The 54,704-nt window shown below is 59.3% G+C and carries 62 protein-coding genes and 1 pseudogene (2 of these 63 only partly in view); 41 read left to right on the plus strand and 22 right to left on the minus strand.

Going from position 1 to position 54,704, the window contains the following annotated elements:
- Positions 1-593, plus strand: the 3' portion of a protein-coding gene (locus JOD69_RS11870) for a TetR/AcrR family transcriptional regulator (protein WP_086134040.1). It extends 4 nt beyond the left edge of the window; only the last 593 of its 597 coding nucleotides appear in the window; its start codon lies beyond the left edge, outside the window; its stop codon occupies positions 591-593.
- 291 nt (positions 594-884) lie between these two features.
- Here JOD69_RS11870 and JOD69_RS11875 read toward each other — a convergent pair whose 3' ends face one another.
- Entirely contained in the window at positions 885-2,747 is a 1,863-nt protein-coding gene (locus JOD69_RS11875) for an FG-GAP-like repeat-containing protein (RefSeq protein WP_077728726.1), read from the minus strand.
- Between the two features lie 632 nt (positions 2,748-3,379).
- Here JOD69_RS11875 and leuA point away from each other — a divergent pair.
- Entirely contained in the window at positions 3,380-5,095 is a 1,716-nt protein-coding gene (gene leuA / locus JOD69_RS11880; protein WP_205781044.1) for a 2-isopropylmalate synthase, read from the plus strand.
- Between the two features lie 112 nt (positions 5,096-5,207).
- Here the strand turns inward: leuA and JOD69_RS11885 are convergent, their stop codons facing one another.
- Both JOD69_RS11885 and JOD69_RS11890 read right to left on the minus strand, forming a co-directional pair.
- The gene (locus tag JOD69_RS11885) at positions 5,208-5,567 is read right to left on the minus strand and encodes a hypothetical protein (protein WP_156880540.1); all 360 of its coding nucleotides are present in this window, start codon (positions 5,565-5,567) and stop codon (positions 5,208-5,210) included.
- 100 nt (positions 5,568-5,667) lie between these two features.
- Positions 5,668-5,979, minus strand: a complete 312-nt coding sequence (locus JOD69_RS11890) for a hypothetical protein (RefSeq protein ID WP_077728724.1) — start codon at positions 5,977-5,979, stop codon at positions 5,668-5,670.
- A gap of 574 nt (positions 5,980-6,553) precedes the next feature.
- On the opposite strand from JOD69_RS11890, the pseudogene JOD69_RS11895 reads away from it, so the two are divergent.
- Positions 6,554-6,949, plus strand: a pseudogene (locus tag JOD69_RS11895) (DsbA family protein); the annotation flags it as partial.
- A 52-nt stretch (positions 6,950-7,001) separates the two neighbouring features.
- Here JOD69_RS11895 and JOD69_RS11900 read toward each other — a convergent pair.
- Positions 7,002-8,429 (minus strand): hypothetical protein, encoded by a 1,428-nt coding sequence (locus JOD69_RS11900; protein ID WP_086134037.1) that lies wholly within the window; start codon positions 8,427-8,429, stop codon positions 7,002-7,004.
- 229 nt (positions 8,430-8,658) lie between these two features.
- Here JOD69_RS11900 and JOD69_RS11905 point away from each other — a divergent pair, with 229 nt between their 5' ends.
- The 4 genes from JOD69_RS11905 to JOD69_RS11920 all read left to right on the plus strand — a co-directional run bounded on the left by JOD69_RS11905 (position 8,659) and on the right by JOD69_RS11920 (position 11,375).
- Positions 8,659-9,459 (plus strand): haloacid dehalogenase type II, encoded by an 801-nt coding sequence (locus JOD69_RS11905; RefSeq protein ID WP_168175342.1) that lies wholly within the window; start codon positions 8,659-8,661, stop codon positions 9,457-9,459.
- 71 nt (positions 9,460-9,530) lie between these two features.
- Positions 9,531-9,938 (plus strand): GFA family protein, encoded by a 408-nt coding sequence (locus tag JOD69_RS11910; protein WP_086134036.1) that lies wholly within the window; start codon positions 9,531-9,533, stop codon positions 9,936-9,938.
- A gap of 85 nt (positions 9,939-10,023) precedes the next feature.
- Complete coding sequence (locus JOD69_RS11915; RefSeq protein ID WP_077728719.1) at positions 10,024-10,419, plus strand: MAPEG family protein; 396 nt, start codon at positions 10,024-10,026, stop codon at positions 10,417-10,419.
- 5 nt (positions 10,420-10,424) lie between these two features.
- Positions 10,425-11,375, plus strand: coding sequence for a 2-dehydropantoate 2-reductase (locus JOD69_RS11920; protein ID WP_240506935.1), 951 nt, complete (start codon positions 10,425-10,427; stop codon positions 11,373-11,375).
- Positions 11,376-11,662: 287 nt separating this feature from the next.
- Here JOD69_RS11920 and JOD69_RS11925 read toward each other — a convergent pair whose 3' ends face one another.
- From JOD69_RS11925 to JOD69_RS11935, 3 genes are all read right to left on the minus strand, one after another.
- Positions 11,663-12,544 carry an AraC family transcriptional regulator gene (locus JOD69_RS11925; protein ID WP_086134034.1) on the minus strand — a complete coding sequence of 294 codons (882 nt, stop codon included), beginning with the start codon at positions 12,542-12,544 and terminating at the stop codon, positions 11,663-11,665.
- A 454-nt stretch (positions 12,545-12,998) separates the two neighbouring features.
- Complete coding sequence (locus JOD69_RS11930; protein WP_205781039.1) at positions 12,999-14,363, minus strand: ATP-binding protein; 1,365 nt, start codon at positions 14,361-14,363, stop codon at positions 12,999-13,001.
- A 6-nt stretch (positions 14,364-14,369) separates the two neighbouring features.
- The gene (locus tag JOD69_RS11935) at positions 14,370-15,089 is read right to left on the minus strand and encodes a response regulator (protein ID WP_077728708.1); all 720 of its coding nucleotides are present in this window, start codon (positions 15,087-15,089) and stop codon (positions 14,370-14,372) included.
- A gap of 167 nt (positions 15,090-15,256) precedes the next feature.
- Between JOD69_RS11935 and JOD69_RS11940 the strand changes: the two genes are divergently transcribed.
- From JOD69_RS11940 to JOD69_RS11960, 5 genes are all read left to right on the plus strand, one after another.
- The gene (locus JOD69_RS11940) at positions 15,257-16,384 is read left to right on the plus strand and encodes an isoprenylcysteine carboxylmethyltransferase family protein (protein ID WP_166642692.1); all 1,128 of its coding nucleotides are present in this window, start codon (positions 15,257-15,259) and stop codon (positions 16,382-16,384) included.
- A gap of 15 nt (positions 16,385-16,399) precedes the next feature.
- The gene (locus JOD69_RS11945; RefSeq protein ID WP_077728706.1) at positions 16,400-16,813 is read left to right on the plus strand and encodes a hypothetical protein; all 414 of its coding nucleotides are present in this window, start codon (positions 16,400-16,402) and stop codon (positions 16,811-16,813) included.
- 103 nt (positions 16,814-16,916) lie between these two features.
- Positions 16,917-17,354, plus strand: coding sequence for a VOC family protein (locus tag JOD69_RS11950; protein WP_077728705.1), 438 nt, complete (start codon positions 16,917-16,919; stop codon positions 17,352-17,354).
- A 4-nt stretch (positions 17,355-17,358) separates the two neighbouring features.
- Positions 17,359-17,706 (plus strand): GFA family protein, encoded by a 348-nt coding sequence (locus JOD69_RS11955; protein ID WP_077728704.1) that lies wholly within the window; start codon positions 17,359-17,361, stop codon positions 17,704-17,706.
- A 63-nt stretch (positions 17,707-17,769) separates the two neighbouring features.
- Positions 17,770-18,183, plus strand: coding sequence for an SgcJ/EcaC family oxidoreductase (locus JOD69_RS11960; RefSeq protein ID WP_077728703.1), 414 nt, complete (start codon positions 17,770-17,772; stop codon positions 18,181-18,183).
- Between the two features lie 101 nt (positions 18,184-18,284).
- Here the strand turns inward: JOD69_RS11960 and JOD69_RS11965 are convergent, their stop codons facing one another.
- Together JOD69_RS11965 and JOD69_RS11970 are read right to left on the minus strand one after the other, a co-directional pair.
- A complete protein-coding gene (locus tag JOD69_RS11965; protein ID WP_086134033.1) occupies positions 18,285-18,878 on the minus strand; it encodes an MAPEG family protein in 594 nt (197 codons plus the stop codon).
- A 152-nt stretch (positions 18,879-19,030) separates the two neighbouring features.
- Positions 19,031-19,468 carry a helix-turn-helix domain-containing protein gene (locus JOD69_RS11970; protein ID WP_168183797.1) on the minus strand — a complete coding sequence of 146 codons (438 nt, stop codon included), beginning with the start codon at positions 19,466-19,468 and terminating at the stop codon, positions 19,031-19,033.
- Between the two features lie 97 nt (positions 19,469-19,565).
- Here JOD69_RS11970 and JOD69_RS11975 point away from each other — a divergent pair, with 97 nt between their 5' ends.
- From JOD69_RS11975 to JOD69_RS12080, 22 genes are all read left to right on the plus strand, one after another.
- A complete protein-coding gene (locus JOD69_RS11975) occupies positions 19,566-20,021 on the plus strand; it encodes a hypothetical protein (protein ID WP_205780664.1) in 456 nt (151 codons plus the stop codon).
- A 30-nt stretch (positions 20,022-20,051) separates the two neighbouring features.
- A complete protein-coding gene (locus JOD69_RS11980; RefSeq protein WP_133718821.1) occupies positions 20,052-20,387 on the plus strand; it encodes a TfoX/Sxy family protein in 336 nt (111 codons plus the stop codon).
- A gap of 43 nt (positions 20,388-20,430) precedes the next feature.
- A complete protein-coding gene (locus tag JOD69_RS11985; protein WP_077728699.1) occupies positions 20,431-21,609 on the plus strand; it encodes a methylated-DNA--[protein]-cysteine S-methyltransferase in 1,179 nt (392 codons plus the stop codon).
- A 14-nt stretch (positions 21,610-21,623) separates the two neighbouring features.
- On the plus strand, positions 21,624-22,256 hold the full coding sequence (locus tag JOD69_RS11990) for a glutathione S-transferase N-terminal domain-containing protein (RefSeq protein WP_205781038.1): 633 nt from the start codon (positions 21,624-21,626) through the stop codon (positions 22,254-22,256).
- A gap of 36 nt (positions 22,257-22,292) precedes the next feature.
- Positions 22,293-22,856 carry a hypothetical protein gene (locus JOD69_RS11995; protein ID WP_086134030.1) on the plus strand — a complete coding sequence of 188 codons (564 nt, stop codon included), beginning with the start codon at positions 22,293-22,295 and terminating at the stop codon, positions 22,854-22,856.
- 281 nt (positions 22,857-23,137) lie between these two features.
- Complete coding sequence (locus tag JOD69_RS12000; protein WP_077728697.1) at positions 23,138-23,482, plus strand: YciI family protein; 345 nt, start codon at positions 23,138-23,140, stop codon at positions 23,480-23,482.
- 48 nt (positions 23,483-23,530) lie between these two features.
- Positions 23,531-23,911, plus strand: a complete 381-nt coding sequence (locus JOD69_RS12005) for a YciI family protein (protein WP_077728696.1) — start codon at positions 23,531-23,533, stop codon at positions 23,909-23,911.
- A 44-nt stretch (positions 23,912-23,955) separates the two neighbouring features.
- Positions 23,956-24,636 carry a DUF899 domain-containing protein gene (locus tag JOD69_RS12010; RefSeq protein ID WP_077728749.1) on the plus strand — a complete coding sequence of 227 codons (681 nt, stop codon included), beginning with the start codon at positions 23,956-23,958 and terminating at the stop codon, positions 24,634-24,636.
- A 68-nt stretch (positions 24,637-24,704) separates the two neighbouring features.
- Positions 24,705-25,139 carry an SgcJ/EcaC family oxidoreductase gene (locus JOD69_RS12015; protein WP_086134029.1) on the plus strand — a complete coding sequence of 145 codons (435 nt, stop codon included), beginning with the start codon at positions 24,705-24,707 and terminating at the stop codon, positions 25,137-25,139.
- A 199-nt stretch (positions 25,140-25,338) separates the two neighbouring features.
- Positions 25,339-25,785: a nuclear transport factor 2 family protein gene (locus JOD69_RS12020; protein WP_086134028.1), complete on the plus strand. Its 447-nt coding sequence runs from the start codon at positions 25,339-25,341 to the stop codon at positions 25,783-25,785.
- A gap of 85 nt (positions 25,786-25,870) precedes the next feature.
- Complete coding sequence (locus JOD69_RS12025; protein ID WP_077728693.1) at positions 25,871-26,329, plus strand: SRPBCC family protein; 459 nt, start codon at positions 25,871-25,873, stop codon at positions 26,327-26,329.
- 35 nt (positions 26,330-26,364) lie between these two features.
- A complete protein-coding gene (locus tag JOD69_RS12030; protein WP_086134027.1) occupies positions 26,365-26,781 on the plus strand; it encodes a VOC family protein in 417 nt (138 codons plus the stop codon).
- A gap of 84 nt (positions 26,782-26,865) precedes the next feature.
- Positions 26,866-27,282 carry a YciI family protein gene (locus JOD69_RS12035; protein WP_086134026.1) on the plus strand — a complete coding sequence of 139 codons (417 nt, stop codon included), beginning with the start codon at positions 26,866-26,868 and terminating at the stop codon, positions 27,280-27,282.
- Between the two features lie 68 nt (positions 27,283-27,350).
- Positions 27,351-27,878, plus strand: a complete 528-nt coding sequence (locus JOD69_RS12040) for an SRPBCC family protein (protein WP_086134025.1) — start codon at positions 27,351-27,353, stop codon at positions 27,876-27,878.
- Between the two features lie 70 nt (positions 27,879-27,948).
- Positions 27,949-28,350 (plus strand): YciI family protein, encoded by a 402-nt coding sequence (locus JOD69_RS12045; protein WP_086134024.1) that lies wholly within the window; start codon positions 27,949-27,951, stop codon positions 28,348-28,350.
- Positions 28,351-28,437: 87 nt separating this feature from the next.
- Positions 28,438-28,731: an antibiotic biosynthesis monooxygenase gene (locus JOD69_RS12050; RefSeq protein ID WP_086134023.1), complete on the plus strand. Its 294-nt coding sequence runs from the start codon at positions 28,438-28,440 to the stop codon at positions 28,729-28,731.
- Between the two features lie 153 nt (positions 28,732-28,884).
- Complete coding sequence (locus JOD69_RS12055) at positions 28,885-29,520, plus strand: DUF2239 family protein (RefSeq protein WP_077728687.1); 636 nt, start codon at positions 28,885-28,887, stop codon at positions 29,518-29,520.
- 147 nt (positions 29,521-29,667) lie between these two features.
- Positions 29,668-30,138 carry a VOC family protein gene (locus tag JOD69_RS12060; RefSeq protein WP_086134022.1) on the plus strand — a complete coding sequence of 157 codons (471 nt, stop codon included), beginning with the start codon at positions 29,668-29,670 and terminating at the stop codon, positions 30,136-30,138.
- An 8-nt stretch (positions 30,139-30,146) separates the two neighbouring features.
- Complete coding sequence (locus tag JOD69_RS12065) at positions 30,147-31,490, plus strand: RNA polymerase sigma factor (RefSeq protein WP_086134021.1); 1,344 nt, start codon at positions 30,147-30,149, stop codon at positions 31,488-31,490.
- A 308-nt stretch (positions 31,491-31,798) separates the two neighbouring features.
- Positions 31,799-32,227, plus strand: coding sequence for a GFA family protein (locus JOD69_RS12070; protein ID WP_240506931.1), 429 nt, complete (start codon positions 31,799-31,801; stop codon positions 32,225-32,227).
- Positions 32,228-32,286: 59 nt separating this feature from the next.
- On the plus strand, positions 32,287-32,718 hold the full coding sequence (locus JOD69_RS12075) for a GNAT family N-acetyltransferase (protein WP_086134020.1): 432 nt from the start codon (positions 32,287-32,289) through the stop codon (positions 32,716-32,718).
- Positions 32,719-32,977: 259 nt separating this feature from the next.
- Positions 32,978-33,673, plus strand: a complete 696-nt coding sequence (locus JOD69_RS12080) for a hypothetical protein (protein WP_077728683.1) — start codon at positions 32,978-32,980, stop codon at positions 33,671-33,673.
- 172 nt (positions 33,674-33,845) lie between these two features.
- Here the strand turns inward: JOD69_RS12080 and JOD69_RS12085 are convergent, their stop codons facing one another.
- From JOD69_RS12085 to JOD69_RS12100, 4 genes are all read right to left on the minus strand, one after another.
- Complete coding sequence (locus tag JOD69_RS12085) at positions 33,846-35,078, minus strand: HlyD family efflux transporter periplasmic adaptor subunit (protein ID WP_077728682.1); 1,233 nt, start codon at positions 35,076-35,078, stop codon at positions 33,846-33,848.
- Positions 35,079-35,186: 108 nt separating this feature from the next.
- Positions 35,187-36,686 (minus strand): efflux transporter outer membrane subunit, encoded by a 1,500-nt coding sequence (locus JOD69_RS12090; RefSeq protein ID WP_077728681.1) that lies wholly within the window; start codon positions 36,684-36,686, stop codon positions 35,187-35,189.
- A complete protein-coding gene (locus JOD69_RS12095) occupies positions 36,683-38,278 on the minus strand; it encodes a DHA2 family efflux MFS transporter permease subunit (RefSeq protein WP_077728680.1) in 1,596 nt (531 codons plus the stop codon). The genes JOD69_RS12090 and JOD69_RS12095 overlap by 4 nt, the downstream gene beginning before the upstream one ends.
- A 104-nt stretch (positions 38,279-38,382) precedes the next feature.
- Positions 38,383-39,276 (minus strand): hypothetical protein, encoded by an 894-nt coding sequence (locus JOD69_RS12100; RefSeq protein ID WP_086134019.1) that lies wholly within the window; start codon positions 39,274-39,276, stop codon positions 38,383-38,385.
- A gap of 538 nt (positions 39,277-39,814) precedes the next feature.
- Between JOD69_RS12100 and norR the strand changes: the two genes are divergently transcribed.
- Complete coding sequence (norR, locus tag JOD69_RS12105) at positions 39,815-41,386, plus strand: nitric oxide reductase transcriptional regulator NorR (RefSeq protein ID WP_086134018.1); 1,572 nt, start codon at positions 39,815-39,817, stop codon at positions 41,384-41,386.
- Positions 41,387-41,736: 350 nt separating this feature from the next.
- On the opposite strand, the gene JOD69_RS12110 is transcribed toward norR, so the two are convergent.
- Together JOD69_RS12110 and JOD69_RS12115 are read right to left on the minus strand one after the other, a co-directional pair.
- A complete protein-coding gene (locus JOD69_RS12110; protein WP_168183796.1) occupies positions 41,737-42,543 on the minus strand; it encodes a HAMP domain-containing sensor histidine kinase in 807 nt (268 codons plus the stop codon).
- Between the two features lie 266 nt (positions 42,544-42,809).
- The gene (locus JOD69_RS12115; RefSeq protein ID WP_166642682.1) at positions 42,810-43,082 is read right to left on the minus strand and encodes a TraR/DksA C4-type zinc finger protein; all 273 of its coding nucleotides are present in this window, start codon (positions 43,080-43,082) and stop codon (positions 42,810-42,812) included.
- A 292-nt stretch (positions 43,083-43,374) separates the two neighbouring features.
- Between JOD69_RS12115 and JOD69_RS12120 the strand changes: the two genes are divergently transcribed.
- Entirely contained in the window at positions 43,375-44,016 is a 642-nt protein-coding gene (locus JOD69_RS12120; RefSeq protein WP_086134016.1) for a hypothetical protein, read from the plus strand.
- A 187-nt stretch (positions 44,017-44,203) separates the two neighbouring features.
- Here the strand turns inward: JOD69_RS12120 and JOD69_RS12125 are convergent, their stop codons facing one another.
- Positions 44,204-44,602 carry a hypothetical protein gene (locus tag JOD69_RS12125; protein ID WP_086134015.1) on the minus strand — a complete coding sequence of 133 codons (399 nt, stop codon included), beginning with the start codon at positions 44,600-44,602 and terminating at the stop codon, positions 44,204-44,206.
- A gap of 270 nt (positions 44,603-44,872) precedes the next feature.
- Positions 44,873-46,468 (minus strand): GGDEF domain-containing protein, encoded by a 1,596-nt coding sequence (locus JOD69_RS12130; RefSeq protein WP_168175340.1) that lies wholly within the window; start codon positions 46,466-46,468, stop codon positions 44,873-44,875.
- Positions 46,469-46,613: 145 nt separating this feature from the next.
- On the opposite strand from JOD69_RS12130, the gene JOD69_RS12135 reads away from it, so the two are divergent.
- From JOD69_RS12135 to JOD69_RS12145, 3 genes are all read left to right on the plus strand, one after another.
- Positions 46,614-46,847, plus strand: a complete 234-nt coding sequence (locus JOD69_RS12135; RefSeq protein WP_077728672.1) for a hypothetical protein — start codon at positions 46,614-46,616, stop codon at positions 46,845-46,847.
- A gap of 232 nt (positions 46,848-47,079) precedes the next feature.
- A complete protein-coding gene (locus JOD69_RS12140; RefSeq protein WP_240506929.1) occupies positions 47,080-47,529 on the plus strand; it encodes an RDD family protein in 450 nt (149 codons plus the stop codon).
- A gap of 109 nt (positions 47,530-47,638) precedes the next feature.
- Positions 47,639-49,459: an adenosylcobalamin-dependent ribonucleoside-diphosphate reductase gene (locus JOD69_RS12145; protein WP_086134014.1), complete on the plus strand. Its 1,821-nt coding sequence runs from the start codon at positions 47,639-47,641 to the stop codon at positions 49,457-49,459.
- A gap of 156 nt (positions 49,460-49,615) precedes the next feature.
- On the opposite strand, the gene JOD69_RS12150 is transcribed toward JOD69_RS12145, so the two are convergent.
- From JOD69_RS12150 to JOD69_RS12160, 3 genes are all read right to left on the minus strand, one after another.
- Positions 49,616-49,978, minus strand: a complete 363-nt coding sequence (locus tag JOD69_RS12150) for an HPF/RaiA family ribosome-associated protein (RefSeq protein WP_077728670.1) — start codon at positions 49,976-49,978, stop codon at positions 49,616-49,618.
- Between the two features lie 335 nt (positions 49,979-50,313).
- Complete coding sequence (locus JOD69_RS12155; RefSeq protein ID WP_086134013.1) at positions 50,314-51,552, minus strand: aminotransferase class I/II-fold pyridoxal phosphate-dependent enzyme; 1,239 nt, start codon at positions 51,550-51,552, stop codon at positions 50,314-50,316.
- Positions 51,553-51,669: 117 nt separating this feature from the next.
- The gene (locus JOD69_RS12160) at positions 51,670-52,641 is read right to left on the minus strand and encodes an L-threonine 3-dehydrogenase (protein ID WP_086134012.1); all 972 of its coding nucleotides are present in this window, start codon (positions 52,639-52,641) and stop codon (positions 51,670-51,672) included.
- A 217-nt stretch (positions 52,642-52,858) separates the two neighbouring features.
- Between JOD69_RS12160 and JOD69_RS12165 the strand changes: the two genes are divergently transcribed.
- Entirely contained in the window at positions 52,859-53,236 is a 378-nt protein-coding gene (locus tag JOD69_RS12165) for a 4a-hydroxytetrahydrobiopterin dehydratase (protein ID WP_086134011.1), read from the plus strand.
- On the opposite strand, the gene hflD is transcribed toward JOD69_RS12165, so the two are convergent.
- Together hflD and JOD69_RS12175 are read right to left on the minus strand one after the other, a co-directional pair.
- Positions 53,223-53,852, minus strand: a complete 630-nt coding sequence (gene hflD / locus JOD69_RS12170; RefSeq protein WP_086134078.1) for a high frequency lysogenization protein HflD — start codon at positions 53,850-53,852, stop codon at positions 53,223-53,225. The two genes, JOD69_RS12165 and hflD, sit on opposite strands and share 14 nt — an antisense overlap.
- Positions 53,853-53,903: 51 nt before the next feature.
- Positions 53,904-54,260, minus strand: coding sequence for a nucleotide pyrophosphohydrolase (locus tag JOD69_RS12175; RefSeq protein WP_086134010.1), 357 nt, complete (start codon positions 54,258-54,260; stop codon positions 53,904-53,906).
- Between the two features lie 153 nt (positions 54,261-54,413).
- On the opposite strand from JOD69_RS12175, the gene JOD69_RS12180 reads away from it, so the two are divergent.
- A protein-coding gene (locus tag JOD69_RS12180) for a hypothetical protein (RefSeq protein WP_077728665.1) crosses the window boundary here: on the plus strand, positions 54,414-54,704 show its 5' portion. 18 nt of this gene lie beyond the right edge of the window; the window shows 291 of its 309 coding nt (coding positions 1-291); its start codon is at positions 54,414-54,416; its stop codon lies off the right edge, out of view.

The raw sequence follows: 54,704 nt of genomic DNA on the forward strand, positions 1-54,704 counted from the left end.
CTCAAGACGCCACGCCTATTACGTCCTCGGCACGCGACCGCATCCTGGAAACCGCGCAACGGCTGTTCTACCAATACGGCATCCGCGCCGTGGGCGTCGATCGCATCATCGCCGAATCGGGCGTCGCCAAGATGTCGTTCTACCGCCACTTCCCGTCCAAAAAAGACCTGGTGATCGCGTTTCTCGAACGGCGTCATCGATTCTGGATGGATTGGTTTACCCGGCGCGTGCGGGAATTGGCCGAATCCCAAACTTCGCCAGGCCTCGGCATCATCGCGGATGCCCTGAAGGAATGGTTCTCGGATCCCGACTTCCGAGGCTGTGCGTTCATCAATACGGTCGCGGAACTGAGCGAGGATTCGGCGGAAGAACGCCGGATCGCGGCGGATCACAAGCGGGAACTGCGGGATTTCGTCCGAACGATGATCCCGGAGCGGCCGGGACGCTCGGCAAACGACGCGGCGGAACTGGCTCTGCTGATCATCGACGGCGCCATCGTGCGCGCCCAAATGACGGGCAATGCTGAAGTGGCTGAGGAAGCGCGCACCTTGCTCGAATTTTTGGATGGGGAACCGTTCGGATCAACCGCTTAGAACCTACTCGAGCGCCGGAATCGGGTAGGCGACGGCTAGGGAAGAGACACCGCGGAAAACCGAGCGGCGACCGAGGCGTCCAAAGAGACCATTGGTCAGCCCTCCGAGTGCTGGCTTCAAGAGAAGCGCGACGATTGGCGGTATCCTAGTTCAGGCGTCCGAATGCCGTCCACCGCTATGCCAGACCGGAGGATGCAAAGTCCCTCCCTCGGTGGAAAAGGGTTAGTAGGTGCGGGATCCGTTTCCGACATAATCGATCTATCGGCCACGGCTTGTCGACCTATGGCGACATTACAGGTTACAGTTTTGCACGGTATCCCGGTTATCGGCGGCGCAACGATCGCCGTTGACATGAGAGCCGCCGTCGGCGATGTCGTTGCCACCGGCACCGTCCACGACATTCAGCATATCGTCCCCCTCTCCGCCCCGAAGGATATCGTTGCCTGAACCGCCGCTGGCCCGGTCTCGACCGGGGCCGCCCTCGAGCAGGTCATCGCCCGCGCCGCCCCAGAGGATATCGTTGTCCTCGCCGCCACTGAGCTTATCGTTACCCGTGCCCCCACGGAGCGTGTCGTTGCCGTCGCCGCCGCAGATCAGGTCATCGCCGCCGCGGCCGTCGATCACGTCGTGGCCGGCCAGGCCGACGATGACGTCGTTGCCCGGCGTTCCCCGCAAGACATCATTGCCCGCAGTGCCGACAATCGTCGCCGGCATGCCGAAGCACACGGGCGTCGTCGGCCGGCTGACAAAGAGCACGGCCTGACCCTGACCAGGATTGCCGTCCACGCTTTGGTTCCAGGCACCTATCAGGAGGTCGGTTTTGCCGTCGCCGTTGACATCCCCCGCGCTCGCCAGTACCTGACCGAAGTGGGCGTCATCCTTGGGCGTCGGATGGTCGAGGGTGTGCAGCAAGATGCCATCGGCCCCGCTGAAGATGAAGGCCTGCCCCTGATGTGCATTGCCGCCCACGGTTTGCCTGGGCGCTCCAACCAGGAGGTCGGATTTGCTATCGCCGTTCACATCGCCCGCGCCGGCCACGGCCGAACCGAAGTGCGCACCTTCCTGAGGCAGGGGAGTATCGAGGGTCTGAAGGAGGGTCCCATCGGCCCCGCTGAAGACAAAGGCCCGTCCCTGGTACTCGTTGCCACCCACGTCTTGCAGGTAAGCTCCCACCAGAAAGTCGGGGGTGCCATCGCCGTTCACATCGCCCGCGCCGGCCACAGCATCACCGAAGTGCGCACTTTCCTGGACTATCGGGTCATCGAGGGTGTGCAGCAGGGTGCCATCGATCCCACTCAGGACAAAGGCCCGGCCTTGGCCGCGATTGCCGGCTACAGTTTGCCCGGACGCTCCCACCAGGAGGTCGGGAACCCCGTCGCCGTTTACATCGCCCGCGCCGGCCACGGCCGAACCGAAGTGAGCACCTTCCTGAGGCAGGGGAGTATCGAGGGTCTGAAGGAGGGTCCCATCGGCCCCGCTGAAGACAAAGGCCTGGCCCTGGCCGAAATTGCCCCCCAAATCTTGCGAGGATGCCCCCACCAGGAGGTCGGGAATCCCGTCGCGGTTGACATCCCCCGCGCTGGCCACGGCATCGCCAAAGTAGGCGTCGTCCTGAGGCGTCGGGTTATCGAGGGTGTACACCAAGGCCCCATCGGCACCGCTGAAAATATAGGCTTGGCCCTGGTCAGCGTGGCTGCCCACATCCTGGAAGGGCGCCCCCACCAGGAGGTCGGGAATCCCGTCGCGGTTGACATCCCCAGCCCTAGCCATGGCTCGACCAAAATAGGCGACAGCCTGGGGTGTCGGGTTATTGAGAATGTGCAACAGACTGCCGTCGGCCCCGCTGAAGACAAACGCCCGGCCTTGGGCATAGTTGCCATCCGCGTTTTGCCAGGACGCCCCCACCAGGAGATCGGGAATCCCATCGCGGTTGACATCCCCCGCACCGGCCACGGCGTCGCCAAAGTAGGCGTCGTTCTGGGGCGTCGGGTTATCGAAAATAAGGGGCACATAGGGAGACTCGGCGTTAGCCGACGCCAGCCAAAATCCGACCAGGACTCCGAGACCGCGCTTCAGGACCATAAGCTGGATTCGGGCACTCAAGGCCTCCCTTGAGAGCCGCCAACGGGTCGGTCCGTTTTCCACGCTTTTCATACGAGTTACTCCCTATCTCTATGGGTATCATCGAACGAAGGCCGCGGTTTTTTTTGCGTTTTTACCGGGCATCGGTGAGTGTGCGAAATTAATGCCATCCGTGGGCGGTTGGGTCGGATCAATGGAATCCGGATTTGGCCGTCAGGCGAGGAATGCGGAGTTGGATCAATGTCACATTCGGAATGAACTTCTCTGTTCGCCGGATAGTCGCACCGCACTTGTCCTTGCAACTGCTGCCTTCAAGAAGCTTGCTTCGTCACATGCAACGACTTGCGGTTCGCGGAATTCGTATTGACACCATGGCGACCGAGCTGTTAGCGTGAAGCCATGAATCGACGGCAGCCCTCCATCCCTCCTCTTCTGGCTCTTACCCCGAGCCTCGGTCTGCTGCTGCCCCGCGCGGGCAAATAACTCACCTCATTTTTTCCTTCGATCGACTGAACACCCTTCACGGGATAACTGCGTCCGTACGACGCCTTTTCCTGGAGTACGACCATGAACCACCTGACGCCCGCCCTACCCCTGCTTCGACTTCAACCCGGTTGCCGGGCCTTGCGTTCGCGGCAGCCCGGCAGCCTTTCCGTCGCCGCAATGGACACTCATCGCATCCGACGAAAACCCAGGAGTCACCGATCATGTTGAAGCAGCCGAACACCAAATACCGTTCCTTTCCCAAGGTCCGACTCGCGGACCGCACCTGGCCCGACCGGGTCATCACCCAAGCGCCCATCTGGATGAGCACCGATCTTCGCGACGGCAATCAGGCGCTGTTCGAGCCCATGAACGCCGAGCGCAAGATGCGCCTGTTCGAGAAGCTGGTGGATATAGGCTTCAAGGAAATCGAGGTCGCCTTCCCTTCCGCCTCGCAGACCGAATTCGACTTCGTCAGGACTCTGATCGAAGGCGGACACGTCCCCGCCGACGTCACCATAGAGGTGCTCACTCAGGCCCGCGAACACCTGATCCGTCGCACCATGGAATCGCTCTACGGCGCCCGCCGGGCCATCGTCCACGTCTACAACGCGACTGCCCGGCCGTTCCGGGAAATCGTTTTCGGCATGAGCCCCGACCAGGTCATCGCGATGGCGGTTTCCAGCGTGAAGCTGGTTCGGGAACTCGCGCAGGCGCATCCGGACACCGAATGGGTGCTCGAATACAGCCCGGAAGCCTTTACCGGCACCGAACTCGAGTTCGCCCGCGACATCTGCGACGCGGTAGTGGAGGCCTGGGGCGCGACTCCGGAGCGCAAGGTCATCATCAACCTGCCGGCGACGGTGGAGATGGCGACACCCAATGTCTACGCCGACCAGATCGAATGGATGCACCGGAATCTGGCGCGGCGCGAATGCGTCGTTCTGAGCGTCCATCCCCACAACGACCGGGGCACCGCGGTCGCCGCAGCGGAACTTGCGGTCATGGCCGGGGCCGATCGTGTCGAGGGTTGTCTGTTCGGCAACGGCGAGCGGACCGGCAACGTGGACTTGGTGACTTTGGCACTCAATCTGTACACCCAGGGCATCGATCCGGGCCTCGATTTTTCGAACATCAACGAGATCGCGCGGACCGTGGAAGACTGCATCCGCTTGCCGATCCATCCGCGCCACCCTTACGTGGGCGATCTGGTATTCACGGCCTTTTCCGGCTCGCATCAGGATGCGATCAAAAAGGGCCTGGCCCATCAGCGGCCCGATACATTCTGGGAAGTGCCTTACCTCCCCATAGACCCGGCCGATTTGGGCCGTTCCTACGACGCCATCATCCGCGTCAACAGCCAGTCGGGGAAAGGCGGCATCGCCTACCTGCTCGAGTCGGCCTATGGACTGGTGCTGCCTCGCCGGCTACAGGTCGAATTCAGCGGCATGGTGCAACGGCATGCCGACGCCACCGGCGCCGAAGTCATGCCGGACGAGCTTTGGCGAATGTTCTCCGAAGAATATCTGGGACCGGCGACGACCATCCGCTATCTCGAGCATCATCTGTTCGAGCATGGAACGGTTCAGGGAATTCGCCTGATGCTGGAAACGAACGGCCGGCGGATCACGCTGACCGGCGAAGGCAACGGTCCCATCGATGCCGTGGCTCACGCCTTCGGGGGAATGGTGCGGGTTCAATCCTATGAAGAACGTTCCATGGGACAAGGAGCCGACGCCAGAGCCGCCGCCTTCGTCGAAGTCGCGATCGACGGCATTCCCGGCATCCGCTATGGCGCCGGCATAAACGCCAACATCGTCACGGCGTCGGTGCTGGCGATCGTCAGCGCCCTGAACCGCGGCCTCAACGGCATCGAACCCGAGGCGCGGGAAGAGGTTGTCGCCATTTTGGAAAAGTCCGTGCGACAGGTCGCTTGATTCGCCGGGAAGCGGAACGAGACGAACGGCGTTTGTCGCGAGAGCGAAGTCCAGGGAGGGACTTCGTCAAAAAAAGGAAACCGGCAAACCAATCAGGACGCTGAGAAGCTCATCATATTCTGCGTGCCCGTGTTTCCGTCCATTGGAAGACTTCCATGACGGGACTGCGCTCGGCACGCCAAATTGAAAATCGGTGTACGGACCGATGCGCCATCACTGTTCTTTCAAGCACCGCCGCTTGCATCGCGGCTTGTTGCGATGCCGGATCAACCGAGCCGGACGTAATATCCAGATCTCCTTCCACTCGATCGAGCGCGCTGTCGTCCAGCCTTGACGATGCAATACCCGTTTCTTGCCGGGACGGCTTATCCAAGGCACGAAACTCGGATTGACCATAGGCACTGGTTATGGATGAGAGCACAAGCGATAACAGACCACCCCGTGTGAATGATTTTTTCATCCGGCTCTTCATGATTTTCTGATCGAGGTAAAAAAGCGGGGGAGCGCATGACCGCTCCCCCGCCTGGTTCTCCGGCCCTCATCAGCATTCGATAGGGGCCCGAGGCTTCTCGTTATTTACCGCCAATGCTCTGCTGCGTGACCGACACGATAGTCTGATCGGCGCCGCCCTTACTAAAAAGGGCTAGATTGACCGCAGTTATCGTGGTTACGGCTATGTTCTGGTTAACGTTACCAGCGTTGACCTTACCACCGTTATCTTTCTTAAACGGTATCAAAGTCCCGCCTTCGACGGCAGAGAGTTGCCCTTCGGTCATCGGTTTTAAGCTGGACACCTTGCCCAACGCCCGGAAGTCGTTATCGGCCATTGCAGGCCCGGCAACCATAACCGATGACAATACAGCCGCTAATGCATAAGACTTCATAATGGAACTCCTTCTCTCATGATCCAATAATTATGATGACGACGATTTGATCCCAGAGAAATCAAAGTATGCCGATTTTTCACGGAACCTTATCCAACCGGGCTCCGTAACGGAGCTGGCCCGGATTTTACGGACACTAATTCGAACTCCTTTTGCTCATCGTCCAAGTTTTCGATGGCCGCTTGATACGAGAGTTCAACGAAATTCTACGTACGCCGCTTGACGCAGCCGTTGCCCATCCGACTCGCGGCCGTCAGCTTGCTGCACGCTTTCAGCCACCTGAGGAAGCTCTGAACAGTGGATTCCGTTCATGCCCCTTCGACAGGCTCAGAGCAGGCTCAGGAGAGCGTTCGACAAGCCTGTCCTGAGCCTGTCGAAGGACTTAGAGCGTCTTTCATCCCGGTGTACGGCTTTGTGTCGGGCGGGAAGAACGTAGGTCGGCAATCCCTTGCCGACTTATCGGCTCGGCAAAGGATTGCCGACCTACCTATCGGGCGCTCTGACACCGAATCGGAAAATGCTCTAATCAGAGCTTCCCTGACAGGCGTGACTGTAATCCGGCCGCCCCGATCGGAATAAGGCGGCCTTGGCTTTAATAGCGGAACACTGCGGGCTGGAACCGGATGCCGTCATCCGAAGCACCGACGACCGCTCGTCGCAGCGGCGCGTGCTGAAAGGCGTTGTTCGCGGCCAACGGGAAGGATTGTTCGGAGTGCCCTTCTTCGTCTACGGTCCGCACCGCTACTGGGGCAATGACCGTCTCGAGTGGTTGTGGCAATGGCGTATCGCCGATCTTGAACCGTTTGCGCAGCTGAACGCCGATCCGCGGGTGGCGGAAACGTTTCAACGCCCGGCGCTTCCCTCCAACCATCCGCTCCGTGAGCACTGTTTGTATCGCCTGCCCAAAGCGCGATGGGAATGCCCTCCCCGATTTGGAGGAGGGCGCAAAGTGCGCCGGTCTTGCCGATAAAAGCCCGACCTTTTACGGCATGCGGCGGTTTTCACTTGGGGCCCCGGCAAATTTACGGATTGCAGTTTTGGAAAGAATTCTTCGAATTGCCCGCGCATAAGTCCCGACCGGCGCCACCGTCGATTCGATCATTGCCAGGACCGCCTAAAATGGCGTCGTTGCCCGCGTCGCCCCGAAGCGTATCGTTGCCGCCGGCACCCGAAATCGCGTCGTTTCCACCACCGCCGCCGACGATATCGTCACCCGCACCGCCACGAAGCCGGTCGTTACCCTCGCCACCACAAATCAGATCATCCCCGCCACGGCCGTCGATCGTGTCGTTGCCGCCCAAGCCGGAAATGACATCGTCGCCCGACGTGCCGCGCAACGCATCGGGGCCATCCGTTCCCTCGATCGCTCCGGCGGGTGGGGAGCCAGCGCACGGGTCCGTTGCCGAGGCTACGGCTATCCCTGACGGCTGGACAATGTGGGGATCGGTAATCGAAGTCAGCAAGACGCCGGTGCGCGCGTCATACACCTTGACATCATTGGCATAGTATTCCGAGACGTACAATTTCCCCTTGTAGGGATGCAGCGCGATCTGATCCCATCCGATCGATGCGAACGTACTGGAAACCGGAATTGAAAACAGATGCTCGGCGCCGAGTACCGCGGTAACTGCGTTATACGCAAAGACGTCGACGAGACCCTCGAAGCCGCTTCTGGCAAAGACCCGGCGTCCTGCGAAATCCACCAGGCCGGAAACGCCCTGTATACCGGATAACGGTCGTGTGTCGACCTGTTTTAGCCCGGGGATCGTGAACGACTTAATTTCAGCAGGAAAGCCATTAAGGACAAGGCCCGACGTGCCACCCGGAGCGCAAAAGACATTGTTGGGTTCATCGGAACCGAGAGACAGGCCCTCGCCCGTATCCCTCAACAGGCCCGCGCCATCGATGGTGAGGCGGCGCACCCTCCTGTCCGTATACGATACGGCCAGCACCGAGCCATCGCTGCAGACTTCGATCGAACTGGTATCAGAGCCCACGAACAAGGTATGGATCTCGGTCTGGCTGGCGATGTCGACGACCGAGATCGGTTGAGGATCAATGGAATCGCACACCAGCAGGAACTTGCCGTCCGGGCTGATCGCGAGCTCCTCGCCATGATTGGAAATGGGAATCGGGTTTGGGCCTTCGGCAAGTCGGGGTGGCAACGCGGTCAAATCGATGACGAAGACCTCGCTGTTGAAATTGGTCACAAAGCCCCGAGTCTGATCCGGCGTAATAACAACGTCACCGATACTGAAACCTGGGATTGTCGTTACCGAGCCCAACACTGTATCGGTGTCGGCATCGAATACCGTAACTGATCGTGTAGCATCATCCGCTACCATGCCGAGAGTCCTCGCGAAGAGCGAGGGGGCCTGTAAGGCCAGGACAAGAATAACGCCATTGAGCACCGTCGCCGGGCCAATCCTTGTCCCGTAATCGCTATCCATACGACTTCATCCCTGCAGGTGTGATTGAAAGGCGGTCTGCAAAATCCATTGAAGAAAAGGTGCATAATCTTGGACACACTCAGGATCGGACCATTCGTATCGGATCCAAGAATTAACGTGAAGCGCCGTATGCGCATCAGTCGGTCGACACGGACCGGACCCATCCAATTTCCACCCTTCGTTCGAGGTACCAAGAACTATGAGTTCGTCCATCACCCGGAGAAAATTTATGCTTGCCGCGTCGTCACTCGGGCCTCTCATCCTGACCAACCCACTTTACGTCTTCGCCAAGACCGGCCGTGGTGACTCGGAAGTATCTCGCCCACGCAATGAGGCAGAGCGACGACCGCGATCGGGTGACGAGCGGAAGCCTCGCATCCTGGTCTTCGACGTCAATCAGACGATGCTGGATCTGAATGCGCTTCGGCCGCAATTCGAGCATGCGTTCGGCAACGGCGCCGCGCTGGACGAGTGGTTTTCGCTTCTTTTGCAATACTCGATGGTTGTGTCCCTGACCGACGCGTACTCCGACTTCGGATCGATCGGCAAAGCGACGCTGGACATGCTGGCTGACACCAAGGGAATCAAGCTCTCCGCCGAGGACAAGAAGCGTATTCTGCAAGGCATACTGACGCTCCCGCCCCACCCGGACATGGTCGACAGTTTGGAACGCTTGCGCGCCGCGGGCTTCCGAATGGTCACGCTGACCAATTCGAGCCCAGCGGCCGTCAAGGCACAGCTGGAAAACGCCCGGCTCACCGAGTATTTCGAGGAGTCCATCTCGGTGGACTCCATACACCGTTTCAAGCCCGATTTGCAGGTCTATCGGAGCGCAGCCGAGCATCTCAGTGCCAAGCCGAACAAACTACGGCTCATCGCCGCGCATGCCTGGGACGTGTTCGGCGCGATGCAGGCGGGATGGCACGCCGCGTTTGTCGCGCGACAGGGAATCCCCCTGTTCCCGCTGGCTCAGAAACCGGATATCGTAGCCTCCGACATGAAAGGCGTGACCGACGCGCTCCTGCGGTAAGGTCTTGCTCTACGAGCAGCTGGCACCATCACCGTTGCTCCCCTACCGAACAACCCTATCGAGGACACAGAATGATTACCGGCGGCTGCCTGTGCGGCACGATCAGATATGAAATGGATAACCCGCTTCAGTTCGCGCGTAACTGCCACTGCGCCATGTGCCGAAAATCTACCGGCGCAGCCTTCGCGACCTGGGGCTATGTCGAAGTCCAAAATTTTCGGTGGGTCCAGGGGGAGGAGTTCTTGGGACACTACCCGTCGTCTCCCGAGATCACGCGAACTTTCTGCGAGGTGTGCGGTTCGACCCTGCAGTTTCTTGCCATGCGGGCTTCGGCGGCAGCTTTCGGTTTGGCATTGGGCACGGTCGACAGCGATCCCGGCTGCAAACCCATGCGTCATGTGATGGTCGGTTCCAAGGCGCCATGGTTTGACATCACCGATCATTTGCCGCAATCCATGCTGGCTGCGCCGGATGACTAATTAGCCGGCATTCCGTGCTCCGACCTAAAAAGGACATACCACAGTACGTCCGTTCTAAACCAGGCAGTTCGACGCCCTCAGGAGAATCCAGCTTCATGAACACCTATCTGGTCTTCTCGTCGTCTTATACTTTCTGCTGAGTGTTCATGTCTCCGGGCGTCAGGGGGCTAGCAAAACGCTCATCGGCATGGATGCCGATCCGTCGAGCCCCCTCAACAAGGCCATTCGCGCGCATGGCAATGCCGCGGAGTACGTGCCCCTGTTGATCGTTCTTTTTCTTTACTTCAATACCGTTGGCGCCGGCGCATGGGTCGAGTGGACGGTAGTCGCCCTCACCCTCTGCCGAGTGCTTCATGCGGCGGGCATGCTGATGTCCGCCGATCTCAACCGGCCCCATCCGCTTCGCATCATCGGAGCCTTGGGTACTTACCTCGGCGGTTTCGCCCTCGGAATCGCTCTCTTGCTTAGCACAGCATCGTGAAAGAAATGAAAATAGCCATCATCGGAATCGGCGGGGTGGGCGGGTATTACGGCGGCAAGCTGGCCCGGTTTTACGCGGCTGGAAATGATCCCGAGATCGTGTTCGTCGCCAGGGGCGAGAACTTGAGGGCGATCCAGGCTCACGGCCTTCGTCTGACTACCGAAAACGAAAGCTTTACCTCGCGGCCTCACGTGGCCACCGACGATCCGTCCGAGCTTGGGGTCTTCGATTTAGTCCTGTTTTGCGTCAAGTCCTACGATCTCGAATCCAGCGCGCATTCCCTCAAAGGCAATGTCGACGAACGGACCACGATCATCACGCTGCTCAACGGCGTCGACAACGCCGAACGCTTGAAAGCGATTCTCCCCGAAGCGCGCATTTGCAACGGTTGCGTCTACATCGGCGCCCGCCTCGCTGCCCCAGGCGTAGTCCACCAGGCCGGAGGATCGTGCAAACTGTTTTTCGGCCCGGAGAGCGCAACAGCCGGAGATTTCGAAGCGATCGAAGCGCTCCTGCGGAAAGCGGACATCAAGGCCGAGTACCGGCGGGACATCGACGCCGTGGTCTGGGAAAAATATCTGTTCGTTTCGCCTTTCGCGAGCGCGACGGCCTATTTCGACAAAACTCTCGGCGAACTCATGGACGACGACGAAAGCAAGGCGGTCCTGATCAGACTATACGAAGAACTCGAACGCGCCGCACGGGCGAAAGGCGTTCGTCTCCCGCTCGACATCCGGGAGCTCTCGCTGGGCAAGGCCGCATCGTTTCCCCATGGTGCGAAATCGTCCATGCACATGGACTTCGAAAAAGGCGGGCGGACCGAATTGGAAACGATGACGGGAGCCGTGGTCGGAATGGCGCGCCAGTACGGAATTCCCGCGCCGCTCCACGAACAGGTCTATCGCGCCTTGTCGGCGCGTGCGGAACGGTTCGTCCAGAAAAGCGAACCGGCGTGAATGCGCTTCAGCTCATAGGATGCGCTGAGGTACGACAAATCGGCAGGGCGAGGCGCAACGCGACGAGCGGGCAGGCCAGGGACGGGCTGCCCCGGACTCGCGAGCGAAGCGGGACAGCGTAGCGTGGCGAGGCCAATTTGCACGGCGGAGCCGCCCGCAGGGTGCCGGATAGGGAGGTCCGGCATGAACCGCATCGATCGCGAACAATGCCTGTCCTGAGCCCAGTCGAAGGGCCTATCCTGAGCCCGGTCGAAGGGGGCTTCCCTTCGTTCAGCGCATCCTGTGAGCTAATAAATGGGCAGAAATACGTCAGTAACAGCCTCGCCTTCCGACACATCCGGAAAGAACCGGATTCGTTGCAAGAACATCGGAAAATCTCTCGGTTCTTCTCCGCTTTGCGGCAACCATTCGGAATAAAGGTATCGGATGGTATCTCGAAGGGTGTCATCGGAGCCGATGTGCCGCAACACCGCGCATCTGCCTCCGGGAATGGTTTTGCTCACTATCCGGACTTCGTTGTTGGCGAGGTCGTGAACGGTTGCTGCACATATGTCGATACGATAATCCTCAGGGGCGATTTCTGCCGGGTCGTTGTAGAGAATGTTGAATGTGGCACTAACCTTTGGCGAGAGATGATTCTGCTTTCGCCATTCGATGAATTTCCGTATTGAGTTACCGATCAGTTGTGGGTCGCCACGATGTTCAAGCGCGGCGACCTTGGTTTCATTGAAGGTGACGATTTTGACCTGCTCGCCGTTCGTTATCGATTTCATGTGATTGCTCCTTAGTTCGCTCAATCGTTGATAGGTCGCGTACCAAGGATTCCACTGCGGCTGACGCCTGAATTCGGAAGGTGACTGCCCGATGCTCTTTTTGAATGCGCGAGAGAACGACCCTGGCCCTTTGTAGCCACTGGCCAAAGCTATGTCGATGACTTGGCGGTGGCTGCGAAATGCTAGCTGATAAGAGGCTCGTTTCAAGCGACAAAGTTGAACATACTCGTATACACCGATCCCGAAGAGTTCAGAGAACTGCCGGTGGAAATGATATTTCGAGAAGGCCGCAACACCGCTGAGTATTTCCACGGAAAGGTCGTCCTCCAGGTGGTTATCAATGTATTCAAGCACCTTCCGGAACCGAGCGTGGACCTTCGCTGTGTTAGTGTTCAAAGAAACGTCTCCTTGGCGTTCAGGAGACTATCGTTCCAAGAACGAAGGGGCATAACAGATCTTGCGGAGCTAACGTTTTTGTTGACACATAATCGGGATAGGGCGATGCCTTACGGCACCGCTCCTCCCACACCACCGGGCATACGGGTCAGGTACCACGGCGGTTCGATGAATAACGGCCATCTCATGCTGCCAGCTCCGGCAGCCCCAGGTTAAGGAAGGTACGGCGCGGTAAGGCCAGCGTCAAAGCGGGCGTCTTGCTAAGCCGCCAGGGGCCATGCGCCGATTTACTGGTGTTCCAGGCTTCCCGGACGCTGACCCCGCATCTTCTCAGTTCGCGGTAACCCGCTCTTCCCCATTGCTTCCACTGATAGTAGCCGTAGGCGAATCCGGTTATCGAGCCGTTGTCGGCAAAGGATTGCCGACCTACAACATCTGTAATCGCCGATGTCAGTCAGGGGCCGGCAAAAACCGGGGACGACACCTTGGGCAAAGTCACCTTCACCAGCAAGCCGCCGCCCGGTCGGTCGGCCAGGGCAATTTCGCCGCCGTGGCGGCGCACGACCATGCGGGCGATGGTGAGCCCCAGCCCGGTGCCGCCGGTTTTGCGGCTGCGCGAGGCTTCCAGGCGGAAGAACGGGACGAAAACCCGATCCCTCATCGCGTCGGGAATTCCGGGTCCGCGGTCGCCGATGGTGATCTCGATGCAGTCGCCGCTATCGATCAGCACCACGTCCGCTGCTCGCCCGTAGGTCAGGGCATTGTCGATGAGGTTGGCGAAGGCGCGGCGCAGCGACACCGGGCGGCCCGAATATTTCAGATGCAAGGGGCCTTCGCAGGAAACAGGCTTTCCGGCGTCGGCGAAATCGTCGCATAGGCTTTGCAGCAGTACCGACAGATCGAGAACGGTCGGAGGTTCCGCCGCCGAATCGTCGCGGGCGAAGGACAAGCTCGCTGTCAGCATCGATTCCATCTCGTCCAGGTCGGCGGCCGCTTTCCGGCGTTGAGCGGGGTCTACTATCAATTCCGTGCGGAATCTCAGCCGGGTCAGTGCGGTTCTCACATCGTGGGAAATGGCGCCCAGCATTAAAGTACGGTCTTCGATCAGGCGGCGGATGCGGTTTTGCATGTCGTTGAAAGCCGCCGCGGCCTGGCGGATTTCGCTGGGGCCGGTCTCGCTCATGGGCGGGACATCCACATTGGCGCCGAGCCGTTGCGCGGCAAGGGCGAACCGGGCCAGTGGAGCGGTCACCTTGCGCGCGGCCCATAGCCCCAACGCCATGATGCCGAATAATGACACGCCGATTGCCAGCACCAGCCGCAAGGTCGAAAGCGCGCCGACACGCTCGGTTGCCATCGAGAACTGCACCCAGGTGCCATCCGACAGCGCCACCCAAACGTGCAGAGGGCCCGGTGCCGGCATCATCCAGTCCAATGCCGGCCGCTGCGCGCCGGCCGGATACCCGGCCTCGACCCGCTCTAGCCCGTAAGACTCCGAAAGAACGCGGACATCGCGCGCCAGATGGTGGGTCATCGCGTCTTGAGCCATGGCGGGCGGCGTTTCTCCGGGCCGCCAGGCAACCGACAGGCCCGGTTCGCTCAAGGCGGGAATCAAGGCCGGCCGGGAATCGGGGGACACCCGATTCAGCACCGAGGCGACGACGGCGGTACGGTGCAGGTTTCGGAAAGTCTCGTTCCATCCCTTGCCGTGGAACAGATCCAGCATGAAGATCGACAGGCTTGCCAACATGGTGAGAGCAAGCCCAGCGACGAGCAGCCCAACGATCCTGCCGGCGATGCTGTCGGGCCAGAGTCTCATTGGGTCTCACTTCTCGCGAAGGACACGGGGCACGAACAAATAACCGCCGCCGCGCACGGTCTTGATCAGCGTCGGGTCGTTGGGATCGGCCTCGATCTTGCGGCGCAGCCGGCTCAGCTGTACGTCGATGCTGCGATCGTACGGGCCGGCAATGCGTCCTTTGGTCAAGTCCAGCAACTGGTCGCGGCTCAAGACGCGTTGCGGATGTTCCGCGAAGGCCGCCAAGAGATCGAACTCGCCGCTCGTCAGCGGCATCAGCACGCCCTCCGGTGAATGCAGTTCCCGCTTGGCGAGGTCGAGCCGCCAGCCGTCGAAGACCAATGTCTTGGCTCCGTCGGACGCATGACTCGGCGCTCCACCGGTACGCCGCAGCACCGCCTTGATTCGGGCCAGGAGTTCGCGCGGGCTGAACGGCTTCACGACATAATCGTCGGCACCCATTTCCAGTCCGACGATGCGGTCGGTCTCCTCGGCGAGCGCGGTGAGCATGATCACCGGCAGATTCGACGTCGCCCGCAGCCGGCGGCAGAGCGCGAGGCCGTCGTCGCCCGGCAACATCAAATCCAGCACCACCAGATCGAAGCGCGCGACATCCATGGCTCTCGCCATGGCGTGTCCATCCGCCGCCGCATCCACTCGATAACCATGCCGTGCGAGAAACCCGGACAACAATTGGCGGAGTTCGCGGTCGTCGTCTACGATCAGAATACGCGGAGACTTCGACATGGGCGGATTGTCAGACATCCTTCACAACATTCCAGAAAAACTTTGTAACTTTCGGTAACAGATGGCGCAAATGAAATCGGCCGTTACAAATCTGCCACTCGGCGAAACCGTTCCGTAACCGATCGGGATTATCGTGTTATCCAACTCAAATGGAGAGGTCCCAAGCAATGAACGCCCCGTCTCGACCCGAGAATTCCACTACCCCGAAACGGCTGCTGAAGCCGACCGCATGGATCGTTTACCTGGTCATCGGTTTCGAAATCCTGTTCATGATCAGTCCGGCCGCCCTCTATTTTTACTCCTTGTACGGGCCGGCCTTGAATGTTCTCAACCGTTGGGAAGCCACGGCCTGGCTGACCCAGTTCTTTCTGCCCCATATTTCGACGACCCGGAGTCCGGTTCTCAACGCGCTGCCCTGGATCGGCGGGGTCTTCGCAGTGATCGGAGCGGCATGGTTCCTGGCCTCGGCGGGCCAGCTCTATTGGAACAAGTTCCGCCAAAAAGGACTGGTCACGACGGGCCTGTATGCCTTCAGCCGTCACCCGCAATATACCGCGCTGGCGCTGCTTGGACTGGGCACCCTGCTGATGTGGCCGCGCTTTCTCGTCTTGATCGCATACGTGGCGATGCTGTTCATGTATCGCTATCTCGCCGCCCTGGAAGAGCGGCGCTGCGAAGCGGAGTTCGGCCAAGCCTACCGGGATTACCAAGCCCGCACCCCGCCGATTCTGCCTTTCATTCCGCATTCCGCGGATCGCGGCGGACATCCCCGGATCGGACTCGGTGCATTGGGCGCCGTCGCGAGCATCATCGCTGCCTTGCTCATCGGATTCGGTTTGCGGGAATATACGCTATCGGAAATCACGGCGGTTTACCCAAACCGCGCCGCCGTGTTGTCGCCTGCTCCGCTCAGCGAGGAGGAACTGCTCGCGGCCTATCGTACCGCACTCAAGAACTCAGAGGTTCCGCAGCTGCTGGCGCGCTTTGGCGCGGATCCGCTGGTGGTCCATGTGGTACCTCGGGATTGGCACCTGGCCGACTTGCCGATCGACCTCGAGCCGGGGCGAGGAGGCCACCACACGCCGGCGAACTTCGACAGACGTTACTACAAGATCCTGTTCAGCCAAGCGCGCATCCATGAGAAGCGCGCGGCCGGGACGGACATCGTTCGATCGGCCTATGGTGTCGATCCGTTGCTGTTGGTCGAAGTCGACATCGCCGCCGGCAAGGTTACCGCCATCGAAACGCCCCCTGCCCACGTCGTGTGGGGCGATATTCCGACCCCTTTGTTTTAATCACGGAGATTCGTTATGAGGTTGCATCGTCTTGCAAGGTTCGTTGTCACGGCTGCGCTTGCGGCTATCGCGTCCGCTTGCGCCGACAAATCCTTGGTCGGCACGGCAGGAAACGGCGACATTGCGACAGTCAAGGTGTCCGGAGCAAGACAAGACATATCGGCCTCACATCCAAGCCTGTTCGACCTCTACGTCTCGGGAGACGGCAATACCGTTCGGGTGCCTTCCGGGAGCGCCATCAGGACATTGTGGGTTAGCGGAGTCAATCACAGGATTACCGTTTTATCCGGTGCGACCGTGCAATCCATCCAGATATCCGGAGTCGGAACGTCCATACGTCTGCCCGAGAACATCCATGTCGCCGTGAGCAGCAGCGGGGTGGCTGGCCGGGTTGTCGATGACACTGATGGTACGGGGCTCGACGATTAGCCTCCGCGCATTTGGAAAGAGGGAGGGGACCGGCAAACATCACGCACGCACTGAAAAAGAACCATTTTGGACAATCTGAACCCATTTCGCGAAGGAGATAGAGATGACCGTTAAACCGATTCCCGACGGCTTTCATACCGTGACGCCTTTTGTAGTCGTGGAAGGCGTCCCCCGGCTGATCGAATTCCTCAAGACCGCATTCGGAGCCATCGAGTGCATCAGAATTCATGACGCCGAGGGGCGCGTCATGCATGCCGAGGTCAAAATCGGAGATTCGATCGTGATGATGGGCGAGGCGATGGAACGACGTCCTTGTATACCGGCACTGCTTCATCTCTATGTACCCGACACGGATGCGACCTATCGCGCGGCACTGGATGCCGGTGCGACGTCGTTCATGGCACCGGGCGATCAGTTCTGGGGCGACCGTATGGCAGGCGTCCAAGACCCGGCCGGCAACCACTGGCTGATAGCGACCCATGTGGAGGATGTCGAGCCATCCGAGATCGCCCGGCGGGCGCTGGCTTTCAAGAAGGAATGAAACGATGGTCTACCAAGGTAGCTGCCACTGTGGGCAAATCGGTTTCGAGGTCGAAGGCGATATCGAACACGTCATCGAGTGCAATTGTTCCATCTGCAGCAAACGCGGCTCGCTGCTCTGGTTCGTGCCGCGGCAGCAACTTCGCCTGTTGACACCGGAACAAAATCTCTCCACGTACACGTTCCATACCGGCCGGATCAAACACCGATTCTGCGCCCGCTGCGGAATTCATACCTTTGGCGAAGGCACCGACCCCTCGGGCCGCGCCATGGCGGCCATCAATGCCCGCTGTCTCGAAGGCATCGATTGGTCACGAGTTTCGACCAAGCACTTCGACGGGCGCAGCCTCTGACCGTGTCGTCCGGCGAGGAGCGACAGCGATCAGGCAGACCGCTTTTAAAGCAAGGAACCATTCATGACACGCGACGAGCAATCCATACGCGAACTGATAACGACCTGGCATCGCGCTACCGCATCCGGCCAGGTGTCCGAGATTCTGCCCCTCATGTCGGAAGACGTCGTTTTCCTGGTCGCAGGGCAAGCTCCGATGTGCGGCCGGCAGGCATTCGAACAAGGCTTTCGCAACGTGCTGCAAACCCACCGCCTGCATGTCGAGGGCGAGATTCGGGAGATCGAGATCTCGGAAAATTGGGCTTATTGCTGGAGCTGCCTATCGGTTACCGTGACGCCCCGAAACGGGGGGGTTCCGGTACAGCGGACCGGCGACACGCTAACCATTCTCCGCAAGGGAGCTGATGGGGCTTGGAGGGTTTTTCGCGACGCCAACCTGCTGGCCGTCGCGGCGTCCGAGAAGACCGATGATGCTTAACCCGGCGTGGCTCGGAAAACATGAACGTAAAAGAGCGGCCTTGTCCTTGTGGCGGCGCTCACTCCGGTTCGGCGCGTATTTCTACATCGTGCCCAGTTGGTTCATATGCTCTGTGCCGCAAATCGAGTCCAGATGACCGTAAGCGTGATGAACCCGGCAAAAAATGCGGCAAACCGGACCGGCACGTAATTAAAGCCGATATGGATAACCGCATGGGCATAGCGCGTTGCCACGAAAATCCAGGCCAAAGCAACCTGCACATTGTCGAACTTGCCAGTCGTCAACATGAACAAACAGACAACATAGAAAAGGACGGGGAGTTCCAGGAGGTTCATATACGCTCTGGCAGGACGTTCAATCCATTCGGCGGGCACTGGCGCAGTCGACGCATAAGTCCGGAAGTAACGCTCCGATGCCGTGCCACGGATGAATGCAAGGTTTCTGTATACGACCATCAGTACCGTCACCATGGCTGTAAGGCCGGCAAGCGCAACAACTGGCTTAATCAACATGCCGGGATTCAGGTGGACATCCGCAGTAGCGGGCGTCATCCGAATAGCCGCCACCAGCATCGCAACGAATAGTGCGACGATAATGCCGACCATAATGTATGTTCTAACCAGTGTATCCGTGGGGACTTTCTCAACTGTCCAATCAGTCTGAAGGTGTCCGTGCTGCTTGGAAGGGCTGGTCATAGTGTCTCTCCTTGCTGCGGGTCGGGATAGTTTCGGGGCGCATCGCTGCACGCTTCGAGGCGCCCCAAGCTTAAATACTTGTATTATGCAAGCGCTGTACTTTCGCACATGGCATTGCCTTTGCCAAGTGCCGGCTTGGCTCGGGAGACGGTTCAGGCCAAGTGCTCAGCTTCCCAGCGTTCCAGCTTCTCCAGAACTTTCCTGACAAATTCGTCGCGGTTCCCCTCCAACTGACCGGCGACGTCGGGCGGAATCTTGGCAGTGCCCACATGCTCATCGGACCATTTGACGATTTCGATCATGACATGGATCAGCGCCTTGCCGGATGGCGTCAGGTAGTACAGCTTGCGGGTCTTGCTTTCCGGGTGCGCGACGGATTTGATCAGGCCGGCCTGAACCAGGCGGCGAAGCCGGTCGGCCAGGATATTGGTGGAAATTCCTTCGAAGGAATTGAGGAGATCTTTGTATTCGTGCAGGTTGCGGAACATCAGGTCGCGGACGATCAAGAGCGTCCATCGATCACCGATAAGGTCCAGGGCATGGGCCAGCGGACAGGGCGAGCTGTCGCTATGGCATAACAGTTTGGGCAAGACAAATCTCCAGAACAACGCTTGCGTTACGCAAGCGTTTGCAGTAGTTTCTAAAATGCTTTTGATAAACAAGTATTTTAAGCTTTGGAGGAATTCCATGACGAAAAAGTTTCTGTTGGCCGTGCTGGCTTATGTCGCCCTCTCGTTCGCCATCGGCGCCCCCTGGCACTTCATTCTGTTCAAGGATGTGTACCACGAGTTGGGCATATACAACCGTGCGGAACCGATCATCCCCCTCGGTCTACTTTCGATGTTCGTCCAGGGCGCGATCATCGCCCTGCTGTACCCGTACTTCGGCTGCGAAAAGACGCCGATTCGCTCAGGGCTGGCTTTCGGCGGCCTCATGGGCTTGTTCCTGTTCAGCGTGTCGACCTTGGCGAACGCGGCGAAAATTCAGGTCTCTTCCATCGAACTCTGGCTGACGGTTCAGAGCACCTTTCACCTGATCCAATTCGCCGCCGCGGGGGCAGCTATCGGCTGGATATACGGCAGCGACTTCAAACATGCCGGTCGATCCCAAGCTCCGGTGCGAGCCGCCGGTACCGTCCGATAATGCTGAACCGGACTTTTGGAGGAACTGATCATGGCTTGCGATCCGGGCTTGTCGCAGCGCTTGGAGGAAATGCTCGCCGAGCGTGCCGGCTTCGAGGCCAAGAACATGTTCGGCGGCATCGGCTGGCTGCTGCACGGCAACATGTGTGTCGGCATTTATCGATCATGGCTGATCGTCCGGGTGGGCGAACATACGGCCCGCCGGCTTTTCGAGGAAACCCATGTCAAACCGATGGATATCACCGGAAAGCCCATGAAAGGCTGGGCCATGATCTCCGACGAAGGGCTGGCGGAAGATCGTCAACTTCAGCATTATGTCGACTTGGCTATCGAATTCGTTACCGGCCTGCCCCCAAAAAATCCGTGATGGTGATATGAACCGTCCGCATCGATCCGGAGGACCAATCCCCATGAAGCCGTCCGACTACTGCATCTTCGACACCCCGCTCGGTCCTTGCGGAATCGCCTGGCGCAACGGCTGGACCAAAGGCGCCCCGCCGGCAGTGACTTCGTTTCAGCTTCCCGACCACACGGCGCAAGCGACGGAAGCGAGGCTCGCACGGGAATCCGGCGCGCGCCCGGCTAGCGCTCCGCCGCCCGCGATCGCGGCCATTATCGAGCGAATTCGCAGGCACTTCGAGGGAGAGGCCGAGGATTTTCGGGACATCGATGTCGACCTCGACGGCGTGGGACCCTTTGCACGGGAAGTGTATGAAGCCGCTCGTGCCATTCCGGCCGGGCGAACCATGACATACGGCGAGATCGCGGAAGCCCTGGCGCGCCCCGGTGCGGCGAGGGCCGTCGGCCAGGCTCTGGGGAAAAACCCGATCCCCCTGATCATCCCCTGCCACCGGGTACTGGCGGCCGGCGGCAAGCCCGGCGGATTTTCGGCGCCGGGCGGACTGGCGACCAAATCCCGGATGCTGGCCGCCGAAGGAGTCGCTTGGGCTCTGCCGCCGACACTCAAGTCGGCACAAGATCTCCGGCGTGCGGCGGCGCGCCTTAAAGCCCTCGATCCCCGCCTGGTCGATTGCTTGTCCCGGCCCATCGCATTCAAGCCGAATGCCGAACACTCTCCCTATGCGGCGCTGCTAAGCGCGATCGTTTACCAACAACTGACGCCCAAGGCGGCAGCCACCATCCTGAACCGGGTGAAGGGACTTTATCCGGGGACGACGATTCCGGAACCCGGCGAACTCCTGAATACCCCCGACGAGGCTTTGCGGGAGGCGGGCCTGTCGAAAGCGAAAACCGCCGCGCTGAAGGATCTGGCGGCCAAGACTCTGGACGGTACCGTACCGACGGCAAGGGCCATCGTTGCGCTGCACGACGACGAGATCGTGCAACGGCTGATCTCGATTCGAGGCGTGGGGCGGTGGACGGTGGAGATGCTGCTCATCTTCAATCTTGGCCGGACGGACGTCTTTCCGGTCGACGACTACGCGCTCCGAAAAGGTATCGCGAGAGTCTACGGGATGCCGGAAGTCCCCTCCCCCAGCCAGCTCATTTCTCTGGGGGAGCGTTGGCGGCCCTATCGCACGGTGGCCTCGCTTTACCTCTGGAATGTCGTCAATGCCGAAGTCTTTTGAACGAGAGTAAACCTATGATGGATGGCAACCGCCAAGTCACCCTGTTTCATGCCCCCAATACCCGTTCTCTCGGCACCCTAACCCTGCTCGAGGAACTCGGCGCCGATTACCGGCTGCACGTGTTTAACCTGAAAACGGGCGAGCAGCGCAAGCCCGACTATCTCGCCATCAATCCCATGAGCAAGGTACCCGCCCTGCTGCATGGCGATGCCCTGGTCACCGAGCAGGTGGCAATCTTCATCTACCTCGCCGACCTCTATCCGGAGGCGGGACTCGCGCCCGCCGTCGGCGATCCCCTGCGAGGACCTTATCTACGCTGGCTGGTGTTCTACGGTTCCTGTTTCGAACCGGCCATGGTGGACAAAGGCTTGGAGCGTGAGGCCGCTCCGCGGTCGACCTCCCCGTACGGCGATTACGACACTATGTTAAAAACGCTGACCGATCAGCTCGCAAAGGGGCCTTACATTCTGGGCGAGAGGTTCACCGCCGCGGATGTGCTCTGGGGCATCGCCTTCGCCTGGAGTACAGCGTTCAAGCTCGTGCCGGAATCGCCGACGATCAAGACCTACATCGACCGCATCAATACCCGCCCAGCGGTGGCGCGAGCCAGAGCCAAGGATGCCGAGCTCGCCGCGGCTCAGGGTTAGGGCCTCTTTTCGCTTTTGTATCAAAGGGATCCATAAATGATTCGGCTTTCGTTGCAGAGGCGTGGCTTGATGCTTCTGTCGGCTGCCACCGTTCTTTTTTCTTCCGCTGCCCCTGCTCAGGAGAAAAATGAGAGCCCCAAGGAACCGGAGCTCAGTTATGAGACCTTCGACCAGCGCCCTGGCAGCGGCTGGCGCAAAATCGCCGATCAGGGAAAGTATCTGGAAGCCGCCAAGCTGATCGACCGGTACGAAAAAGAAGCCAAGGTCCTTGAGGAGTGGCAGCGCGTGAACCTGCGGTTCCATGCGGGTCAGCTCTATGCAGCGGCCGAAGAGAAAGACGAGGCGCTCGCGCGCTTTAGGGCCGCTTTGTACGAAAATGAACCGGCCGAGTCACCGATCCGGTGGAACGCTTATGTCCGGGCGACAATCGCCTTTCTGGAACGAAACCGCGAGAAACTGGCCGAACTCCGGGAAGAGATCGCCAAAGGGCCAAGACTTCAAGATGCCGTACCGAACCTCGACGTCGTCGATCGCTTGATCACATGCTTCGACGAGCCTTATTCGGTTGCATATGGCGGAAAAACAAAAGCGTGCAAGTGACCCATCCGCGAAAGCCGACGAAAGGATTCAGCGGGCACACGCTCGCTCATGCCCAACCTTGACCTCACGAAGCGAGTATCTGTACTCGGCTTACTTGTACGTTTGATATAGGGCGGTCCGGCGGCATCGCAGCGCTCTGCGCTGAAGCCACGGTCGCTTCTCTGCGTTTTCGGAAAGCGCCGGAAAAATTTTTCCCGATTTCACGATCAAGTGTCGAATCGGCGCCTCCCCAAACGACTATCCAGCGCCTACAGCCTTTTCATCACGATATGGAGGAAGCCATGAAATACCTGTGCCTGGTTTACAGCGAGGAAGAAAAGCTGCACAGCCTCCCCGAAAGTCCGAAAGATGCCGAATGCCTGGCCTACGCCAATTCGCTCCGCGAGAGCGGGCATCTGCTTGGCGGAGAACCCCTGGAATCGGTTCAGACCGCCACGACCGTACGGGTCCGCGGCGGCAAGGTGTCGGTCACCGATGGCCCATTTGCCGAAACGAAAGAACAACTGGCCGGGTTCTACCTGATCGATGCACGGGATCTCAACGAGGCTATCCAGATCGCCGCGAAGATCCCGCCGGCGCGCGTGGGCAGCATCGAGGTGCGTCCGATCCGGGAGTTGAAGCCGTAGGACGAATACGGTCCATCCCGCCCGTGAAATTCAACAAAAGAGAAAGCCATGAAATATCTGTGTCTGGCGTACGAAGCGGAAGAAAAACTTAACGCTTTGTCCGCAAGCGAGTGGGATGCCCTGCGGCGCGAGACGCTCGCCTATGTCGAGGAGCTTCGCGAAAGCGGCCACCTGATCGTCACTCACGCCCTCAAGAGCGTTCGAACCGCCGCGACGGTACGGGTTCGGAGCGGCGGACTATCGGTGACGGACGGTCCTTTCGCCGAAACCAAGGAGCAACTGGGCGGTTTCTTTCTGATCGAAGCCGCCGATCTGAACGAGGCGGTCCGGATCGCATCGAGGTGGCCGTCGGCGCGCCTTGGCAGCATCGAGGTCCGCCCCATCGAGCCAGTGCTGAACGTGGAAAGCCGCTACGGCGGAGCCCCGTGACGCTGCCCGACGCGAATACCATGCGATCGCAGAGAGAGGTCACCATGAATCACCCTATTTATCTACCGAAAATCGTATCCAAGGCCGAGTGGCTCGCCGCACGCGAGGAACTGCTCATCAAGGAAAAAGAACTCACCCGGGCGCGTGACGCGCTGAATGCCGAACGCCGCCGGCTGCCGATGGTGAAGATCGACAAGGCTTATGTCTTCGAAGGACCGGACGGCCAGTTGAATCTGCCCGATTTGTTCGAGGGCCGCCGCCAGCTCATCGTCTACCATTTCATGTTCGACCCAAATCGGGACGAGGGTTGCGTCGGCTGTTCATGGGTGGTCGACAGCATGGGCCACCCCGCCCATCTTCACGCCCGCGACACCTCGCGGGTCCTCGTCTCCCGCGCGCCGCTGGCCAAGATCGAGCCGTTCAGGAAACGCATGGGCTGGGACGTGCCCTGGTATTCCTCTTTCGGAAGCGACTTCAACCGGGACTTCGGCGTCACCACCGAGCAGGGCGAAACGTTCGGCGTGAGCGTCTTCCTCCGCGAGGGAGGAAACATCTTTCAAACCTACTTCACGGCCGGACGTGGCGCCGAGTACCTCGGCAGTCATTGGAGCTACCTCGACTTGACACCCTTCGGCCGGCAGGAGGATTGGGAAGACTCTCCGGACGGATGGCCGCAAACTCCACCGTATGGATGGTGGCGCCACCATGACAAATACGCTGGGTGAAAGGGAGCTCATGTACCCCCCACTTCGGTGAAGCCCGACTCAACCCATCCATCTACGGGAGAAAAGCCATGAAAACTGAAACGACCGAAACCGAGATCCGAAACCTGGTGAACAGCTGGCTGAAAGCCGTGCTGGACGGAAACATGGACGCAATCGTTTCCCACTACGCCCCGGACATCCTCGCATTCGATGCCGTATCGCAATTGCAATTCAAGGGCGTGGACGCGTACCGACAACACTGGGAAGCCTGCCTTGCCCTGTGTCCCGGCCCGATGATCTTCGAAATTCACGACCTGAGCATCGTGGCAGGCAATGACGTGGCGTTCTGCCATGCTCTCAACCGGTGCGGCGGAACGGGAGAAAACGGCGAGGAAAAAGTCGGATGGATGCGGATGACTGCCTGCTACCGCAGGCTGAACGGACAATGGAAGATCGTGCACGAGCATTTTTCGGCGCCCTTCGATATCGAGAGCGGCCGCGCCTTGCTCGACCTCACGCCGTAACACAGCCATGAGAAAACTGCTCCGGTCGACGGTAACGTCCCTGGACCGCTCCATGGCCGGGCCTAACGGGTGCTGGACTGGCATGCCGAGGGAGAGGACTTCGGTGATGTCGATTTCGAGGTTCTTCATTCGACCACCTAGCGGCAGTTGGGCGTTTTCCATCTGTTCGCCGAAAACCAACCTATAAGGATCCACCACCATGGCAACCGAAACCATCCAAGCCTACGACGAAGCCCAGATTAGACAGCTCATCGCCGATCAGATGGATGCCGTCTGCGCCAAGGACGTGGGCCGAATCATGTCCCGCTACGCGCCTGATGTCGTTTTCTACGATTGCAAACCTCCGTTCCAAACCAAAGGCGCAGAGGACTACCGCCGTATTTGGGAAGAGTGCTTGCCGTGCTTCCCGGACTCTTTCGCCATAGAAACGCGGGACCTCGACATCTTCGTAAGTGGAGACCTGGCGCTCGCCCACTGGCTGTTCCGCTTCACCGGGGAAGAAAAGGACCATCCGGCAATGCAAACCTGGATGCGGCTCACGGCCGGCTATGAGCGGAAAAAGGGCAGCTGGCGGATCGTGCACGAGCATTGCTCCCTCCCCTTCGATCCGCCTACCGGCAAAGCCGTATTCACGCTCGACCTTTAGCCCGATCCCATGACGACAGCCGCCCCGTTCGATCTTGGATGACGACTGTTTTTTTCATCGATCGATAAGAGGAGAAAAAATCCATATGACCGATTCCACCCCGACAAGCGCTGCCGACCGTGAAATTGTCAGCTCGCGAGTGTTCGATGTACCGCGCGAGCGCTTGTTGAAGGCGTGGCGCGATCCCGCCCAATTGGCCGCGTGGTGGGGGCCGAAGGGTTTTACCAACACTTTTCACGAATTCGACCTGCGGCCGGGCGGCGTCTGGCGTTTTGTCATGCACGGTCCCGACGGGGTCGATTATCCGAACGAGAGCGTCTTTCTCGAGGTCGTCGAGCCCGAGCGCATTGTGTTCCAGCATGTGTCAGGTCCGCGGTTTCAGATGACGGTCACCTTCACGGAGGAGGCCGGGGGAACCCGGCTCGAATGGCGGATGCTCTTCGAAAGCGCCGCGGAATGCGACAAGGTCCGGGCGGTGTGCGTCGAAGCGAACGAACAGAATTTCGACCGCCTTCAGGCACAACTGGCGAAGCTGACCCCGTAGGCGTCTTAATACCTCAACCGAGAAAAGGAGATACCATGCATATCCAACCCTATTTGTTCTTCGAAGGCCGCTGCGAGGAGGCGCTCGATTTCTACCGCCGCGCGCTCGGCGCCGAAGTAATGATGCTGATGCGTTTCAAGGAAAGCCCTGAGCCCCATCAGTGCCCGCTCCCGCCCGGAGCCGAGGAAAAAGTCATGCATTCGAGCTTCCGTATCGGCGAGAGTACGGTGCATGCTTCCGACGGTTTCTGCCAGGGGCAGCCGAACTTCCAGGGCATTTCGCTATCGCTCTCGGCGCCGAACGAAGCGGAGGCCGATCGCCTGTTCGCCGCGCTGGCCGAAGGCGGACAGGTGCAGATGCCGTTGGGCAAAACCTTCTTTTCGCCGTGCTTCGGCATGGTCACCGACCGTTTCGGCGTGGCGTGGATGATCATCGTAGAGAGTGCGGAATAGAGCCAACCCAGGAGCTCGGCTTCCGCCGGTCCAGGCCGTCCGGAAGCCGAGCTCCTCAATTGAAACTGAACAGGACAAACACCCATGCGATTCATGATCATCGTCAAAGCCACCAAAGACTCCGAGGCGGGCGTCATGCCGACCGAGGACCTCATTGCCGAGATGGCGGCATACCACGAGGAACTGGCAAAAGCCGGCACACTGATCGATGGCTCCGGGCTCCAGCCGAGCGCGAAGGGTTGGCGCATCGAGTACTCCGGCGAGAAGCGTTCGGTGGTGGACGGACCCTTTGCCGAAACCAAGGAGTTGATCGCCGGCTACACCATTATCCGGGTGAAATCCAAGGAAGAGGCGTTGGAATGGACCAAGCGCTTCCCTAATCCAGCCGGTGACGGCAGGGAAGGCGAGATCGAGGTCCGCCAGTTGTTCGAGCTGGACGACTTCGAACCGGGCGAGGCGATCGAACGCTGTCGCAAACTCGGGATCGGTACGGAGAACTAGCCGCGTATCGTCTCCCGCCGGGTCCCTGACAGTCCCTTCTTGCGTCCGACACCGCACTGGAAAAATCTATGTTCAAGAACATTGCCGTCGTAGCTACCCTTCTGATCGCCGCGGTCCTCATCTATGCCGCGACCAGACCCAACACTTTCCGCGTCCAGCGCTCGACCAGCATCAACGCGCCGCCGGAAAAAATCTTCATGCTTATTAATAACTTGCGCAAGATGAACGAGTGGTCGCCGTTCGAAAAAAAGGACCCGGCGATGAAACGGACTTATACCGGCGCGGCCGACGGCAAGGGCGCGGCGTACGAATGGGACGGCAACACGGATATCGGCCAGGGACGCCTCGAGATCACGGAGTCGTTTCCCCCCTCCAAGATCACCATGAAACTCGACTTCATCAAGCCTTTCGAAGCCCACAACATCGTCGAGTTCACGCTAGAACCGCAAGGCGACGTCACCCGGACCACCTGGTCCATGCAAGGCCCCAGCCCTTACATTTCAAAACTTCTAGGACTCTTCATCAGCATGGACAAGATGATCGGCAAGGACTTCGAGGCCGGCCTCGCCAGCTTGAAAGCCATCGCGGAAAAGTAAATGTTGCGCAGAGCCGCCGTCCCGGTCGCTTCATCGACGCGGCGGAGTAAGTTTTGAATAGGAAAACGTGATGAAGTACCTGTGTTTGATTTGTGCCGAAACGGTGATGGAGCAAATGCCCGAAGCCGATGCGGAGAAGCACCTGGAAGAGTACCGCGAGTTTACCGACGGTATCCGGAAAAGCGGCCACTTCGTCGGGTGCAATCGGCTGCTTCCGCCCGCTGCCGCGACCACGATCCGGGTGCGGAACGGCAAAGTCTCGGCGACCGATGGACCCTACGCGGAAACCAAGGAGCAGCTCGGCGGTTACTACGTCATCGAAGCCAAGGATATTGATGAGGCGATCGAGGTCGCCTCGAGGATTCCCGGGGCCAAGATCGGATGCGTCGAGATACGGCCCATCGCGGAGGATTCCAAGACGCTGAGCGCGCTTGGCTTTGTCGGGCTGACCACAGGAGACGGTACGGCGTGACGGACTCCCGCCAAGTTCGGCGCCGGTACCACGCCCCTAACGTCGATGGGCGGTGTGCGAGTTTCGTTGTATAGACAACATCAGAGGATGATCACGGTCATTTGGGATACTTGGCTGAAACCCGGTACGGAACAAGAAGGGCTCCGGCTGACGCGCCAAGTGTGGTCGGACATGCGAAGCTTCGACGGTTACATCTCGCATCAGATTTTCATCGATCAGGATGATCCGGGACATATCATCGCTCTCGCCAACTGGCGAAATCGGGCGGATGCGGACGCCGTCCGGGAAAAATACAAGGACTCCGAGATGATCCGCCAGTTCACCCCGCTCCTCGCCCGCCCCCGGGAACGATGGACGACTTGCGAAGATCAGGCGTCGTGAACAAAGCCGCCCCTGTACCAGACCGGCAACCGAGGTTGGATTGTCGGGCGGTCCAAGGCGAACACCCGTAAGCACGACTTTTACCCGTGTAATATTGACATTAGTTTTTACCCGGATAAAATTGACTTCGTTATTTTCAAACGAGGTCGCCTTATGAACACTAATCCACAACCGACATGGATCGCGTTTGCAGGAGCCAAACGCATCGCGCTGGGTCCGCCCCGTGACGTGGCCGCGAAGGTGAAGTCTTTCGTCGATACGGATAGCCAAGACATCGTCTTGATCTTCGACGCCGTCACCAGCGCGCCCGTAGAGCTGGACCTCCGCGGCTCCGTGTCCGCGGTTCTCGATCGGCTGTCGCACGCGCAGGGCAACCAGACCGAGCCGGTCGCGGACACCTCGGCGAGCGCACCGCGAACCGCCGGACGACCGAAGCTCGGTGTCACGGCCCGCGAAGTCACCTTGCTGCCCAGGCATTGGGAGTGGCTGACCTCCCAGCCCGGAGGCGCCTCCGTGGCGTTGCGAAAGCTCGTCGAACAGGCCATGCGCGCGAACAGACAGGACGATCAAGTCCGTCAGGCGCGAGAAGCCGCGTATCGATTCATGAATGCGATGGCCGGAAACGAGCCCGGCTTCGAAGAAGCCATACGGGCCTTGTTTGCCGGCGATCAAGACCGATTACATCAGGCTGTCGCGAAGTGGCCCGCCGACGTACGACAACATACGCTCACCTTGACGGAAACGGCTGCCGTTACGCGTCCCAAGCCTGAGACGGCGCCGGCGGATTGAGTTCGCCCGGCGTCGGCTCGCCACTTTCTAGGCGCGAGATATCCATCAAGCGATATAACAGGCGCTTGGAAACCGATGCCAGCGGTTCGCACGGAGCGCTGGGTCGCCCATGTCGTGAGTGATCTTTTACTTGGAAGGAGCAAGGAGATGACGGTTAAAGCGATCCCCGACGGATACCACAGCGTGACACCGTACCTGGGCATCAAGGGTGCGGCCGAGGCCATCGAATTTTACAAACGGGCATTCGGCGCTGTGGAGCTTTTTCGTCTGGTGGCGCCCGGCGGCGAAATCGGACACGCCGAGATCAGAATCGGCGACTCGACCGTCATGCTGGCCGATTCGTGCGAAGCGAGTCCGTTACGCAGCCCGCAAGCGCTGGGCGGCTCGTCGGTCGGTCTTCATGTGTACGTGGAAGACGTGGATACTCTGTTCACCCGCGCCGTCGACGCCGGAGCGAAAGCCGTCAGGCCGGTGCAAGACCAATTTTACGGCGACCGCACCGGCACGCTGGAAGATCCTTTTGGGCACGTCTGGTTTCTCGCGACCCGCAAGGAAGAGCTTACCCCAGAGGAAATCAATAGGCGTGCCGAGGCAATGTTCAAGCAAAGCGACGCCTAGAGCGACAGATGTCGTCGTCAAACGAGAACGCTGCAGAACGGGTGCGTGAGACGGTAGACGCCATCTACCGTTCCGATTCGCGCCGCGTGTTCGCTACCCTGGTGCGTTTGCTCGGCGACTTCGATCTCGCCGAAGAAGCGCTGCACGATGCCTTTCGGGCGGCGCTGGAGCAATGGCCGCAGGAAGGCATGCCAGCCAATCCGCGGGCTTGGCTGGTATCCACCGGCCGCTTCAAGGCCATCGACAACCTGCGCCGGCGTGCACGGTTCGTCGACTTGCCGCCGGATGCCGCCGAACGGCTCGGCACCGATGATTCGGAGGGACGGGACCCCGCGGATATCGGGAACGGCGGGGCATCGCTGATGGCGCTCGCCGAACGGGTAGCGGACGGGCTCGGCGATCCGGCGGCATGGGACGACGAGAGCGTCGAAGACGACCGGCTGCGGCTGATTTTCACCTGCTGCCATCCTGCCTTGTCGCCGGACGCGCAGGTCGCGCTCACGCTGCGCGAGGTGTGCGGCCTCACCACCGAAGAAATTGCTCGCGCTTTCCTCACCGCCCCGTCCACACTGGCTCAACGTATCGTGCGCGCCAAGGCGAAAATCCGCGACGCCCGCATTCCCTATCAGGTGCCGACACGCGAAGATCTGCCGGAGCGCTTGGACGCCGTGCTGCGTGTTGTTTATCTGGTGTTCAACGAGGGCTACTCCGCCTCGCTGGGCGGCTCGCTGACAAGACACGATCTCTCGGAGGAAGCGATCCGTCTCGGGCGGTTGCTGATCGAACTGCTGCCCGAACCCGAAGCGCAGGGGCTCCTGGCGCTGATGCTGCTGCACGAATCGCGCCGTGCCGCGCGCACCTCGCCCGGCGGCGAACTGATACTGCTGGACGAGCAGGACCGCGCGCTTTGGAACCGGGACCAGATTGCGCAAGGGCTGGCGCTGGTGGAACGGGCGCTGTCGTCGCGACGGTTCGGCCCGTACACGCTGCAGGCGGCGATCGCGGCCGTGCATGCCGAAGCGCCGAGCGCCGGCGAGACCGACTGGGCGCAGATCGTCGGGCTATATAACGTGCTGTTGCGAATCGAGCCGTCGCCGGTGGTGGAACTGAACCGCGCCGTGGCGGTGGCGATGTACGACGGGCCCGAGGCAGGCCTCACGCTCGTGGACGGCATTCTCGCCCGAGGCGATTTAGAGGACTACCACCTGGCGCATGCGGCTCGCGCCGACCTGTGCCGCCGGCTGGAACGAACGGCGGAAGCCCGCGCCGCTTACGAGCGGGCGCTTAGCCTGACACGGCAGGAACCGGAGCGGCGGTTTCTCGAACGGCGGCTGAACGAGCTTTTGGATTGAAACGGCCGGTACTTATGGAAGAACATCGCGAGTTGCGTAGGAATCGGAAAGTGCCCCTGGCCGTGCCATCATTCGCGTCCTCGATAGCCTCGCTAGGCTTCAATCGCCCCGAGCATTATCATGTTCCTCCGGATCGTTATTAATCAGGCCCGTAAATACCCTCCTGGTATTTCGGGCCGCCGCCCAGGCCGGTACACGCCCGGCCTGGGCTCACGCGGCTTGTCGCCGCGCCGGGGCATCCCTGCCCCGGATTAACCCGGCCTATATTTATAGGCTGGGTTAATAACACATGCCGCTTACAGTCGGTCATGACGGTCCACAATATCGGCATTCTTTTTCATGAGACGGAAACCATGCTCTACCGTGGTAGTTGCCATTGCGAAGCGGTCCAATTCGAGGTCGAGGCCCCCGAGCGCGTTGTCTGCCAGGACTGCAATTGCTCGATTTGCTCCAAGTCCGGCTTCCTGCACCTCATCGTCCCCAAATCGCAATTCAGGCTGATAAAGGGTGAGGAGAACCTCGTTGTCTACACCTTCAACACTGGCGTCGCCAAGCACCTGTTCTGCAAGACCTGCGGCATAAAGCCCTTCTATATCCCTAGATCGAACCCGGACGGCTACGACGTGAACGTCCGCTGCCTTAGTCCGAAGCCCAAGGAACTGGTCATCGAGCCCTTCGACGGCCAAAACTGGGAATCCCATGCGCACGCGCTGGCGCATCTCAGCCGGGATGCTTGATCGTCCGCGCCGGTAATGCCGAACGAAGCCGGAGCCGATTCTCCTCTGGGAGGCTGCTCATGAAGGTGCGCCCCGCGGCATCCTCGGATTGTGAACGGCTGATCCGCCTTTTCCGGCAACTGGGCTACGTTATCGACGTCGGCGAACTTCGGGCTAGACTCCTCGCCTATGACGGATCGGATTCTGATCTGGCGCTGGTGGGCGAAATCGGCGCGGAGGTGGTCGGAACGATCGTTCTGCACGTCGTTAGTCCGCTCCACGAAATCGGAAAATGGGGACGCATTTCCGCTCTCGTGGTCGACCAAAGCATGCGACGACGAGGCATAGGCGCCGAATTGCTGCGCGCAGCGGACGACTTCTTCATCGGGCGGGGATGCACCCGGGTCGAGTTGACCAGCAGCGACCTGCGCACAGACGCCCACCGCTTCTACATGGCGAACGGGTACGAAAACCGGTCGAAACACTTCGTAAAACATTATCCGAACGCCTGACCGGCGAGCCGCCCTAACGGGCATGAGCGTTTTTCGGCTCACGACGATGCTTCCGTTGGCGGACTCCATGTCTCTCGATCCCGCAAAAGCTCCGTCCCGCGCGGCAATATTCGGGATCAAGTCGGGCCGAGCGAGCCGATTCCGCCGCCTTCTACATTGTTAAATGACATTGAAGGCATCAGAGGCCGAATGCAGACTTCCGCAGTTACCGATGATCTCGGGATTGTGCACGACTCATGTCGAACAAGGAGGAAAGGGCATGCCAGCTTTCATCTTCAGCTCAACGCTTTGCCAATATCTACGGGTCTTATTGCCGCTAGCTTCCGCCTTGGCGGCCGAATCTGCCGAGGCGACGGTTTTTACCGTAGGCGGAAGCGGCGATAAAAGCACGGCTTGCACTCTGGCCGATGCCATTACGGCGGCGATATTCAATACCCGGACCGGCGGCTGTCCCGCGGGCTCCGAAGACGACACCATCGAACTCACCGGCGACGTCGTCCTGACGGAAGCATTGCCCGTGGTGGCGAGCGACTGCCGTTACTACCCGGATCCCTGTGTTCAAACGCGCATAACGATAGACGGCAACGGCCATTCGATTACACTCTCGGACGCCCCGAATACGCCCGTCTTCGATCTGCTATCGCTCCGTGTGGCATGCGGCGATGGCTTTTATTCGGTACCGCCCAGCGTCATGCTGTACAACGTAACGCTTCAACAGGGCAAAACCGGAATTTCTCCGATAAGCGATACCACGGGCTTGGAGTGTCCGCCAATGCTGGTTCTCACGAATACTCGCGTTTTCGGTAATCGCGGAGACGGCATTTCGGCGCGTTTTGCATCGATGCAGATCGCGAACAGCCCGATCGCCGACGATGGCGGCCGGGGCATCAAGGGCCATGGCGGCGGCATTGACCCCACCCGCCTTCGCGCCACCCTCGGTGAGCGGCACCGTTGAAACGGCCTGGAACACCATGAGTTACCGCTCCGATTATCCTGGAAACGGCAGTTGGGCGTGCTCGAGTGCACGTAGCGGCTTCACCCAAGCGGTGAAATCGGTAGGAGGGACGACGGTCAGAATCCATGAGGCGTTTCTACTCCATCCAAGCGGTCAACTGCCGTTTCTAGGATTATCTCCGCCGAGGCGGGGTTTGCGTGGCATGAAGCGGTGCGCCGGACCGGCTGCAGGAAGACTCCAAGGAATCGTCTTGCGGCACCACGTTGGCCGTGATGATTTCCTGCGCCCTGAGTTCCGCGGAGGCAAGCTCGTCTCTGAAAATATCGGTTTCATACGCCGGAGCGGTAACTTCCGCTAGCGAGGTGTCCAGCGGCCGGCCGGGTTCATCGATGTGGATGGACGTCACCGTGGACAATCCGGGGCGGATGGGCCGTTTCAGGATCTCGTCCTTGCGCAGGGCGATGCGCACCGGCACCCGCTGGACGATGTGGATGAAATTGCCGGTCGCATTGTCCGGCGGCAACAGGGCGAACACGCTGCCGGTGCCGGGCACCAGGCCTTCGACCGTGCCGTGATAGACACGGCGCCGTCCGTACAGATCGACGATCACCTCGGCCGACTGGCCGGGCCGCACTTTGCGCAGCTCGGTCTCCCGGAGGTTCGCCTCCACCCAGAGATGGTCCAGCGGCACCACCATGAGCAGCGGATCTCCGGGATGGACCCGATCCCCGACCTGAGCTTTGCGTTTCGCCACATAACCCGAAACGGGCGCCCGGATGCGCTGTCGGACGAAATCGAGGTAAGCGTTGACGAAGCGGTGCTTGGCGGCCTCCACTTCGGGGTGTTCGGTGCGACTGGTTCCCCCGACCCGCGCCTCGATGGACTGGAGTTCCGCGCCGACCTCCCGCAGTTCCGCTTCGAGGGCCGTCATCTGATCCTCGGCGTTTTGCAGGACTTGCTCCGAAACCGAACCGCTGGGAAACGCCTGACGGAAGCGAATGACGTCGTGGCGCACCCGTGCGAGCTGGGCCGAGCGCGCGTCCAGTTTCTGGCAGAGTTGCTGGCGCGTCGCGAACAGCGCGCCGATCCCGCGCACGGTCCGCCCCAGGTCACCCTCGCTTTGTCCCAGGGCGGCATGGGCGCGGTGTTCGTCGAGCCGGACCAGCAGGTCGCCCTTGTTCACGAACTGGGTTTCTTCGGCCAGGACCTGGGTGACGATGCCGGTCGCATCCGCTTCGACCGGAATCAGATTGCCGGCGACGAAGGCATTGTCGGTCTCGACCCGGAAACGGCCATGCACCCACCAGTAGATGGCCGCGGCCAGAGCGCACGCGAGCACGGCCAGCGCCACCAGCAAAAGACGACGGTTGCGCCGCGCGCGGATCGCCTTCGGATGAATCTTCATAGATGCCTGTTCGAGTTTTTGGAATTATTTTGAATCGAGTGGAAGAGACTGTCTTTGGGCTCGACAGAATAGCGCCTAGGCTTGGTCCATGTTTCGGCAGGAGCCCTCTCAATCTGAAATCGGTCGGAGGCGGGTGTCGTCGAGACCGTTGGCGTATCCGCCGCCCAATGCCTCGATAAGATCGGTCATGGCAACGAGCTGATCGGTTTCCAGGGTCTTGAGCGTGAATTCCTGATCCAGAACGGAATGCCGGCGCGCCAGCATCGTCCGGCGATCGTCCAGGCCGCTGCGAAGCCGCTCTTGAGCCAGATCGAGGGCTTCCCGCTGCGAAGCCAGCAGGCGGTTGTGCGCTTCGACGATGGCCCGGGTGTCGCGCCAACTGCTGAGACTGTCGGCGACTTCCTGCACCGCTTGCAGCAGGGTCTTGTTGTAGAGCTCCACGGCTTCGTCGTATTCCGCCCTTTGCACCGACAGCTGGCCGCGCAGCCGCCCGCCTTCGAAGATGGGGAGCCTGAGGCCAGGCGCGACGCCATAGGCGAAGCTGTTACCCGAAAAAAGGATATTGGCGAGGGAGCTCGCACCCTTGGTCATGCGAAGGGCGTTCAAGCCGACGAACGCGGTCAAATCGACCGTCGGGTAAAAACTGGCTCTGGCTACCTTGATCCGTTGCGCCGCCGCCTCGGCCCGGTGCAGTGCGGCAGCGAGGTCCGGACGGTGGGCGAGCAGTTCCAGCGGAAGCTTTGTGGGCAGCGGAATTTTTTCGGGCAGCGTCACGCTGCGATTAAACAGGTGCTGTGTCGCATCAGGACCGCGGCCGATCAAGCGGGCAAGCAAGTTCCGCTGCAAGTCCAGGTAGTCGCGGGTAATGGCTCGGCGCTTGCCGGTCGCTTCCAGCTCGGATTCGGCCTGTTTGACCGGATCCGCGGAGTCCAGCCCCAGCTCGTAACGCGTTTCGGCCAGTTGGAGCAAATTACGCCGCAATTCCACCATGTCATCAGCGAGATCGAGCTGCTGCCGCAGCGCGACCCCTCGGAAGTAACACCTCGCTATCGCGGCGGTCAATTGCAGCCTGACTTCGGCCTGTTCCGCGTCTTCGGCTGCCGCTTCGCCCAGAGCCGCCTCCAATGCCGCCCGATTTTTTCCCCAGAAATCGAATTCGTAGCGGAGGCTCAAGGGATTGATCAACGCCGAGACGGTATGCGCTCCCCTAAGGGCGACATTGAAGCTGTACTCGGAAAACCGCGCCGTTGCGACCTCCGCCTCCGCATCCAGGAACGGCAGCAGTCTCGCCCCCTCCACGCGGGCAAAGCCTTCCGCCTCGCGCAGCCGGGCGGCAGCCACCTTGAGACCTGGGTTATCCTTGAGCGCCATGTCCATCAGGTGGTTCAGCTCGGAGCTGCCGAACTGCCGCCACCAGCTCTCCTGTGGCCACGAATTCCGTACCCCCAGAAGCTCACCGTCGCGGGCTTCGGACAGTTTCTGGGTAATGCCCGGGGCGTCGGCAAATTCGGCACGCTGCCCGCCGGACGGAATCCAGGCGCAGCCTGCGATCAGAAACAGGACGCTAAGACCAGCAATCAGGCGACGATAGGCAGATCGGCGATTCATGGTTGCTCCATCAGTTCCTCGGCCTTGGTTTCCCTCAGGTCCTCCGCCGGACTCGGACGCAGCGGCCTGTGAGTGGGATGGGCCAGCCACACCAGCCCGGCCAGCCCGAGAAAGAGATATCCCGCCATCAAGAAGGCATCGTTGACCGCCAGAATGGCGGCCTGCTGTCTGATGAGGGCCAGAAGCTTGCCCTGTACGATGCCGGGATCGAGGCCGGCAGTCTCCAGACGCGACGAGAGCCGCGGCAGCAAGTCCAGCGACGGAAACCGGCGCCCCCCGAATTGATCGGCCAGATGAAGCTGATGAAAGGGGCTGCGCCGAAACAGCATGACGCCCTGCAAGGTAATGCCGAGCGCACCCGCGGCGATTCTCAGCGCTGCTGCCTCTTCCGCGGCGCGCATCATTTGGCTCGGCGTCAGCCCGTGAAGGGCGATGGCGGTCAGCGGCGTGAAGAACGAACCCAGAAAAAAGCCGAGGAGCAGCATGGGCCAAACGATCTGATCGAACGATCCCGGATCGTCGAAGAGCCCGATCCAGGACAGGGTGAACGCCAAGCCCAGCAGGTTGAGGCAGGCGAACACCCGCGCATCGACGCCCTTGATAAGCTCGTGCATGACGGCGATCGCCGGCGCCGCCAAAAAGATCATCACCAGGAACAAGAGGCCGGCAAGAAATGACGAGTATCCCAGCAGCAATTGGAGCTGGACGATGAACAGCGACAGCAGTCCCTGGATCGCCAAGAAACCTAGGACAAGGCAAATGATGCCAATCGTGAAGTTGCGATGGGTAAACAGCCGGATGTCCATCGCAGGGTGCCGCTCTCCCAGTTCCCAGATGACGAAACAAGGCAGCGCTACGACAACGGCGATCAGTACGCCGCGCAGAAAGGGCGAGTCGAACCAGTCGAAATCGTTGCCCATATTCAGAATGGTTTGCACGCCGCCGAAGATCAGAGCCAACAGGATAAAGCCGGCGAAATCGAAACGGGTGTAGCGCCGCTGGAATCCCCGCCCATAAAGTAATGAACCGGTTACGCCGGCAATGGCCAGGGCGACGGGGATGTTGAGATAAAACAGATAACGCCACCCGATTTCGTCGGCCAGCCAGCCGCCGATGGGAAATCCGATCGTAAACGGCATCAGGGTGAACAACCCCCATATCCCAAGCCCCACCGATTTGAGCCGAGCGGGATACTCTTTCAGCAACAGGGCTTGTCCGATTGGCAGCGTAACGCCGCCGGCAAAGCCGAGAACGATGCGCGCCGGCAGGAACAGCCGCAAAGTTTCGCTGATGGCGCAGAAATAAGAGGCCGCTGCATAGATCACAAAGGCCGTAGCGAACAAGCGGTAATCGCCGAAACGCCCGGACAGCCAGCGGGCGATGGGAAACGCCAAGGCCAGAGCGATCATGAAATCGGTCTGGGCCCAGGTGCCGAGGCTCGGCGATACTCCTCCCAGGTCGCCCGCGACATGCGGCATCAGCGCGATATAAGAGCCGGCGTTGAAAAGCACGACCATGTGCCCCAAGCCGAGCGCGATGTTGAACAGAGTGAAGCGCCAGCCGCGAAGGCGTCTGGGGAAGAAAACGGTCACCTAATCGACGCCTTGACCGCAGTCAGCCGGGCGGCGCAGCGGCCATCGGCCGGCGCCGCCTTTTCCAGAGGGCAGGCGATGAGCATGAAGCGCAGCCGCCCTTGTCATTCGGAGCGACTGCTCGCCATAGCCGCCGAAGCGGCTTCGATGCTCTGCTGATCGGACCGGGCTTGCCGCGGCGCCGGCAGCCCCAAGTCGGCCAAGCCGCGGCGAACGAGCTTCGCGCCGACATCGGTCACGAGCTGCTTGAACTTTTCCGCTTCGTGGTCGAGAAGATTGGGTGCCGCTCCGGCCACCGGATACGCATCGGCATCGGCTCTTCCGATGACGTGCCCGGTGGCGGGGTCAATCAGCTTGACCAGCACCTGCAAGGGCGTCTGCGACTCGAAAATCCTGTAGGTCCCGATTCCCACCTCCAGCACGGCATCCACCCGCTCTTTGGCGTGGGACCGATAATCGACGGACGAGGTGTCGCCGTTGTACCACTGCCGGATGGCGTTATGCCAGTAGGCGAGATTTGCGGTGCGGTTGCCGGGGGCGATCGGCAACGGGTAGTACTGCTCGGCGGAAACGGCTTTGAATCCCCCGGCGGTCAACATCTCGGCCGCTTCCCGCGCCAACACCAGCGTGGGGGCCCAGTTCTCCGCCAGCGAGGCGACCGGAGCCAGCTCAGGATTGTCTGCCACGGACGCGATTCGCGGGAGAGACGGTTCCGGCACGATATCATTGTGGCTTACCAGTCCGGCGATCAGTACTCCGCCGGGATTCCGGTAAATCTTCCTTTCCAGAAACAGATCGTAAGGAACGGTATCGTTTTGCCGATAAATGGGCAGCCGGGATTCGATGAGGTCCGGCATTACTTCGAGGGGCGGCGGTTCCACCGGAATCACGAGGATCGACTGCAAGCTGCCCGACCGGTCGGCAGGCGGCTTGATCGGAGGAGCGAGACAAGCGTTCAGTGCAACCAGCAAAAACAGCAACAAGCTATAACGTTTCATATTTGGGAGGTACCCCAGTCCCATGGAATCCAGTGCGAGATAAAGAACCCGGACATCGCTTCGAACAAGCTATTCGTCGCTTTCCGACGTAGACATGTCCGATGCGCCGGGCACCCGTGCCCCATCCTTAGCAACCCTAATGCCACAACGCAGGTGATTGAATTCAAAAAACATTTCAAAGAAACACCGGCCAATGTCGTCATAATGACATCGACTCGACAACAAACAACAACCCGGCCTGACCTTCAACCCTCCAACAAAGCTTCGAATCCATTAATCAGGCCCGTAAATACCCTTCTGGTATTTCGGGCCGCCGCCCAGGCCCGGCACACGCCCGGCCTGGGCTTACGCGGCTTGTCGCCGCGCCTGGGCATCCCTGCCCCGGATTAACCCGGCCTAATTTAGAGGCAGGGTTAATAACCGTGCATTCGGAAATAACGCGCCAATTGCCACAAGAACTCATTGCTGTCACTATGACAGCACTGTGGTTAATTCGACTACGCCTCTATGGGAATGTTCGACTACGAACCTTTGAAATATGAACGAACGCTCGAAGATAAGAACGACCGAGAGCGCGATTCGCGAAGCGGTCTTGAGCCTGACGGCGAATCTTTCGATGAAAGAGCGCCTCGAGGGATTTCTCGAAATTTTCGCCAAAGTCACGGGAAATCACGCTTGCGCCCTGTTGCGCTTCCAAGACGGGGTACTCGTGCCCGTGGCGACGCGGGGCCTTTCGCCCGAGGTCATGGGACGCCAATTCGCCCCGGAGCAACATCCCCGGCTGGCGGCGATCCTCGGTTCGAGAACACCGATCCGATTCGAGGCCGACGACCCTAGGCCCGATCCTTACGATTCGCTATTGCTGAATGATGCCGGAGGCCGATTGCCCGTCCATTCCTGTATCGGCTGTAGCCTTTATAACGAGAACACCCTGCTCGGAGTGCTCTCGGCGGATGCGTTAAAACCCGGCGTATTCGACGGCATAGACGACCACATATTCCAGACCTTTGCCGCCATCGCGACGGTGGCGCTGCGTCACGAATCCTTTATCAGTGCGCTCGAAAGATTGGCTAGACACCGCGAACTGGTGACCAGCGAACTGGTCAACGAGGCCCTACAGCGCCGCGGGCAGATACTCGGCGACAGCCCCGCGCTGCAGGAACTGAGGCGCAACATCGGTATCGTAGCCCGATCCGATCTGACGGTCCTGGTGATGGGAGAAACCGGGGTGGGCAAGGAGGTGGTCGCTCGCGTCATACACGCGCAATCGCTGCGGGCCGACCAACCCCTGGTGTACGTGAACTGCGCCGCGCTGCCGGAGTCCTTGGCCGAAAGCGAACTGTTCGGACATGTCCGCGGCGCTTTCACCGGCGCCCATACCGATCGGGCCGGCAAATTCGAGTTGGCGGAGGGAGGCACTTTGTTTCTGGACGAAGTCGGCGAACTGCCCCTGGCTATCCAAGCGAAGCTGCTGCGTGCCCTGCAATTCGGCGAGATCCAGCGGCTCGGCTCGGACAAGAGCCACCGGGCCGACGTCCGCATCATCGCCGCAACCAATCGGCAGCTCGACGAAGAGGTGAAGGCGGGGCGGTTCCGAGCCGACCTCTATCATCGGCTCAGCGTGTACCCTTTGAACGTACCGCCGCTGCGGGAACGGCTCACGGATATTGCACCGCTGGCCGGATATTTCCTGGATCAGGCGCGGACGCGCCTGGGCTTGGACCGCGCCAACCTGGCGCCCGCGACCATCGAAGCCCTGAGGGCCTATTCATGGCCCGGCAACGTACGGGAACTCGAGCACGTCGTTCTCCGCGCCGCTCTGCGCGCCTCGGCGGACCGGGGACGTTCGTTGACCTTGCAACCCGAAGATTTGGACATCGGCTCTGAAATCCACTGGAGCGTGGATGCCAAGACCGGCTTGGCGTTCGGAACGAACCCGGTATCGCTTGCACGTGCGGTGGACGATTTTCAGCGGCAGTTGATCCTCAAGACGCTGGACGAATGTCGTTTCAATTGGTCGGAAACGGCTCGCCGCCTGGGACTGGACCGGGGCAATCTGCATCGCCTTGCCAGGCGCCTCGGACTAAAGCCGATCAGCCGCATGGCTTGACGCCGCGGCATTTCTTATCGTCGTTTCCGTTGGCGCGTATGGATTGATTGCAGGCGCCTTATTCCAAATCGCTTTCAGTAGGAATTCATTCTTGTAGGATGGGTAGAGCGAAGCGAAACCCATCGAGCGACCTTGAATCGATGGGTTACGCGGAGCCTGTCCCGAGCGGAGCCGAGGGGCCCGTCCTGAGCCTGTCGAAGGGCTAACCCACCCTACGATGAGTGTTCACTCGAATGCCGAATGGAATTATGAGTGGGAGCGGGCTTTAACCCGCGATCGAACGACGAAAAAAGCCGGACAACGTCCGGCTTGAGCTTAGGAAAGCAACCATAGTCTCAGGCGGTTGATCACTACGTTGCCAAAAAGTTTAGCCGGGACCAGGTCGCCGGAGAATCGTGAGGATCGCGACCGGAAATAAGGCCTTGTTCGCCTCGGAGCGGCAGCCACACGACGAACTCGGTGCCTCGTCCTTCGCCCTCGCTGGAAACCTCCACTTTCCCGCCATGCATTTCGATCAAGCGTCGCACCACGGAAAGCCCTATCCCCAGGCCGCCTTGCGTGCGGTCCAATGTCCTCGGCCCTTGAGTAAACAGATCGAAAATGTGGGGCAAAAGCTCGGGAGGTATGCCGATTCCCTCGTCCTTGACGTGCACGGCCGCTTGGCCCGATTCGATCTCCACCGAGAGCCAAATCCGCCCCTCCTCGTTACTGTATTTTGCGGCATTGTTGAGAATATTGGCCAAGGCTTGGGTTAGGCGCACCTCATCACCGTCCAGATCGAGATCGAGCGGCCCCGATTCGACGATGAGCTTGAGCCGACGGGCCTTGATCAGCGGCAAATTGACTTCGATCGCCCGAACGATTATGGCAGCGAGATTGAGCGGGGCCGGGCGAAGCGCAATCGTCCCTCGGGTAATCCTGGATACGTCGAGCAAGTCGTCGATCATTCGGGACAACTGAGCCGCCTGGCGGTCCACCACCTCCCGTGCCCACTCCGCCCTTGGCTCTTGCAAGTCCAAGCGGCGCAACACTTCGACCGCGTTACGGATGGATGCCAACGGATTGCGCAATTCATGAGCCAGCATCGCGAGAAATTCGTCTTTTCGCGACTGAACCGAAATGGCGTCTTCGGCGGATATCGAATCGTCAATGTCCATGAGTTGGACGCTACAATCGGATGGCAACATAACACTCGGTCCATTTTGGTCCTTGAAAACATCTTTGCCGTATCGCGCGGATACCGAGCGACCCGGCAAATCCCACTGCTGCTCTGGATGCGCGAGAGCCTTGCAGAGCAGCACGAATAAATCGGCGAAACCAACCGTATCGCGAGCAAACGGTAGACTCGATCAGGTCTCGTACCGGTTTTCGCAAAAGCGGCGGGCAATTACGCCGAACAGATGCTGGACCAAAGTGCGAGACCTCACTTATCCCGGTCATCGAAATTCGGATATAACCGAGCCTCGTTCTGCTGCTCGCGGTCGTACTCCAGTTGGCAATCGATGCAGCGTACCGCGCGGGGATTGGCCGCAAGGCGCTCCAAAGGAATAGGAGCCTCGCAATCGAGACAAACCACCAGCCCCCGTTCGGGGTCGGTAATTTGTTGTTCGTTCTCGGCCAATGACGCCTTCAGGCGTTGCAACGCTTCGGCTCGCGTACATTCTTCAACGATCTGAGCAATATCGATATAGTCCATGTCGGCAGCCTCCTTAGCATGAGGGAAATTTCCGCCTGGAACCGTATCAGCAAGGCACATCAGGCGACCTAACCCCTTCGAGAAAGTCGCCGCTTATTCAGTTCCCGCTACCGTATTGGTACTTAATGGTGTCGAGTAAGTCGAGCCGACGGTATAGGTTTGTACACCTATGGAAGCATACTTATGTTATGCCGCGAATTGATGCGGGTATCTTCTTGTACGCACAATTTGGTAGCTGATCGGGACTCCGAACGAGACACGAGCGACGGAAACCATCTCAAGGAAGAACCCTATGAAAACCCTCAGCATTGCCGCTGCCGCCGCAGCGGTTTCGATTTTGTCGGGCGTCGTCGCCGCTAAGCCGGCCGTTCCGTCGAGCATCTCGTTCGGTGCAAAGTACCCGACATCCTTTGACGTTGACTCGCATTTTTCCTTCACGGAAACCGACCGCTGCATCGTCAGACAAAGGACATTCGAACAGGGGGAGCCGGTGATAAAGGCCGTTTCGGAATGTGAAAAGCCGATCATTATGGTCTTCTGCATTCTTACGGTGGAGGACGGCTGGTCTTGCTGTTCAAATGCCGAATATCCCGGTCAACCGCTGATGGGCCGCGGTGACTATCATGCCCTCGGCAGCCGCGATCTGGTTGAATCGGAACCTCGTAACAGTTTTGCTGTCGGTTGCGTACCGACCAAGGTCGGCCCTGCCCTACGAACCTTGAATCCGCTAAGCCTGGGGTCCGTCCCGGACGATCCATGCTATTTAGCGATACACGGACTCGATCAAGCCTTGCTTCAAACTCCACAAGGCGACCCGCATGAAATCTTGAAGACGCTCGGCTTTACCGCAATGGCCCGGCCGCTTCGGTCATTCACGCTATCGGCAAAACCGTTCGCCTATCTCCGTAAGACCATGCTTGGCAAGACGGGATAGCCAATGCTCCGCTTGAAATGAGGGTGCCGCCGAAAGCGACACCCGATGCGACCCGAGGAAAGATCACCTTCTGAGCGGCCGTGAGCCGTTGAAAGCGGCAGGGATAGTTGCGGCGCCCCCGAAGGAATCGGCAATAGCGTCTTCGAGGTGGAAATGACAATGCGCCAGTCCGCATTTACGCAGCCGGCTATTCGGCTGGTTCGTTCTGCTCGAACTTCGAAAACTCATCCGGATCCAATTGGCCATCCTGATTCCTGTCCATTTCGCGCCAACGTTCCATTAACTTGCTGTCGGAGCGACCTTCGCTTTCGGAAATCAGGCCGTCGCGGTTCTCGTCCAGCTTTTTGAAACGCTCGCTCTTGATTTCCCGTTCGACCTCGACCTGATGCTTGGTCGCCGGTATGTCCTTTTCGATCTGCTGGCCGGGCGGGCGCTGGGCCGGCGGCTCGGCCGGCTGGTTGGTAATGTCCAGGGATCTTTCAGTCGCTTCATCCGGGTTGGGAGTTCCCGGAACTCGCTGTTGCTCAGCCGCTGCCCAGGATGAACCCAGCAGTGCGAGCACGGTGATGATGATTGATGTTTTCATGACAGACCTCCGTATCCACAATGAATATTCAATGCTTTAAAGCAGTAATCGGAGGATTTCCGCTCCTAATGATTAGGACCCGCTTGTCCCTGCGCGGTTCTGAAACGAAGTCGCCGGTATAAATCGCGATAGCTGAATGGACCCCAAAAAACGCCGGAGCCGGACGCAAACGAGCTCAATGCGCCGCGCCGGGGACGCGGCGATCAGTCTTTCGTTCTGACGCCGCTCCGGAAGTACTTGCGACGGGATGCGTTGGAAAAGCAGTGATCGTCACCACGACGCCGGATGACAATCCAGAGATTTGAGTACAAGGGTGGGACTCTGTTGGCTCTTGCCGACGGCCTTGTCCCGATACATGGCTTGATCGGCTGCCCTCAGCAATTCGGCGGTGGTCGAGCCGTCTTCAGGATAGACGGCGATGCCCACGCTAGCGCCTAAGACCGGCATCAACTTATTGGTTCCATTGACGTCCACGGACGGTTGGAAAAACGCTTTCTTGATTTTCCTGGCCACGGATTCCGCACCGGAACGGTCTCCGATATTCTGCAGAAGCACTACGAATTCGTCTCCTCCCAATCGGCCTACGGTATCCGTTTCCCGAACGGAATGCTGAAAAATGCGGGCGGCGCGTTGCAAGACCTTGTCCCCGGTCTGATGCCCGTAATAGTCGTTGACCTGTTTAAATCCGTCCAAATCGAGGTAAAGCACTGCCACCTTCCGCCTCGACCGGTGAGCTTCGGCCAGCGATTGATCCAACCGATCCATGAATAACTGACGATTGGGCAGTCCGGTCAACGGATCGAAATTGGCCAACAAAAATAGCCTGTTGCCCTCCTCGAGTTTACGTTTTTCATAGCGGTCATAGATTCTGGCAACACTGAAAAACATGAGGAGACATGCCAAGGATCCCACAAAAATCAGGTTCAGCCGGTTCCAATCAAGATTCGCCCACCCCAATTGTTGTTCGATTTCGAGAGATAAGTGTTTCTCCGGCTCTCCGAAAGAGCTGCGAAAAAGCAGCTTGGGAAACAAGCTGGATTCGAGGGGCGTTGCCGGCGAAGCCTGCTTATGAATCAACTTGTCACCCGGATTTGCTCCAGCGTGCACCGACTCGAACAGGGTGAGCGCCAACGCAACGGAATCGGAAGGGAGATGGAAAAGAGCCTTCACCCTGCATATCACTACGGCGAAACTTACGCCGCCTGTTAAACTTACCGGCTCCACGAGCGCATAACCCCAATCGCCGTTATTGAGCAGGAACGAGCGACTGGCGGCAATTTCTCCGGACCTCAGAGCGCGCTGAAAGGCGTTTCCGAGTACCGATACCAAATCGACATCGGTCTCCGACAAGGGTCGCGTCTCATCGGCGTCCGGCGCAATGGAATTCGGAGCATACAAGAACGGTTTGCCCACAGCCGCAACTCGAATCAGGCGATTCCTACGATCGGAAAAAAGATGTACCGAAGAAGCGACACCCTCATGAAGCCTTAAGGCAACGAATTCTTCCAAAGTCTCCTTGTCGAACTTCGGAACGGTGCCCATGAAGTAGATGCCGGCATCCTGGTCCGAGATCAGGCGCGCGTAGGTAGTGATCTTCTCCTGATTTATGGGCTCCTCGGTCTTGAGGAATGCCGCCAGTCCATGTGTCGCATCAACATAGCGACGCGTTTGCGAAACCAATTGCGTTTGAATCAGGGCGGACGTCTCGGAAAACCGCTGGGTTTCCCGCTGAATGTCGAGAAAAACGGCGAACGCCAATCCCGCAGCGGCGATCAATATCCAGCATATCGTCAACAAGGCGTAGAAGGAAAACCGCTTGACGATCAGTTCGATTATCCCCTTTTGCAACAACGCCGCGGCCTGCATAGCCTTTATGCTACTATTCGCTGCCGGCTGCCCGACTTCAAGGATTCCCGGATTGCCACCGGAATGGCGATCCAGCTCGAAGGGGATGTACGATTCTGCATCTCTACGAATCCATGATTGCAAAAGATTTTGGAAGAGGAGATACATGTTTAAACCCAGACTCGACGTATTCCTTGCTTGCCCGATTCATACCAGCGCTCTCATCGCGAACTTTTTGGTTCTGCTGTTCTTGCCCCTGGTACGCCCACCGATCACCCTGTCCATGCTGCTAGTCGCGCTACTGGTCTACCTCTCGATGTTCTTTGGCGCCAAATCGGCGGCTAACGAAACTCAGAGACTCTTGTCGTTGAGTAACGACGATAAACCAAGCGTTCACTGAACGGTCATCCTGCTATCTCGCCGGTCGAAACTGTTCGACGTTCAGCTTACATGCGGACGGCGCGAGATAATGTGATTTAGTACCAACTTCCGGAAAAACCGCTCGTTAATGATTAATGCAAAAACCATGCACAAGCCAAATGTTTCGAGCGCCGCAGTTGATGTTTCATCCGCTGCGACGAACTCCGCATAAGGCGGGGACGCGCGTCGAAGACTCCGATTGAGTCGCCTTTGTGACTCCGAAGCACAACTCACCCGGCTTGCTGCGCCGCCTGGCGGCGCTCGTTTACGACATGGTCGTGCTGGTTGCGGTACTCTTCGCCGCAACGGTCCTCCTGCTGCCGCTTCATCACGGAGAAGCCTTTCAACCGAACCACGGGCTGTATAGCGCATATCTATTGACGGTCAGCTTCGCGTTTGTCGGGTGGTTCTGGACCCATGGCGGACAAACTCTCGGAATGCGTTCCTGGAAAATTCGCCTGTGCACGACAGCCGACACTTCCATCTCCTGGGGCCAGGCTTCGATTCGCTTCTTCTGCGGCTTGATATCCTTCGGCTGCCTAGGCCTCGGCTATCTCTGGGTTTTGTTCGATTCGCAAGGCCGTAGCTGGCACGATCTCGCGTCCCGGAGCAAAATCGTTTGGCAAGATTTAGAGCCTTCAGAGAAAACAGTCATGAATTAAGCGTCTAAGGCAAGAACAATGTCGGATGTCGCGGCGAAATCGGGCATCCAGCTTGCCCCCGCCGCTCATCCCGACACAACGATCTCGCAAAACGCAGCGGAGATGTCTCATGCAGGACCGCGCCGATGTATTCGAAAACCCCGTGTCACGGGAGGTCTGGAATTGGAAATACCGTCTCACGGACGAAGCGAGCCGCGACTTTGGCGTAAGGGATACCTGGCGGCGTGTAGCGCGAGCCCTGGCCAGCGCCGAGCCCGAAAATTCCGCCCATTGGGAACGCGCTTTTTTTGAAGCCTTGGAAGACTTCCGGTTCTTGCCGGGCGGGCGAATTCTGGCCGGAGCCGGCAGCCGACACGATGTCACGCTGTTCAACTGTTTCGTAATGGGCACTATTGAAGATTCCATGGAAGGCATCTTCTCGGCTCTCAAGGAAGCGGCGCTCACCATGCAGCAAGGAGGCGGCATCGGTTACGACTTTTCCACCCTGCGCCCGTCCGGCATCCCCGCCCACCGATGCGGTGGCGTCGCCTCCGGCCCGGTATCTTTTATGCGCATTTGGGACAGCATGTGTGCCACGGTTCTTTCGACCGGTGCCCGACGTGGTGCCATGATGGGTACATTGCGCTGCGATCATCCGGACATCGAAACCTTTGTCGGTGCCAAACGAACCCTCGGCGAGCTACGGAATTTCAATCTTTCCGTACTGATCACGGATGATTTCATGGACGCGCTGAAGCATGATCGGGATTGGCCGCTGGTATTTCCCGTCAATCCCGAGGGAACCCCTGCCGGTACCGGACAGATCGTTCTGAGACGCTGGTCCCATACCGACACCCCTGTTCCCTGCCGCATCGTTCGAGTGATCAGAGCCCGCGACCTGTGGAATGCCATCATGCGGTCCACCTATGAACATGCCGAACCGGGCGTTCTGTTCATCGACCGCATCAATCGGGAAAACAATCTTTGGTATTGCGAACACATATCGGCCACCAATCCTTGCGGCGAAATCCCCTTGCCCCCTTACGGCGCTTGTGATTTGGGCTCCATCAATCTCACCCGCTTCGTATCGCGGCCGTTCGAGGATCACGCCGCTCTGGATTTCGCGGGCATCGAACGGATTACCGCCGTGGCTGTGCGCATGCTGGACAACGTCATCAATGTCAGCCGGTTTCCCTTGCCGCAACAGCGGAATGAAGCGCTCGATAAACGGCGTATCGGTCTGGGAATTACCGGGCTGGCAGACGCCCTGATAATGTTGGGTGTACGCTACGACGACGAACAGGCGTGTCAGCTTGCCGACAAAATCATGCGAACCGTGTGTCTCGCGGCATATCGGACGTCGATCGAACTGGCGAGCGAAAAGGGTTCTTTCCCGTGTTTGGATCGCGACAAATACCTACAGAGTCCATTTGTTCGGGCCTTGCCGCGCGCCATCAGAAACGGCATTTCCGAACACGGCATTCGGAACAGCCATCTGCTGGCAGTCGCGCCCACCGGCTCCATTAGTCTGCTCGCGAACAACGTGTCCAATGGGCTCGAACCGGCATTTGCCGAGCGCTATCAACGACGCGTCCTAACTCCCGAAGGCCTTCAGAACTACGACATCGAAAACTATGCGGTCCGGTTGTGGAAGCTCGAACGTTCGAAGCACACGCTGCCGCCGGCTTTTGTCACCACCTTCGAATTGTCGCCGCTCGCACATTTACGTATGCAGGCCGCAATCCAACGTTCGGTGGACAACGCCATTTCGAAAACGGTCTACCTGCCCGAGAACTTTCCTTTCTCCGATATGGAGTCACTGTACCGCCAGGCCTACGACATGGGACTAAAGGGTTGTACCACTTATCGGCCCAATCCCATTACCGGAGTCGTAATCAGCCCGACGGAGCCCATGACGGATTCCGCTATCTGCTGCGAACAGAACGATTAGCCCGTGACGCCGCCGGCACATGTCGCTCTGTCACGACACTCGGATATAAAACAGGCGCGGAACTGAGAAAGGGGTTTTGGCGGGAACCGGGACACCGGCGGGGCGTAAGAAGCGATTAGATCTCGTTACGCCCCGGACCGTCGTGTGGTTAAACGATTAGAGGGCGGTGGACGAAATTTTATGGTTCTTGATTTCGCCACGCTGCATGCGGACGTGCTCCTCGAGCTGACGCTTTGCGGCATCGAACGCGTCGCGTAACGCGACGTACACATCCTCATGTGCCTGCTTGTCGTGATGGTCGCGGCTGACCACGATCTGCTTCTGAGGAACGCTCAAATCGATTCTGACTTTATAGAGATTACCCTGGTGCTGATGATGATGCTCCGCCTCGACGGCGACTCTACAGCTGATGATGTGATCACAGAATTGCTCCAGTTTTGCGGCTTTCTCCCGAATGCGGGTTTCAACGGCGTCGGAATGAGGAATGCCTCGAAACGTAATCTCTAGTGGTACTTGCATAGGTCTTTCCCATTAAGTGTCAAGTCTGTAAGTAGTCCAAAAAGTCTCCACCGAAGCCCTGGTCCAGCGCATGCTGTCCGGCTCGTCCAAATTTCCGGCTTCTGCTTGGTGGTTCGGTCCATTGGTTGTTGTGTTGTGACCCTGTAAGGCTTGGGTCGATGGGGCCGAATATGCGCTCAGCCCCTTATTTCCGTGCCGCTCCGGGCACATGATATACAACCCGAAGTCGCCCTGTCGACTTGCGCCCCGCCGCATATTCACGCGAAAGCTTAGTCATAAGACTCGTGCGCTCGAAAACGGTTGCCGGCCGATTTGCCACGGGAACCGGTGTTCGATTACGAGGCGTTCGTTCGCCTGAACTCGCGCAGCGCCGCCAAGACCTCGTCTAGGTCCGCCTCGGTATGATCCGCGGAAACCTGAAACCGGATTTCTTCGTCGCCGCGGGGCACTACCGGATAAACGATCCCGGTCGCCAGAATGCCCCGCTCGCGCAGATGAAGGACCATGCTTCGGGTCCTTTCGGTATCCCTGAGCATCAAAGGGACGATCGGATGCGCGCCGGGAAGCGTCTCGAATCCCGAATCCGTTAGACCTTGCCGGAACTTGGCCGTCAAGTCCCGCAGCCGCGCGAGCCGCTGCTGCCCCTCGGAACCGCTCACGATTTCCACGGCTCTCGCGCCGGCGGCCGCTTCGCCCGGCGTGATCGGGTTCGAATAGATGTAGAGCGGGGCTTTTTCGCGCAAAAAATCGACCAGCAGCGAACTGCCGACGACATACCCCCCGTTGACGCCGAAAGCCTTTCCTAAGGTACCGATCAAAATATCCGCCGGCCCGCACTCCGCATACTCCTCGGTGCCTCGGCCGGTTTGCCCGAAAGCGCCGACGCCATGGGAGTCGTCAACGACGACGAACACCCCTTCGGCAAATTTTTCATCATAGGTCTCGGCCAGCGCCATCAGTTCCCTTAGTGGAGCATGATCGCCCCGCATGCTGAAGATGCCGTCGGTCACGATGATTCCCCGCCGGCACGACTCGGCCGCCTGCCGTAAAAACGTCTCGGCCTGATCGAGGTTCAAATGCTCGTAAACGAACTTCTCCTTCGGCCGGGCCAGGCGGATCGCATTGATGATGCAGTTGTGGTTCAACTCGTCGCTGATGACCGCGGTTTCGGGGCTGATCAGACTCGGCAAAACGCCCATCACCGCCGCGTAAGCCGAGCTGAACAGCATTGCCGCCTGGCGGCCGTGGAACTCGGCCAGACGCTGTTCCAGCCGCACATGCGGCTCGTAGGTGCCGCTGATGAAGCGCACGGCTCCGGGACCCGCACCGTAATTCCGGACGCCATCCTCCTCCGCCCTCATCACGTCCGCGTGATGCGCGAGCCCAAGATAGCCGTTGGAGTTCATGCGGAGAAACGGACGGTCTCCCTCTCCTTTCAGCAGATAACGGATGCCGTGCCCGTCCCGCGGCGGCAGAACGCTGGTAATGATCGTTTCCCGGCTCTTGCGCACGCCGGACCGGTCCAGCTGCGCCAGCTCTTGCTTCAACAAAGCCTCCATTCGGTCCATGGCCATAGTTCACCTCGTCGCTCAATAATTGATTCCGGAAACGGCAATCGGACGCGAATCAAAGCCGGGATAGCCGGGCTCCATGGAGCTTTTCCAATCCGTTCAGGCAGTCCGCTGCCGTCCCTATGCAGATACACCCTGCAATTTTGCGCGAATCTTTTCGAGCATGTCGTTCGTCATACGCGTTATGTCGTAATGTGGCGTCCAGCCCCACTCCGTCCGTGCCGCGCTGTCGTCCAGGGATTGGGGCCAGGAGTCGGCAATCGCCTGACGCACCGGGTCCACCTCATAGTCGATCGCAAATTCCGGAATATGTTTCCGAATCTCGGCAGCCAATTCGCCAGGGGTAAAACTCATGGCGGTCACATTGAATGCATTGCGGTGTTTCAGCCCGGCGGCGTCGGCTTCCATCAGCATCATCATGGCTCGAACGGCATCGGGCATGTACATCATGTCGAGACGCGTGTCGGCCCGGAGAAAACAGGTGTAATGACGATAGCGGATCGCTTGGTAGAAGATTTCCACCGCGTAATCGGTGGTTCCGCCGCCGGGCGGAGTCCGATAGGAAATGATCCCCGGCAGGCGCAGGCCTCGGGTATCGACGCCGAACCGGCGAAAATAGTAGTCGCAGAGCAATTCGCCGGTAAGCTTGGTGATGCCGTAGATCGTCGTCGGACGCTGGATGGTGTCTTGAGGCGTGTCTTCGCGCGGCGTGGTCGGTCCGAAAGCGCCGATCGAACTCGGAAAGAATACGGCGCATCGGTACTGGCGGGCGACTTCCAGCATGCGATACAAACCGCCCATATTGACGTTCCAGGCCACCTGAGGCCGATCTTCGGCTACGGCGGAAAGAAGTGCCGCCAGATGATAAATGGTCTCGATCCGGTAATGGCGCACCACGTCCTGAATCTGGCGCAACTGGGTACAGTCGAGATGCTCGAACAGGCTATCGCTTTCGCCCGCGCCGGCGGGGGGCATGCGAATATCGGCCGCCACCACGAGGCCGTCTCCGTATCGGGTCCGCAACGCCGGAATCAGCTCCGAACCGATTTGGCCGAGCGCGCCGGTCACCAAAATTCGACCTTGTGTACCCATCGTATTCTCCTTCCCCTCGCGGAGCTCCGGATCAGCAGAAAGCCAGCGGTTTCCGAGAGATCGATAGGCCAAGGTTAAATCTCGCCGATGACCGGGTCAATGCAACGGGGATGACGGCGCTGATGCTACTGCTCAGAACCCGTATGAGCCTTGACAATAGGTTTCGGGAACCACAAGCTGGGTCACTGGTCAGCACTCGTGCCCGGAGGTATTCACCATGACCAAAAAAGAAGAAAAGGCCTATTCCCAGGAAGAAATCGAAGAGCGCCTGAAGCAGGAGCTTCCGCATTGGTATTACGAAAACGGCTGGATACGCCGAAAATTCCGAACCCACAGCTGGAAAGCCACCCTGATGGTGGTGAATACGGTCGGACATCTCGCGGAGGCCGCCTGGCATCATCCCGATCTGACCGTGTCTTATGCGTTCGTCATCGTCAAGCTGATGACTCACACGGCAAAAGGCGTAACGGACAAGGATTTCGCTCTGGCGAAAAAGATCGAGGAGGTCGTGCAATGGCAGCCTGGCGCGGAAACCGGCGGCATCCTGGAAGGCACACCGGACGATCCGCGCTTCAGGTATCTCAAGTACGACTGAGCGACTCGAGCAACTGCTGCGCTTCCTTTTGCAGCTTCGGACGAAGGAACAGCAGTTTCCATCGGCTGCCGCCGCACTTTCGCCACAGCACCACCGAGCGGATACCGGCCAGCAAGAGCGCACGGATTCTGTTGCCATTCTCCGGATCGGACAGATACATCTGCTCGCCCGCCACCATCACCCGCGGCTTCAGTTGGCTGACGGTCTGATGATAGGTTTCGGCAAGCGTTGCGAGCACTTCCTCATCCAGAACACCCCGCTCTTCGGCAATGGCGGCGGCTTTTTCCATGCCTGCACGAATGGCCTCGAGCATGCGGGGCTGCTTCATCAGCTTGCGCTCGAGAAAAATAAGCGTCGAGGCGTAGCGCGCCAGCTCCGGATCCACGACATCGGGACCGCCCAACTGTTTTTCGATTTGCCTGAGCCCCGTCATAACGCAGTGGAGACCGCCGTAAACATCCACCACGTCCCCCGAGTCGATCTTGAGCACGCTGCCGATGCTGGCCGCCATGTCCTCGCGATCGGCCGTTCCCCGCTTGGCGATGTGCTGCACGAGGTAAACCGCCTGGGACAGGCCGGCCAAAGCGATCACTTGATTGCGTAAAGTTTTTGTCATCACAGACTGCAACGAATGGCGAAAAATGACAGACCCATTCTCCGCGAGGGATTATTGGTCGCGCCGATTGTATTTCACCGCGTTTCCCTTGGCCAATTCGACAGGATACTTTTCAGCGTTCTTCCGCATCTTTTCCTGCACGGCCTCCTCCAAATCGATACTCATGAGGTCGGCCAGCCGCAGCAGATAAATCAGAACGTCGGCGATCTCCTCCCGCACTGCGCGATAATCTTCGGGATTTTCGGCCAGACGATGCGATTCATCATCCTTAAGCCATTGAAAACGCTCCAGCAGTTCCGCCGCCTCCACGGAAAGCGCAATCGCGAGATTTTTCGGACTGTGGAATTGGTCCCAGTCTCTGTCACGGGCAAACTCTCGTAGAGCCTGTTGTATCGCTGCAATGTTCATGGAAAGCTCTGTTAGCGTATTTTTTTATTGAGGCGGATTAAGCGAAAATAGTTAACACGAATATGGCAAGAGAATGAATACAACAAGCTCTGGACGAACTCCGTGTGATTTCGTTCAATGTTTGTAAACAATCGCTCGTGAAGGTGTAAAAAAATGGAAAGTCTTATTCAGAACCTGCAACGCACGATTCGCGCCTTGGAAACCCTGAGCGAAAAAAAGCTGCCCGAAGCCGATCAGGTGGACGAACTGCTTGATCAACTGTTTCAGCAGAAAATCGACCTTGTCAATATCACCATCAGCAGCTCGTCACCGGTTTACCAGCAGGCGGTTCAGGCCATGAACCAAGCGGCGGCTCGGGTCGAAAGAGCCGTCAAGGAGCCGTCCCGCATAGGCGATGCCGTTCCGGTCGTGTACGATGCGGTGGGCAAGCTGGCTAAGCTTTTG

Source organism: Methylocaldum sp. RMAD-M, from assembly GCF_017832375.1.
Lineage (GTDB): Bacteria > Pseudomonadota > Gammaproteobacteria > Methylococcales > Methylococcaceae > Methylocaldum.

Excerpts from the sequence above, each read along its gene's own strand:
- JOD69_RS11875 (WP_077728726.1), bottom strand. The coding sequence starts at position 2,747 with ATGAAAAGCGTGGAAAACGGACCGACCCGTTGGCGGCTCTCAAGGGAG.
- JOD69_RS11885 (WP_156880540.1), bottom strand. The coding sequence starts at position 5,567 with ATGAAGAGCCGGATGAAAAAATCATTCACACGGGGTGGTCTGTTATCG.
- JOD69_RS11890 (WP_077728724.1), bottom strand. The coding sequence starts at position 5,979 with ATGAAGTCTTATGCATTAGCGGCTGTATTGTCATCGGTTATGGTTGCC.
- JOD69_RS11900 (WP_086134037.1), bottom strand. The coding sequence starts at position 8,429 with ATGGATAGCGATTACGGGACAAGGATTGGCCCGGCGACGGTGCTCAAT.
- JOD69_RS11905 (WP_168175342.1), top strand. The coding sequence starts at position 8,659 with ATGCTTGCCGCGTCGTCACTCGGGCCTCTCATCCTGACCAACCCACTT.
- JOD69_RS11910 (WP_086134036.1), top strand. The coding sequence starts at position 9,531 with ATGATTACCGGCGGCTGCCTGTGCGGCACGATCAGATATGAAATGGAT.
- JOD69_RS11920 (WP_240506935.1), top strand. The coding sequence starts at position 10,425 with ATGAAAATAGCCATCATCGGAATCGGCGGGGTGGGCGGGTATTACGGC.
- JOD69_RS11930 (WP_205781039.1), bottom strand. The coding sequence starts at position 14,363 with ATGAGACTCTGGCCCGACAGCATCGCCGGCAGGATCGTTGGGCTGCTC.
- JOD69_RS11935 (WP_077728708.1), bottom strand. The coding sequence starts at position 15,089 with ATGTCGAAGTCTCCGCGTATTCTGATCGTAGACGACGACCGCGAACTC.
- JOD69_RS11940 (WP_166642692.1), top strand. The coding sequence starts at position 15,257 with ATGAACGCCCCGTCTCGACCCGAGAATTCCACTACCCCGAAACGGCTG.
- JOD69_RS11945 (WP_077728706.1), top strand. The coding sequence starts at position 16,400 with ATGAGGTTGCATCGTCTTGCAAGGTTCGTTGTCACGGCTGCGCTTGCG.
- JOD69_RS11950 (WP_077728705.1), top strand. The coding sequence starts at position 16,917 with ATGACCGTTAAACCGATTCCCGACGGCTTTCATACCGTGACGCCTTTT.
- JOD69_RS11955 (WP_077728704.1), top strand. The coding sequence starts at position 17,359 with ATGGTCTACCAAGGTAGCTGCCACTGTGGGCAAATCGGTTTCGAGGTC.
- JOD69_RS11960 (WP_077728703.1), top strand. The coding sequence starts at position 17,770 with ATGACACGCGACGAGCAATCCATACGCGAACTGATAACGACCTGGCAT.
- JOD69_RS11965 (WP_086134033.1), bottom strand. The coding sequence starts at position 18,878 with ATGACCAGCCCTTCCAAGCAGCACGGACACCTTCAGACTGATTGGACA.
- JOD69_RS11975 (WP_205780664.1), top strand. The coding sequence starts at position 19,566 with ATGACGAAAAAGTTTCTGTTGGCCGTGCTGGCTTATGTCGCCCTCTCG.
- JOD69_RS11980 (WP_133718821.1), top strand. The coding sequence starts at position 20,052 with ATGGCTTGCGATCCGGGCTTGTCGCAGCGCTTGGAGGAAATGCTCGCC.
- JOD69_RS11985 (WP_077728699.1), top strand. The coding sequence starts at position 20,431 with ATGAAGCCGTCCGACTACTGCATCTTCGACACCCCGCTCGGTCCTTGC.
- JOD69_RS11990 (WP_205781038.1), top strand. The coding sequence starts at position 21,624 with ATGATGGATGGCAACCGCCAAGTCACCCTGTTTCATGCCCCCAATACC.
- JOD69_RS11995 (WP_086134030.1), top strand. The coding sequence starts at position 22,293 with ATGATTCGGCTTTCGTTGCAGAGGCGTGGCTTGATGCTTCTGTCGGCT.
- JOD69_RS12000 (WP_077728697.1), top strand. The coding sequence starts at position 23,138 with ATGAAATACCTGTGCCTGGTTTACAGCGAGGAAGAAAAGCTGCACAGC.
- JOD69_RS12005 (WP_077728696.1), top strand. The coding sequence starts at position 23,531 with ATGAAATATCTGTGTCTGGCGTACGAAGCGGAAGAAAAACTTAACGCT.
- JOD69_RS12010 (WP_077728749.1), top strand. The coding sequence starts at position 23,956 with ATGAATCACCCTATTTATCTACCGAAAATCGTATCCAAGGCCGAGTGG.
- JOD69_RS12015 (WP_086134029.1), top strand. The coding sequence starts at position 24,705 with ATGAAAACTGAAACGACCGAAACCGAGATCCGAAACCTGGTGAACAGC.
- JOD69_RS12020 (WP_086134028.1), top strand. The coding sequence starts at position 25,339 with ATGGCAACCGAAACCATCCAAGCCTACGACGAAGCCCAGATTAGACAG.
- JOD69_RS12025 (WP_077728693.1), top strand. The coding sequence starts at position 25,871 with ATGACCGATTCCACCCCGACAAGCGCTGCCGACCGTGAAATTGTCAGC.
- JOD69_RS12030 (WP_086134027.1), top strand. The coding sequence starts at position 26,365 with ATGCATATCCAACCCTATTTGTTCTTCGAAGGCCGCTGCGAGGAGGCG.
- JOD69_RS12035 (WP_086134026.1), top strand. The coding sequence starts at position 26,866 with ATGCGATTCATGATCATCGTCAAAGCCACCAAAGACTCCGAGGCGGGC.
- JOD69_RS12040 (WP_086134025.1), top strand. The coding sequence starts at position 27,351 with ATGTTCAAGAACATTGCCGTCGTAGCTACCCTTCTGATCGCCGCGGTC.
- JOD69_RS12045 (WP_086134024.1), top strand. The coding sequence starts at position 27,949 with ATGAAGTACCTGTGTTTGATTTGTGCCGAAACGGTGATGGAGCAAATG.
- JOD69_RS12050 (WP_086134023.1), top strand. The coding sequence starts at position 28,438 with ATGATCACGGTCATTTGGGATACTTGGCTGAAACCCGGTACGGAACAA.
- JOD69_RS12055 (WP_077728687.1), top strand. The coding sequence starts at position 28,885 with ATGAACACTAATCCACAACCGACATGGATCGCGTTTGCAGGAGCCAAA.
- JOD69_RS12060 (WP_086134022.1), top strand. The coding sequence starts at position 29,668 with ATGACGGTTAAAGCGATCCCCGACGGATACCACAGCGTGACACCGTAC.
- JOD69_RS12065 (WP_086134021.1), top strand. The coding sequence starts at position 30,147 with ATGTCGTCGTCAAACGAGAACGCTGCAGAACGGGTGCGTGAGACGGTA.
- JOD69_RS12070 (WP_240506931.1), top strand. The coding sequence starts at position 31,799 with ATGACGGTCCACAATATCGGCATTCTTTTTCATGAGACGGAAACCATG.
- JOD69_RS12075 (WP_086134020.1), top strand. The coding sequence starts at position 32,287 with ATGAAGGTGCGCCCCGCGGCATCCTCGGATTGTGAACGGCTGATCCGC.
- JOD69_RS12080 (WP_077728683.1), top strand. The coding sequence starts at position 32,978 with ATGCCAGCTTTCATCTTCAGCTCAACGCTTTGCCAATATCTACGGGTC.
- JOD69_RS12085 (WP_077728682.1), bottom strand. The coding sequence starts at position 35,078 with ATGAAGATTCATCCGAAGGCGATCCGCGCGCGGCGCAACCGTCGTCTT.
- JOD69_RS12090 (WP_077728681.1), bottom strand. The coding sequence starts at position 36,686 with ATGAATCGCCGATCTGCCTATCGTCGCCTGATTGCTGGTCTTAGCGTC.
- JOD69_RS12100 (WP_086134019.1), bottom strand. The coding sequence starts at position 39,276 with ATGAAACGTTATAGCTTGTTGCTGTTTTTGCTGGTTGCACTGAACGCT.
- norR (WP_086134018.1), top strand. The coding sequence starts at position 39,815 with ATGAACGAACGCTCGAAGATAAGAACGACCGAGAGCGCGATTCGCGAA.
- JOD69_RS12110 (WP_168183796.1), bottom strand. The coding sequence starts at position 42,543 with ATGGACATTGACGATTCGATATCCGCCGAAGACGCCATTTCGGTTCAG.
- JOD69_RS12115 (WP_166642682.1), bottom strand. The coding sequence starts at position 43,082 with ATGGACTATATCGATATTGCTCAGATCGTTGAAGAATGTACGCGAGCC.
- JOD69_RS12120 (WP_086134016.1), top strand. The coding sequence starts at position 43,375 with ATGAAAACCCTCAGCATTGCCGCTGCCGCCGCAGCGGTTTCGATTTTG.
- JOD69_RS12125 (WP_086134015.1), bottom strand. The coding sequence starts at position 44,602 with ATGAAAACATCAATCATCATCACCGTGCTCGCACTGCTGGGTTCATCC.
- JOD69_RS12130 (WP_168175340.1), bottom strand. The coding sequence starts at position 46,468 with ATGCAGGCCGCGGCGTTGTTGCAAAAGGGGATAATCGAACTGATCGTC.
- JOD69_RS12135 (WP_077728672.1), top strand. The coding sequence starts at position 46,614 with ATGTTTAAACCCAGACTCGACGTATTCCTTGCTTGCCCGATTCATACC.
- JOD69_RS12145 (WP_086134014.1), top strand. The coding sequence starts at position 47,639 with ATGCAGGACCGCGCCGATGTATTCGAAAACCCCGTGTCACGGGAGGTC.
- JOD69_RS12150 (WP_077728670.1), bottom strand. The coding sequence starts at position 49,978 with ATGCAAGTACCACTAGAGATTACGTTTCGAGGCATTCCTCATTCCGAC.
- JOD69_RS12155 (WP_086134013.1), bottom strand. The coding sequence starts at position 51,552 with ATGGCCATGGACCGAATGGAGGCTTTGTTGAAGCAAGAGCTGGCGCAG.
- JOD69_RS12160 (WP_086134012.1), bottom strand. The coding sequence starts at position 52,641 with ATGGGTACACAAGGTCGAATTTTGGTGACCGGCGCGCTCGGCCAAATC.
- JOD69_RS12165 (WP_086134011.1), top strand. The coding sequence starts at position 52,859 with ATGACCAAAAAAGAAGAAAAGGCCTATTCCCAGGAAGAAATCGAAGAG.
- hflD (WP_086134078.1), bottom strand. The coding sequence starts at position 53,852 with ATGACAAAAACTTTACGCAATCAAGTGATCGCTTTGGCCGGCCTGTCC.
- JOD69_RS12175 (WP_086134010.1), bottom strand. The coding sequence starts at position 54,260 with ATGAACATTGCAGCGATACAACAGGCTCTACGAGAGTTTGCCCGTGAC.